The sequence below is a fragment of the Streptomyces sp. NPDC107654 genome, from assembly GCF_055639035.1.
In genome coordinates, this window is the sequence record NZ_JBVKBI010000034.1 from 1 (window position 1) to 55,663 (window position 55,663).

At 73.1% G+C, this 55,663-nt stretch carries 50 protein-coding genes and 2 pseudogenes (1 of these 52 cut by a window edge); 17 read left to right on the forward strand and 35 right to left on the reverse strand.

Annotated elements, in window-relative coordinates; translation table 11 throughout:
- The coding region (locus ACZ7N4_RS35720) for a maltotransferase domain-containing protein (RefSeq protein ID WP_471367424.1) at window positions 1-583 on the reverse strand (583 nt) is incomplete at its 3' end.
- Between the two features lie 106 nt (window positions 584-689).
- The gene (locus tag ACZ7N4_RS35725) at window positions 690-989 is read right to left on the reverse strand and encodes a DUF5133 domain-containing protein (protein WP_208030277.1); all 300 of its coding nucleotides are present in this window, start codon (window positions 987-989) and stop codon (window positions 690-692) included.
- Between the two features lie 303 nt (window positions 990-1,292).
- Between ACZ7N4_RS35725 and ACZ7N4_RS35730 the strand changes: the two genes are divergently transcribed.
- Window positions 1,293-1,805 (forward strand): pep a2, encoded by a 513-nt coding sequence (locus ACZ7N4_RS35730; RefSeq protein ID WP_471367427.1) that lies wholly within the window; start codon window positions 1,293-1,295, stop codon window positions 1,803-1,805.
- Entirely contained in the window at window positions 1,802-3,991 is a 2,190-nt protein-coding gene (glgX, locus tag ACZ7N4_RS35735) for a glycogen debranching protein GlgX (RefSeq protein WP_471367429.1), read from the forward strand. Before ACZ7N4_RS35730 ends, glgX begins: the two co-directional genes overlap by 4 nt.
- A gap of 33 nt (window positions 3,992-4,024) precedes the next feature.
- Here the strand turns inward: glgX and ACZ7N4_RS35740 are convergent, their stop codons facing one another.
- Window positions 4,025-4,834, reverse strand: a complete 810-nt coding sequence (locus tag ACZ7N4_RS35740; protein ID WP_471367431.1) for a VOC family protein — start codon at window positions 4,832-4,834, stop codon at window positions 4,025-4,027.
- A gap of 126 nt (window positions 4,835-4,960) precedes the next feature.
- Here ACZ7N4_RS35740 and ACZ7N4_RS35745 point away from each other — a divergent pair, with 126 nt between their 5' ends.
- Window positions 4,961-5,275 (forward strand): ANTAR domain-containing protein, encoded by a 315-nt coding sequence (locus tag ACZ7N4_RS35745; protein WP_471367433.1) that lies wholly within the window; start codon window positions 4,961-4,963, stop codon window positions 5,273-5,275.
- Window positions 5,276-5,297: 22 nt separating this feature from the next.
- Here ACZ7N4_RS35745 and ACZ7N4_RS35750 read toward each other — a convergent pair whose 3' ends face one another.
- Entirely contained in the window at window positions 5,298-6,089 is a 792-nt protein-coding gene (locus ACZ7N4_RS35750) for an RNA polymerase sigma factor SigF (RefSeq protein WP_471367435.1), read from the reverse strand.
- 424 nt (window positions 6,090-6,513) lie between these two features.
- Between ACZ7N4_RS35750 and ACZ7N4_RS35755 the strand changes: the two genes are divergently transcribed.
- Window positions 6,514-7,038 (forward strand): hypothetical protein, encoded by a 525-nt coding sequence (locus ACZ7N4_RS35755; protein WP_471367436.1) that lies wholly within the window; start codon window positions 6,514-6,516, stop codon window positions 7,036-7,038.
- Between the two features lie 16 nt (window positions 7,039-7,054).
- On the opposite strand, the gene hemC is transcribed toward ACZ7N4_RS35755, so the two are convergent.
- From hemC to ACZ7N4_RS35775, 4 genes are all read right to left on the reverse strand, one after another.
- Complete coding sequence (gene hemC / locus ACZ7N4_RS35760; protein ID WP_471367439.1) at window positions 7,055-7,996, reverse strand: hydroxymethylbilane synthase; 942 nt, start codon at window positions 7,994-7,996, stop codon at window positions 7,055-7,057.
- An 18-nt stretch (window positions 7,997-8,014) separates the two neighbouring features.
- Complete coding sequence (locus ACZ7N4_RS35765) at window positions 8,015-8,995, reverse strand: ATP-dependent DNA ligase (RefSeq protein ID WP_471367534.1); 981 nt, start codon at window positions 8,993-8,995, stop codon at window positions 8,015-8,017.
- 652 nt (window positions 8,996-9,647) lie between these two features.
- Window positions 9,648-11,162 carry a glycerol kinase GlpK gene (gene glpK, locus ACZ7N4_RS35770; protein ID WP_471367441.1) on the reverse strand — a complete coding sequence of 505 codons (1,515 nt, stop codon included), beginning with the start codon at window positions 11,160-11,162 and terminating at the stop codon, window positions 9,648-9,650.
- Window positions 11,163-11,205: 43 nt separating this feature from the next.
- On the reverse strand, window positions 11,206-11,973 hold the full coding sequence (locus ACZ7N4_RS35775; RefSeq protein ID WP_471367443.1) for an IclR family transcriptional regulator: 768 nt from the start codon (window positions 11,971-11,973) through the stop codon (window positions 11,206-11,208).
- Window positions 11,974-12,157: 184 nt separating this feature from the next.
- On the opposite strand from ACZ7N4_RS35775, the gene ACZ7N4_RS35780 reads away from it, so the two are divergent.
- The gene (locus ACZ7N4_RS35780) at window positions 12,158-12,583 is read left to right on the forward strand and encodes an ATP-binding protein (protein ID WP_471367445.1); all 426 of its coding nucleotides are present in this window, start codon (window positions 12,158-12,160) and stop codon (window positions 12,581-12,583) included.
- Here ACZ7N4_RS35780 and ACZ7N4_RS35785 read toward each other — a convergent pair.
- Both ACZ7N4_RS35785 and ACZ7N4_RS35790 read right to left on the reverse strand, forming a co-directional pair.
- Entirely contained in the window at window positions 12,523-13,761 is a 1,239-nt protein-coding gene (locus ACZ7N4_RS35785) for a PP2C family protein-serine/threonine phosphatase (protein WP_471367447.1), read from the reverse strand. The genes ACZ7N4_RS35780 and ACZ7N4_RS35785 overlap by 61 nt on opposite strands.
- A gap of 99 nt (window positions 13,762-13,860) precedes the next feature.
- A complete protein-coding gene (locus tag ACZ7N4_RS35790) occupies window positions 13,861-14,619 on the reverse strand; it encodes an IclR family transcriptional regulator (RefSeq protein WP_471367449.1) in 759 nt (252 codons plus the stop codon).
- A 293-nt stretch (window positions 14,620-14,912) separates the two neighbouring features.
- Here ACZ7N4_RS35790 and ACZ7N4_RS35795 point away from each other — a divergent pair, with 293 nt between their 5' ends.
- Together ACZ7N4_RS35795 and ACZ7N4_RS35800 are read left to right on the forward strand one after the other, a co-directional pair.
- Complete coding sequence (locus ACZ7N4_RS35795; RefSeq protein ID WP_471367451.1) at window positions 14,913-15,293, forward strand: DoxX family protein; 381 nt, start codon at window positions 14,913-14,915, stop codon at window positions 15,291-15,293.
- Entirely contained in the window at window positions 15,290-15,757 is a 468-nt protein-coding gene (locus ACZ7N4_RS35800) for a peroxiredoxin (protein WP_471367453.1), read from the forward strand. The genes ACZ7N4_RS35795 and ACZ7N4_RS35800 overlap by 4 nt, the downstream gene beginning before the upstream one ends.
- 182 nt (window positions 15,758-15,939) lie before the next feature.
- On the opposite strand, the gene ACZ7N4_RS35805 is transcribed toward ACZ7N4_RS35800, so the two are convergent.
- A complete protein-coding gene (locus ACZ7N4_RS35805) occupies window positions 15,940-16,554 on the reverse strand; it encodes a DNA polymerase ligase N-terminal domain-containing protein (RefSeq protein WP_471367457.1) in 615 nt (204 codons plus the stop codon).
- Window positions 16,555-16,739: 185 nt separating this feature from the next.
- Between ACZ7N4_RS35805 and ACZ7N4_RS35810 the strand changes: the two are divergent.
- Window positions 16,740-16,933 (forward strand): annotated as a pseudogene (locus ACZ7N4_RS35810) (LacI family DNA-binding transcriptional regulator); the annotation flags it as partial.
- A 231-nt stretch (window positions 16,934-17,164) separates the two neighbouring features.
- Here the strand turns inward: ACZ7N4_RS35810 and ACZ7N4_RS35815 are convergent.
- From ACZ7N4_RS35815 to ACZ7N4_RS35825, 3 genes and pseudogenes are all read right to left on the reverse strand, one after another.
- Window positions 17,165-18,194, reverse strand: a pseudogene (locus tag ACZ7N4_RS35815) (LLM class flavin-dependent oxidoreductase).
- A gap of 68 nt (window positions 18,195-18,262) precedes the next feature.
- The gene (locus ACZ7N4_RS35820) at window positions 18,263-19,765 is read right to left on the reverse strand and encodes a metallophosphoesterase family protein (protein WP_471367460.1); all 1,503 of its coding nucleotides are present in this window, start codon (window positions 19,763-19,765) and stop codon (window positions 18,263-18,265) included.
- Between the two features lie 184 nt (window positions 19,766-19,949).
- Complete coding sequence (locus ACZ7N4_RS35825) at window positions 19,950-20,747, reverse strand: SAM-dependent methyltransferase (protein ID WP_471367462.1); 798 nt, start codon at window positions 20,745-20,747, stop codon at window positions 19,950-19,952.
- A 289-nt stretch (window positions 20,748-21,036) separates the two neighbouring features.
- Between ACZ7N4_RS35825 and ACZ7N4_RS35830 the strand changes: the two genes are divergently transcribed.
- The gene (locus tag ACZ7N4_RS35830) at window positions 21,037-23,436 is read left to right on the forward strand and encodes a M4 family metallopeptidase (protein ID WP_471367464.1); all 2,400 of its coding nucleotides are present in this window, start codon (window positions 21,037-21,039) and stop codon (window positions 23,434-23,436) included.
- Window positions 23,437-23,495: 59 nt separating this feature from the next.
- On the opposite strand, the gene ACZ7N4_RS35835 is transcribed toward ACZ7N4_RS35830, so the two are convergent.
- From ACZ7N4_RS35835 to ACZ7N4_RS35855, 5 genes are all read right to left on the reverse strand, one after another.
- Entirely contained in the window at window positions 23,496-24,695 is a 1,200-nt protein-coding gene (locus ACZ7N4_RS35835; protein ID WP_471367466.1) for a glycoside hydrolase family 64 protein, read from the reverse strand.
- A 149-nt stretch (window positions 24,696-24,844) separates the two neighbouring features.
- Window positions 24,845-25,600, reverse strand: coding sequence for a dienelactone hydrolase family protein (locus ACZ7N4_RS35840; protein ID WP_471367468.1), 756 nt, complete (start codon window positions 25,598-25,600; stop codon window positions 24,845-24,847).
- A 117-nt stretch (window positions 25,601-25,717) separates the two neighbouring features.
- Entirely contained in the window at window positions 25,718-26,338 is a 621-nt protein-coding gene (locus ACZ7N4_RS35845) for an L-threonylcarbamoyladenylate synthase (protein WP_471367470.1), read from the reverse strand.
- A gap of 298 nt (window positions 26,339-26,636) precedes the next feature.
- Entirely contained in the window at window positions 26,637-27,434 is a 798-nt protein-coding gene (locus ACZ7N4_RS35850) for an SAM-dependent methyltransferase (protein ID WP_471367472.1), read from the reverse strand.
- A 390-nt stretch (window positions 27,435-27,824) separates the two neighbouring features.
- Window positions 27,825-28,934: a 4Fe-4S binding protein gene (locus tag ACZ7N4_RS35855; protein WP_471367474.1), complete on the reverse strand. Its 1,110-nt coding sequence runs from the start codon at window positions 28,932-28,934 to the stop codon at window positions 27,825-27,827.
- Window positions 28,935-29,096: 162 nt separating this feature from the next.
- Between ACZ7N4_RS35855 and ACZ7N4_RS35860 the strand changes: the two genes are divergently transcribed.
- Both ACZ7N4_RS35860 and ACZ7N4_RS35865 read left to right on the forward strand, forming a co-directional pair.
- Window positions 29,097-29,801, forward strand: coding sequence for an SDR family oxidoreductase (locus ACZ7N4_RS35860; RefSeq protein ID WP_471367476.1), 705 nt, complete (start codon window positions 29,097-29,099; stop codon window positions 29,799-29,801).
- Window positions 29,802-30,069: 268 nt separating this feature from the next.
- The gene (locus ACZ7N4_RS35865) at window positions 30,070-31,707 is read left to right on the forward strand and encodes an ABC-F family ATP-binding cassette domain-containing protein (RefSeq protein WP_471367478.1); all 1,638 of its coding nucleotides are present in this window, start codon (window positions 30,070-30,072) and stop codon (window positions 31,705-31,707) included.
- A 157-nt stretch (window positions 31,708-31,864) separates the two neighbouring features.
- On the opposite strand, the gene ACZ7N4_RS35870 is transcribed toward ACZ7N4_RS35865, so the two are convergent.
- On the reverse strand, window positions 31,865-32,650 hold the full coding sequence (locus ACZ7N4_RS35870; protein WP_471367480.1) for an SDR family NAD(P)-dependent oxidoreductase: 786 nt from the start codon (window positions 32,648-32,650) through the stop codon (window positions 31,865-31,867).
- Window positions 32,651-32,811: 161 nt separating this feature from the next.
- Between ACZ7N4_RS35870 and ACZ7N4_RS35875 the strand changes: the two genes are divergently transcribed.
- From ACZ7N4_RS35875 to ACZ7N4_RS35885, 3 genes are all read left to right on the forward strand, one after another.
- Window positions 32,812-33,453, forward strand: coding sequence for a TetR family transcriptional regulator (locus tag ACZ7N4_RS35875; protein WP_471367482.1), 642 nt, complete (start codon window positions 32,812-32,814; stop codon window positions 33,451-33,453).
- Window positions 33,454-33,503: 50 nt separating this feature from the next.
- Window positions 33,504-33,683: a hypothetical protein gene (locus ACZ7N4_RS35880; RefSeq protein ID WP_471367484.1), complete on the forward strand. Its 180-nt coding sequence runs from the start codon at window positions 33,504-33,506 to the stop codon at window positions 33,681-33,683.
- Window positions 33,684-34,009: 326 nt separating this feature from the next.
- Complete coding sequence (locus ACZ7N4_RS35885) at window positions 34,010-35,461, forward strand: WGR domain-containing protein (RefSeq protein ID WP_471367486.1); 1,452 nt, start codon at window positions 34,010-34,012, stop codon at window positions 35,459-35,461.
- Between the two features lie 20 nt (window positions 35,462-35,481).
- On the opposite strand, the gene ACZ7N4_RS35890 is transcribed toward ACZ7N4_RS35885, so the two are convergent.
- From ACZ7N4_RS35890 to ACZ7N4_RS35960, 15 genes are all read right to left on the reverse strand, one after another.
- A complete protein-coding gene (locus ACZ7N4_RS35890; RefSeq protein ID WP_471367488.1) occupies window positions 35,482-36,813 on the reverse strand; it encodes a cation:proton antiporter in 1,332 nt (443 codons plus the stop codon).
- Window position 36,814: 1 nt separating this feature from the next.
- Window positions 36,815-38,191, reverse strand: coding sequence for an MFS transporter (locus tag ACZ7N4_RS35895; RefSeq protein ID WP_471367490.1), 1,377 nt, complete (start codon window positions 38,189-38,191; stop codon window positions 36,815-36,817).
- 5 nt (window positions 38,192-38,196) lie between these two features.
- Window positions 38,197-39,435, reverse strand: a complete 1,239-nt coding sequence (locus ACZ7N4_RS35900; protein ID WP_471367491.1) for an ATP-grasp domain-containing protein — start codon at window positions 39,433-39,435, stop codon at window positions 38,197-38,199.
- A complete protein-coding gene (locus ACZ7N4_RS35905; protein ID WP_471367492.1) occupies window positions 39,432-40,697 on the reverse strand; it encodes an ATP-grasp domain-containing protein in 1,266 nt (421 codons plus the stop codon). Before ACZ7N4_RS35905 ends, ACZ7N4_RS35900 begins: the two co-directional genes overlap by 4 nt.
- A gap of 15 nt (window positions 40,698-40,712) precedes the next feature.
- Window positions 40,713-41,513 carry an SDR family NAD(P)-dependent oxidoreductase gene (locus ACZ7N4_RS35910; RefSeq protein WP_471367495.1) on the reverse strand — a complete coding sequence of 267 codons (801 nt, stop codon included), beginning with the start codon at window positions 41,511-41,513 and terminating at the stop codon, window positions 40,713-40,715.
- The gene (locus ACZ7N4_RS35915; protein ID WP_471367497.1) at window positions 41,506-42,693 is read right to left on the reverse strand and encodes an acyl-CoA dehydrogenase family protein; all 1,188 of its coding nucleotides are present in this window, start codon (window positions 42,691-42,693) and stop codon (window positions 41,506-41,508) included. Before ACZ7N4_RS35915 ends, ACZ7N4_RS35910 begins: the two co-directional genes overlap by 8 nt.
- On the reverse strand, window positions 42,690-43,004 hold the full coding sequence (locus tag ACZ7N4_RS35920; RefSeq protein ID WP_471367501.1) for a YciI family protein: 315 nt from the start codon (window positions 43,002-43,004) through the stop codon (window positions 42,690-42,692). Before ACZ7N4_RS35920 ends, ACZ7N4_RS35915 begins: the two co-directional genes overlap by 4 nt.
- 63 nt (window positions 43,005-43,067) lie before the next feature.
- Window positions 43,068-44,264: a cytochrome P450 gene (locus ACZ7N4_RS35925; protein ID WP_471367503.1), complete on the reverse strand. Its 1,197-nt coding sequence runs from the start codon at window positions 44,262-44,264 to the stop codon at window positions 43,068-43,070.
- Window positions 44,254-45,006, reverse strand: a complete 753-nt coding sequence (locus tag ACZ7N4_RS35930; RefSeq protein ID WP_471367505.1) for a thioesterase II family protein — start codon at window positions 45,004-45,006, stop codon at window positions 44,254-44,256. The genes ACZ7N4_RS35925 and ACZ7N4_RS35930 overlap by 11 nt, the downstream gene beginning before the upstream one ends.
- The gene (locus tag ACZ7N4_RS35935; protein ID WP_471367508.1) at window positions 45,006-46,859 is read right to left on the reverse strand and encodes a non-ribosomal peptide synthetase; all 1,854 of its coding nucleotides are present in this window, start codon (window positions 46,857-46,859) and stop codon (window positions 45,006-45,008) included. Before ACZ7N4_RS35935 ends, ACZ7N4_RS35930 begins: the two co-directional genes overlap by 1 nt.
- Window positions 46,841-47,971 carry a GNAT family N-acetyltransferase gene (locus tag ACZ7N4_RS35940; protein WP_471367510.1) on the reverse strand — a complete coding sequence of 377 codons (1,131 nt, stop codon included), beginning with the start codon at window positions 47,969-47,971 and terminating at the stop codon, window positions 46,841-46,843. Before ACZ7N4_RS35940 ends, ACZ7N4_RS35935 begins: the two co-directional genes overlap by 19 nt.
- Before the next feature lie 13 nt (window positions 47,972-47,984).
- Window positions 47,985-48,530, reverse strand: coding sequence for a flavin reductase family protein (locus tag ACZ7N4_RS35945; RefSeq protein ID WP_471367511.1), 546 nt, complete (start codon window positions 48,528-48,530; stop codon window positions 47,985-47,987).
- Complete coding sequence (locus ACZ7N4_RS35950) at window positions 48,520-50,148, reverse strand: tryptophan halogenase family protein (RefSeq protein WP_471367513.1); 1,629 nt, start codon at window positions 50,146-50,148, stop codon at window positions 48,520-48,522. The genes ACZ7N4_RS35945 and ACZ7N4_RS35950 overlap by 11 nt, the downstream gene beginning before the upstream one ends.
- 383 nt (window positions 50,149-50,531) lie before the next feature.
- Window positions 50,532-52,106 carry a glycerol-3-phosphate dehydrogenase/oxidase gene (locus tag ACZ7N4_RS35955; protein WP_471367514.1) on the reverse strand — a complete coding sequence of 525 codons (1,575 nt, stop codon included), beginning with the start codon at window positions 52,104-52,106 and terminating at the stop codon, window positions 50,532-50,534.
- Window positions 52,103-52,750, reverse strand: a complete 648-nt coding sequence (locus ACZ7N4_RS35960) for a TetR/AcrR family transcriptional regulator (RefSeq protein ID WP_471367515.1) — start codon at window positions 52,748-52,750, stop codon at window positions 52,103-52,105. The genes ACZ7N4_RS35955 and ACZ7N4_RS35960 overlap by 4 nt, the downstream gene beginning before the upstream one ends.
- Before the next feature lie 141 nt (window positions 52,751-52,891).
- Here ACZ7N4_RS35960 and ACZ7N4_RS35965 point away from each other — a divergent pair, with 141 nt between their 5' ends.
- The 3 genes in view from ACZ7N4_RS35965 to ACZ7N4_RS35975 are tightly spaced (at most 56 nt apart) and all read left to right on the forward strand, a layout consistent with a single transcriptional unit that may run on beyond the window.
- Window positions 52,892-54,484, forward strand: coding sequence for an FAD-binding oxidoreductase (locus tag ACZ7N4_RS35965; RefSeq protein WP_471367516.1), 1,593 nt, complete (start codon window positions 52,892-52,894; stop codon window positions 54,482-54,484).
- 38 nt (window positions 54,485-54,522) lie between these two features.
- Window positions 54,523-55,404 (forward strand): YegS/Rv2252/BmrU family lipid kinase, encoded by an 882-nt coding sequence (locus tag ACZ7N4_RS35970; RefSeq protein ID WP_471367518.1) that lies wholly within the window; start codon window positions 54,523-54,525, stop codon window positions 55,402-55,404.
- Between the two features lie 56 nt (window positions 55,405-55,460).
- Window positions 55,461-55,663, forward strand: partial view of an NUDIX domain-containing protein gene (locus ACZ7N4_RS35975; RefSeq protein WP_471367520.1) — the 5' portion only. 190 nt of this gene lie beyond the right edge of the window; the window shows 203 of its 393 coding nt (coding positions 1-203); it begins with the start codon at window positions 55,461-55,463; its stop codon lies off the right edge, out of view.

Below are 55,663 nucleotides of genomic sequence, written 5' to 3' on the forward strand. Positions count from 1 at the left end.
GCTCCACCAGCAACGGCATCGGATCCGAGGCGGTCACCAGCTCCCGCAACGGATGGCGGGCCAGCAGCGCCTCCACCTCCGGGTCCAGCGCCGCCTTCAGCCGGTCGTGCACGGACAGGGAGTCGTCGCCCAGGGCGCGCGCGGCGGCCAGGACCAGGTCGCGCTCGGGGCCCTTCGGCACCCCGGCGGCGGCGCGCTCGTACAGCTCCGCGCCCTCCTCCAGCACCAGACCCGTGTCGATCCCGGCCGGCACCTTCACGGACGCGGTGTGCCGCCAGGTCGCCAGCGGGTGGCTCCAGGCCTCCACCCGGAACGTCCAGCGGCCCGTCGCGTCCGGGGTGATCTCGGCGCCCCAGCGGTCGCTGCCGGGGGACAGTTCCCGCATCGGTGTCCAGGGGCCGCGGCGGCCCTTGGGATCGCGCAGGACCACGTTGGCGCCCACGGCGTCGTGCCCTTCGCGGAACACGGTGGCGGTGACCTCGAAGGTCTCCCCGGTCACCGCCTTCGCCGGGCGCCTGCCGCACTCCACGGCCGGCCGGACGTCGCGTACCGGTACACGGCCGATGGCCGGGGTCCTGCGCATATCTCACCTCCGCCGTGCGCGAAGCCGGGCACCCGGCCCGGCTTCGCGATCCAAGAGTCGGGCCGGCGAGTGCCGGTCCGAGAGGAACGCCTTGTACGGTGCCAGGTCAGGGGCTTGGCGCCGTGGAACGCCGCTCCGGTGGCGGCGCTCTTCTGGCCGCCCGGCGCGGCTGCGGCCGTCCGTCCTGCTCGCGCAGGTAGGTGACCAGGTTGGTGCGCAGATAGCGCTCGGCCGCGTCCGCGGCTTCGCGGGCGCAGCGTTTGCCCATCAGCACGCACAGCGTGTACCCCGAGTCCTCGAAGGTGGCCCGGACCGTGCGGTCGTAGGGCGAGGCGAGCATGACGCGCTCCCACGCCCGGTAACGCCGCAACTGCCGGGCCACTTCGGCCTTGGCGGGTAGCAGCATGGCCCTCATTCACCTTCCACGCTCTCGACTGGGCGCGTTCCCGACGGTCGGGTGGTGTCCGCGCAGGGGAGGGCACGGCACCGTTACGGCGATCGAGGCTTTCACTCATGGTGCACGTGCGACGACCCAGCGTCTTGTTGGAGCTTCAACCAGATGGGGTGTCGGGTGCTCGTGTTGCACGAATGGCGTAGTGCCCTCACCGTGGAGGTGACTCAGAAGCGATCACCGCTCACGCTGGGTGTCCGGGATCCCTCCCGGACGGGCGAGGGGAGCGAGAGCTTCGCCGGTGAGGAGCAAGCGACGATGAAGACCGCAGTGCCCTGCTACTACCACCTCGACGTGGAAGTCAGCCCGGAACGGGTGGGACAGGTCAGCCGCATCCTGGCCGCCCACCTCCGCTACTGGGACCTCGAGAACCTCGTGGACCCCGTCTGCCGCGGCGCCGAACTGCTGCTGCGGGCGATCGACGCGCACGCGAAGGACAAGCACACCTCGATCGAGATGTGGTGGAACGGCCAGCACCTCATCACCGCCTTCGGTGACGACGACCCGGATCTGCGCCCGGACCAGGACCTGCGGTCCTGCCTGGCGGACATCGCCGCCATGAGCGACGGCTGGGGGTGCTGCGCCTCGGACACCGGCAGCAAGATCATCTGGTTCTCGCAGCGCGCCCGCGCCGGCCAGCGCGTCCCGCTCGTGCCCGTCGCCCCCGCACCCACGCTGCGCACGGGTCTGCGGGTGCCCCGCGAGGAACCCGTGGCCGTCCTGGCCGCGCCGGCGCCCGCCGGTGACGACGCCCTGGAGGGCCGCCGGTGAGCGCCCGCAAGACCCGCAAAGGGGTGCCTGTGTGGAGCGGGCACCCCTACCCGTTGGGCGCCGCCTTCGACGGTCAGGGCACCAACTTCGCCCTGTTCAGCGAGGTCGCCGAGCGTGTCGAGCTGATCCTGGTGGACGACGCGGGCACCGCGGTCCCCGTCCCCTTGCAGGAGGTCGACGGCTTCGTCTGGCACGCCTACCTGCCCGGGGTCGGCCCCGGACAGCGCTACGGCTACCGGGTGCACGGCCCCTGGCAGCCCTCGTTCGGCCACCGCTGCAACCCGGCCAAGCTGCTGCTCGACCCGTACGCCCGCGCCGTCGACGGCCAGATCGACAACCACGCCTCGCTGTACGAGCGGGCCCCGGACGGGCCCGCCCCGGCGGACAGTGCCGGCCACTCGATGCTGGGCGTCGTCACCGACCCCTTCTTCGACTGGGGCGACGACCGCCCGCCCCGGACGCCCTACGCGGACTCGGTGATCTACGAGGCCCACGTCCGCGGTCTGACCATGAGCCACCCGGACGTCCCCGAAGGGCTGCGCGGCACCTACGCCGGCCTCGCGCACCCCGCCGTGATCGAGCACCTCACCTCGCTCGGCGTGACCGCGGTGGAACTCATGCCGGTGCACCAGTTCGTCCAGGACGGTGTGCTCCAGGACCGCGGCCTGTCCAACTACTGGGGCTACAACACCATCGGCTTCTTCGCCCCGCACAACGCCTACGCCGCCTTCGGCACCCGCGGCCAGCAGGTCAACGAGTTCAAGGCCATGGTGAAGGCGCTGCACGCGGCCGGCCTCGAAGTCATCCTCGACGTCGTCTACAACCACACCGCCGAGGGCAACGAGCGGGGCCCCACGCTGTCCTTCCGCGGCATCGACAACTCCTCCTACTACCGCCTGGTCGACGGCGACTGGGCGCACTACTACGACACCACCGGCACCGGCAACAGCCTGCTGATGCGGCACCCCTACGTGCTCCAGCTGATCATGGACTCCCTGCGGTACTGGGTGACCGAGATGCACGTCGACGGCTTCCGCTTCGACCTGGCGGCCACGCTCGCCCGGCAGTTCCACGAGGTGGACCGGCTCTCGGCGTTCTTCGACCTCATCCAGCAGGACCCGGTGATCAGCCGTGTCAAGCTCATCGCCGAGCCCTGGGACGTGGGCGAGGGCGGCTACCAGGTGGGCAACTTCCCGCCGCTGTGGTCGGAGTGGAACGGCAGGTACCGGGACGCGGTACGGGACTTCTGGCGGGCCGAGCCCGATTCGCTCGGCGAGTTCGCCTCCCGGCTCACCGGCTCCTCCGACCTCTACCAGCACAGCAGGCGCCGACCGAGGGCGAGCGTCAACTTCGTCACCGCGCACGACGGTTTCACCCTGCGCGACCTCGTGTCCTACAACGACAAGCACAACGAGGCCAACGGCGAGGACAACCGGGACGGCGAGAGCCACAACCGGTCCTGGAACTGCGGGGTGGAGGGCGAGACCGACGACCCCGCCGTCCTCGAACTCCGGGCCCGTCAGCAGCGCAACATGCTGGCGACGCTGCTGCTCTCGCAGGGCATCCCGATGCTGTGCCACGGCGATGAACTCGGGCGCACCCAGCGCGGCAACAACAACGCCTACTGCCAGGACAACGAGATCTCCTGGGTGGACTGGGACCTCACCGACGAACAGCGCTCCCTGGCCGACTTCACCCGGCACCTCATCGCGCTGCGCGCCGCGCATCCCGTGCTGCGCCGGCGACGCTTCTTCCGCGGCGAGACCCCGACCCGCGCCGGACAGCCGCTGCCCGACCTGATGTGGCTGCGGCCCGACGCCCGCGAGATGACCGCCCGGGACTGGCAGCGCGGCGACGCCCACTCGGTCGCCGTGTTCCTCAACGGCGACGCCATCGCCGAACGCGACCCCTACGGTCGCCGCATGGTCGACGACTCCTTCCTGCTGCTCGTCAACGGCTACTGGGAGCCGGTCGACTTCCGCCTGCCGGACACGTCCTTCGGCGAACGCTGGACCGCCCTGATCGACACCGCCGATCCCGACGGCATCCCCGACGAACGCGAACACAAGGCGGGCACGCGGATCCGCGGGGAGGCCCGGAGTCTGGTCCTCCTGTCACGTCCGCCGCGGACGACGCCGCAGGGGCGCGGGGAACGCCGCCAGCAGCCTCGACGGGCCCGCCGGTGAGACCGGCGGGCCCGACCCCCGGAAGGCTCGGGCTCAGGGGTTCCGGCGTGACGTCACCGTGAACTGCGCACCGTCGGCGTCCCGCAGGATCGCCTCGGTCTCGGTCTCGCGCAGCACGCTGCCGCCGTGCTTCTCCGCCGCGCGGACGCAGTCGGCCACGTCGGCCACCGTGAAGTGGATCTGCCAGTGCGGCCGGACCGAGGGGTCCGGGGCCGCCTCCACGGCTCCCGAGTCGATGCGCGCCACCACGTCACCCCGGCTGCGCAGCACCACCTCGCCGCCCTCGTACTCGACCTGGCAGCAGCCCGGCAGCCCGCTCGCCCAGTCCAGGACCTCGCCGTAGAACAGCGCGGCGTCGAAGGCGTCCCGGGTGTGCAGCCGGACGAAGGTCGGCGCCGCCTGCCGCCACGCCTCCCAGTTGGTGACCAGCTCGCCCTGCCAGATCCCGAACGTCGCCCCGTCCCGGTCGGCGAGCAGTGCCGCCCGGCCCGGCGGGAAGGACAGCGGCCCGACCGCCGCCGTGCCGCCGCGCTCCCGCACCCGGGACACGGCCACGTCCGCGTCCGGGACCGCGAAGTACGGCGTCCAGGCCACCGCCATCTGCCACATCGAGGCGACCGCGGCGATCCCGGCCACCGGTACCCCGTTCGCCAGCGCGATCCGGAAGTGCTCGCCGAGCTGCACGCCGCGCCAGCGCCAGCCGAGCACGGCCGCGTAGAAGTCCTGGGTGGCCTCGAGATCGCGGCTGGTCAGGCTCACCCAGCACGGCGCGCCGAACACGGAGCGGGTCGAGACGACTTCTTTGCGGCGCGGTACGCCGTCGGCGGGGGTGTCGTGGTTCATGGCAGTCAGGTCCTGGTCTCGGGGCCGGGCGGCCACCGGTCTGCACCAGTGTCCGGCCGGGGCGGGGTGGGCTGCCTCCCGACTACCCCGGGTGGCGGGGGTCCAGGCCCCTGCCACCATGGAGGGATGGGAGAGAGTGAGCCGGAGCGGATCGCCGCGCTGCAGGCCGAGGTCGACCAGATGAAGGAGGCCATGGCCTCCCACGCGGTGATCGACCAGGCGATCGGGATGGTGGTCGCCCTCGGCCGGATCACCCCGGACGAGGGGTGGCAGGTGCTGAGGGACGTCTCCCAGCACACCAACATCAAGTTGCGCCACATCGCGGAGCTGATCCTCGTCTGGGGGCGGCGCGGCGACATCCCCGCCGACATCCGCGCCGCGCTGGAGGACGCCCTGGACCGGTACGGCCCCACGCAGGTCCCCGGGTCCGAGGAGAGGTGAGCCGGGGACCGGGCGAAGGCGTTCAGCGGACCTCCGCCAGCAGTTCCTCGCGCAGCCGGTCGAAGCAGCCGCTGAGCAGCCGGGAGACGTGCATCTGGGAGATGCCGAGCTGCTGGGCGATCCGGCTCTGGGTCATACCGCCGAAGAAGCGCAGGTAGAGGATGGTGCGTTCGCGTTCGGGCAGGGCCGCGAGGCAGGGCTTGACCGCGGCGCGGTCCACGACGAGGTCGTAGCCCGGGTCGGGGCCGCCCAGGGAGTCTCCGAGGGCGTAGCCGTCCGTGCCGGCCACCTCGGCGTCCAGGGACAGCGCGGAGAAGCACTCCAGCGCCTCCATCCCGGCGCGCACCTCGTCCTCGCCGAGCCGGGTGTGCGCGGCGATCTCGGCGACGGTGGGAGCCCGGCCCGGTGTCGTCTGCGCCAGCTCCTTCACGGCGGCGCGGACCCGGTTGCGCAGGTCCTGCACCCGGCGCGGCACGTGCAGGGTCCACATGTGGTCCCGGAAGTGGCGCTTGATCTCGCCGGTGATGGTGGGCACCGCGTACGCCTCGAAGGCGCGGCCGCGGGCGGGGTCGTAGTGGTCGACCGCCTTGACCAGACCGAGCGCGGCCACCTGGTACAGGTCCTCCAGGGCCTCGCCCCGGCCGCGGAACCGCACGGCGATCCGCTCGGCCATGGGCAGCCACAACTGGATCAGCTCGTCCCTGAGCGCCTGCCGCCCGGGACCCTCGGGGAGCTGCGCGAGCCGCTCGAAGGAGCCTGCGGTGTCGGGGGCGTCGTCATGGGGATGGGGTTTCGTGCTGCCAGTGACACGCATTGCGCGCACCTCTCTCAGCAGGTGCTGGATGGACAGACACCGTGGGAGGTGCGCTCGGACCATGGATAGGACACCGGGGCGTCCGGCGGAGCCGGCTCCCACGGACGTGCCTCCTGTCCGAAGCACTGCTCTGCCCATTCCCGCTAACGGGCATATTCAAACAAAAGGGGTAAACAGCCCCTCTCGGGCGGGGCCGGGGGAGGGGTGCGGCCGACTGCCCGCGGGAGCCGCCGGCCCGGTCGCGGACGTGATGTGCCACACGCGTGCGCGGACGGCCGGGAAGCGTGGGGGGCGAGTTCTTCCTGGGCAGCGCTTGATCACCGATCAGACGGGGTGAACACCCTGGCCACGGCGCATTCCGCTCATTTGACAGTGCGATCGGCCCACAGATAGACAGCAGCTCTCGAAGGTCGAGAGGGGCACTGTGTACGAGCCGAACGTGGTCGGGGACTGGCACGAGTACGAGGAGCATGCCGGTCTGCGGGTCCGCGTCCACCGCCTGGAGCCGGCCGAGCCGCCGCGCGGCCGGGACGACGCCGCCGCCGGGCTGACGTACTTCAGTGTCCGGGCGACCGTGGAGAACCGCGGCGCGCGGCACTACGGCGTCCATCTGGAGGACGGTCAGATCGACGTCCGGGTCGGCCCGGACGGCGAGGGCGCCTTCATCGACTGGCGCAACTCCCAGTTCATCGAGGGCTTCGACGTCTACCCGCTGCGCCGGGCCACCGCCGTCCTGTACGCCGCCGCACCCGAGGCCGCCCTCGCCCACGTGGACGTACAGGTGCAGCTGCGGGTGGACGACGAGTGGACCGGACGCCGGCTGTGGACGGGCGGCATCGGTGTCCTGGAGCCGGCACCGGCGACCGCCCCGACGGCCACGGGGCAGGGCAGTCTGGCCCACCAGGTCAGCGCCTTCCTGAGGGACCAGGCGGAGCCCGGCTCCGCCTGAGCGTGCCCCGGCGGGCTCAGTGCGGGATGCCGTCGATGATCTCGCGCGCGCCCTGCCGGAGCAGCGCCACCGCGACCGAGGTGCCGAGCGTGGCCGGGTCGAGCCGCCCCGCCCACTCGTGGGCGTTCAGCCGGGTCTTGCCGTCCGGGGTGAAGACACAGGCCCGCAGGGAGAGTTCGCCGCTGCGGTCCACGCGCGCGTACCCGGCGATGGGGCTGTTGCAGTGGCCCTGCAGGACGTGCAGGAACATCCGCTCGGCCGCCGCCTCCCGATGGGTGGCCGGGTCGCCGAGCCCGCTGACCGCGTCGATCAGGTCGGCGTCGTCCTCCCGGCACTGCAGGGCGAGGATGCCCGCGCCGATCGGCGGCATCATCGTCTCCGGCGACAGCACCTCGCTGATGACGTCGGTACGGCCGATGCGCTCCAGGCCGGACACCGCCAGCAGCAGTGCGTCCGCCTCGCCGGCGGCCAGCTTCTCCAGCCGGCGGTTGGCGTTTCCGCGGAACGGCACGCACTCCAGGTGCGGGTGGGTGGCGGCCAGTTGGGCGATCCGCCGCACCGAGGAGGTACCGATCCGGGTGCCGGCAGGCAGCTCGTCCAGGGTGAGCCCGCCCGGGTGCACCAGCGCGTCCCGGATGTCGTCCCGCTTCAGGAACGCGGCGAACACGGTCCCGGCCGGCAGCGGCCGGTCGGCGGGCACGTCCTTGACGCAGTGCACCGCGAGATCCGCCTCCCCGGCCAGCAGGGCCGCGTCCACCTCCTTGGTGAACGCCCCCTTGCCCTCGACCTGGGAGAGATCGCCGAGCCACTTGTCGCCGGTGGTCTTCACGGGGACGACCTCGGTGCGTACGCCCGGGTGCAGCACCGCCAACTCGGCGCGGACCCGCTCGACCTGGGCCAGGGCCATGGGCGAGTCGCGGGAGACGATTCGGATCAGTTCGGGAACCGGCATGCGCACACGATAGACCCCCGGGCCTCACCCGTAGCCCTCGGGCAGGTCCGCCGCCGACTCCTCCGGGCCGAGATCGGGGCGCAGCCGCAGCCAGGACGGCTGGCGCAGCATGCCGTTGCGGGTACGGGTGCTGTAGCTGACCTCGCCCACCAGCCGGGGCAGCACCCAGCGGGCGCCGGGGACGCGCGGCACGGGGTCGAAGGGGCACCGGTCGCTCGCCGCGTCCCGCAGCAGCTCCGCCAGCCGGGTGCGCTCGGCCTCGCTCCAGCCGGTGCCCACCCCGCCGACGTACCGCAGCCGGCCCTGGGGGTCACGCTGGCCGGCCAGGACCGCGCCGGGCAGTCCGGTCAGCCGCCCCTTGCCGGGCAGCCAGCCGCCGACGACCACGTCCTCGGCCCGCATGTTGCGGATCTTGATCCAGGCGCGGGAGCGCACCCCGGGCTCGTACACCGAGTCCAGCCGCTTGCACACCAGGCCCTCCAGGCCGTGCTCCCGGGTGGCGCGCAGCGCCTCGGCGCCGTGCCCGGTCACGGCGGCCGGCGTCGACCAGTACGGGCCGGCGAGCCCCAGTTCCTCCAGCCGCGCCCGCCGGCGGACGTACGGCAGCCGCAGCAGCGGTTCGCTCAGGTACGGCACGTCGAACAGGACGAGGTGCACCGGCACACGGGCCGCCCGGCGCGCCGCCCGTGCGGGGGCGTGAGCGAGGCCCATCCGGCTCTGCAGCAGCTGGAAGTCGGCGCGCCCCCGCTCGTCCAGGGCCAGTACCTCGCCGTCCAGTACGGCGGGGGTGGCGCCCAGGGCCCCGCCGAGCGGCCGGAGTTCGGGATAGGCCGCGGTGATGTCCTCGCCCGAGCGGGCGCGCAGCAGCACGCTGCCGTCGCCGGGCAGGTACACCATCGCCCGCTGACCGTCCTGCTTGGTCTCGTAGGCCCACCGCGTGTCCTGGGCGGCCGGCGGCAGGGCGCCGGGGGTCGCGAGCATCGGCGGGATGAGCGGCAGGGTCACGACGGTCACGGCAGAAGGTCTCGACCGGTCCCGGCGCCCTCACGCGCCTTTCGGCGCGGGTTCCCCTGAACGGGCCCGCCGCGCCGGGAGGCCCGGGCACGGCAACCCCGCCGTGGCCCGGCGCGGGGACGGCGGGGGCGTGGCCCGAGCGCGGCGAGGGCGCGCCGGGACTCGGCTCAGCCGACCCGTTCGGCCGACGGCTCGGGGGCCGACGGCGCGGGGCCGGGCGGTCCGGACGGTCGCGGAGGGGGAGGGAGGCGAGGACGAAGGCGAGGGCCGCCGCGCCCGTGCCGAGGGCCAGGACCGTCTTGAGGCCGTCATCGGACGGCGGCGCGTGACCGCCGAGGCCGGTCGTCGGCTGCGAGAGGATCACGCCCGCGACCGCGCTCGCCACCGAGGTGCCGATGGACCGCATCAGCGTGTTTCGCCGCGGCCGTCGCCTGGCCGAGGGCACCGCGCCCCCGCAGCTCCTGGTCCGACGCGGCCCCGGGCCCGGCGGAGCGGAGAACCCACCGGCCGGCGTCGCCGGGCGGGTGGTGGGGGGCGGACCGGGGCGTCCGTGCCCGCTCGTGAACGGCTGGTCAGGCGCGTGCTGGTCAGGTGTGTCCCGGTCGGCCGGTGGCCGTCGGCGTCGCCCGGCCGGAGACCGTCCTCAGGGGGTCCGCGGGGGTCTGATCCAGCCCAGGGAGCGTTCGACGGCTCGTTGCCAGTTCTCGTACTCCGTCCTTCGGCGCTCGGGGTCCATCGCGGGGAGCCACTGGGCGGCTCGGTGCCAGTTGCGGCGGAGGACCTCCAGGCCGGGCCAGTAGCCGGCGGCGAGACCGGCCGCGTAGGCCGCGCCGAGCGACACCGTCTCGGCGACCATCGGGCGCACCACGGGCACGTCGAGGACGTCGGCCACGAACTGCATCAGGAGGTTGTCCGCGGTCATGCCGCCGTCCACCTTCAGCTGCTGGAGGGGGACGGACGAGTCGGCGTTCATGGCGTCGACGACCTCCCGGGTCTGCCAGCCGGTGGCCTCCAGGACGGCTCGCGCCAGGTGCCCCTTGGTGATGTACGAGGTGAGGCCGACGATCACCCCGCGCGCGTCACTGCGCCAGCGCGGGGCGAACAGGCCGGAGAAGGCGGGCACGATGTAACAGCCGCCGTTGTCCTCCACCGTGCGCGCCAGGGTCTCGATCTCCGGGGCGCTGCCGATCAGGCCCAGGCGGTCGCGGAACCACTGGACGAGGGCCCCGGTGACGGCGATCGACCCCTCCAGGGCGTAGACCGGTGGCTGGTCCCCGATCTGGTACGCGACCGTCGTGAGGAGGCCGTGCCGGGACCGTACGAGGTCGCCGCCGGTGTTGAGCAGCAGGAAGCTGCCCGTGCCGTACGTGCACTTGGCCTCGCCGGGGGAGAAGCAGGTCTGCCCGAACAGCGCGGCCTGCTGGTCGCCGAGCGCGGCCGTGATGGAGACACCCGGCAGCAGCGCGCGGGCCTCGCCGTAGGTCTCGGCGGACGATCTGATCTCCGGCAGCATCGAGCGCGGCACACCGAAGAAGTCCAGCAGCTCGTCGTCCCAGGTGAGCGTGCGGATGTTCATCAGCATCGTACGGCTGGCGTTGGTCGCGTCGGTGACGTGCAGGCCGCCGTCGGCGCCGCCGGTGAGGTTCCAGATCAGCCAGCTCTCCATCGTCCCGAACAGCACCTCGCCGTCCTTCGCGCGCTGCTCGACGCCCTTGACGTGGTCGAACAGCCACCGGATCCGCAGCGCCGAGAAGTAGGTCGAGGGCGGCAGGGCGCACCGGTCCAGGAAGAACGCCTCCCCGGGACGCTCGCGCAGCTCCTCCACGAGCGGTGCCGTGCGGGTGTCCTGCCAGACGATCGCCCGGCCCAGCGGGGCCCCGGTCCGCCGGTCCCACAGCACCGTCGTCTCCCGCTGGTTGGCCAGCCCGATCGCGGCGACCTGCCCCTCGCCGGCACCGGCGTCCGACAGCGCATCGGGCACGACGCGCCGCAGGTTCTGCCAGATCTCGACGGCGTCGTGCTCGACCCAGCCCGGCTTGGGGAAGTGCTGCTGGTGCTCCTTCTGCGCGACCGAGACCAGCCGCCCCCGGTGGTCGAACAGGATGCAGCGGGTCGAGTTGGTGCCCTGATCGATGGACATCACATACCGTTCCACCATGATCGGGTCTGCCTTCCGACGGGTCGAGGGGCGGCTGTCCTGACTACCAGCGGGCGGCTCCCAGGTCTCGGGAGATCGCCCGCGCGGCTTCCCGGATCAGACTGATCAGTTGGGGGCGGGGGCGGCCCTGGCCGTCGCAGATCCGCTCGACCGGCCCGGACAGCCCGACGGCGCCGACGACGAGGCCGCCGTGCCCCCGGATCGGCGCGGCCAGCCCGGCCTCGCCCATGCTCATCTCCTGGATCTCCGCGGCCCAGCCGGCCTCCCTGACCTCGGTGAGCGCCCGGGCGAGCCGCTCGGGGTCGACCAGGGTGTGCCGGGTGTACGCCTCGAGCCCCGTCACCGGGTCCGGCTCGACCGTCGCGGTGCCGAAGGCCAGCAGGACCTTGCCGAGCGAGGAGGCGTGCAGCGGCAGCAGGGAGCCCACGTCCAGCGTCTGGAAGGTGTCGTCCGGCCGGAACACGTGGTGGACGATGAGCACCCTGCCCTCCAGCGGGGTGCCCAGGCGCACCGCCTCCCCGCTGCGGGCGGCCAGGGCGTCGGCCCAGTTGAGGGAGCGCGAGCGCAGCTCGTTGACGTCGAGGTAGCTGGTGCCCAGGTGCAGCAGGGCGGCGCCGAGCTGGTACTTGCCGGTCGCCGCGTCCTGTTCCACGAAGTCCACGTGCTGCAAGGTGCGCAGGATGCCGTGGGCGGTGCCCTTCGCCAGGCCGAGCGACGCCGCGACCTCGCCGAGCCCGAGTCGGCGGGGCCCACCGGCGAGCAGGCGGAGAATCGCCGCCGCCCGCTCGATCGACTGGACCGGACCGGCCATGAGCCGAGCCTATTACCGCAGCGGACGCTTCGCCCCGCGGGCGGGACGACGCCTGCGCACCCGGACGTTCGGTAATGCCGACCGCTGTTCATTGACCAGACCGATTTGCGTCCATAGCGTGCATGAGAGCCCGGAAAAGGCGCGGTGAGCGCCCGCCGGGCAGCACAGACCATCGGGAGAGAACATGGCGGCACAGCTCAACACGCTGCTCCGGGCGGCACGCGACCACGTGTGTCCGGTGCCGCCCGCCGCCGGCGCGGTCTCGGCCGTACGGCGACGGGTGGCGGCCGTCCTCGCGGACTGGAGGGTGTGCCCGGCGATCGTCGAGGACGCGCTGCTCGTGGTGTCGGAACTGGCCACCAACGCGATCATCCACGCCCGGCCGCCGGCCGAGCTGCGGCTGTCGTGGACCGGCGGTGAGGGCGACGGGACCCTTCGGGTGGAGGTGACCGACGCGGGAGCCGTGCGTCCGGCAGGCCAGCCGCTCGGCGGCATCGATCCGGACGAGCACGGCCGGGGCGAGTCGATCGTCCACGCCCTGGCGGCCCGTCACGGCATACGGCTCCATTCCGGCGGGGTCACCCGCTGGGCGGAGCTGGCCGCTGTCTGAAGCGCGCTCCCGGCGCCCGGCGGCGCCAGGACGGCCTCCTGCGCGGTCTTCCGCCGGAGCAGGAGCAGCGCGGCGTCGTCGTGCAGCCGGCCGCCCACGTGCGCCAGCAGCTCGTCATGGAGCGCGGTGAGTGTGCGGGCCGGTTCCTCGCACACGTGCCGGGCCACCCCGTCGGCCAGCGGATAGAACTCCCGCGCGGTGTTGCGGGCCTCGGTGACCCCGTCGGTGTACAGCAGCAGCTGGTCGCCCACCCCGAAGGGCAGGCGCTGCAGGCGCGGGGCCTGGCCCGACAGGGCGCGCAGGCCGAGCGGCGGCGCGGGACGGGCGGTCTCCACCGCCCCGACCTCCCCGGACGCCGATATCAGCAGCGGCGGCGCGTGTCCGCAGTTGACCAGCTCCAGGTGCCCCGACCGGGGGCAGCCGACGACCACGGCGGTCACGAAGTCGTCCGGGCCCAGGTTGCGGGCCAGGCTGCGTTCGATCCGGCCGACGACGGACAGCAGGTCGGGCTCGTCGTGGGCGGCCTCGCGGAACACCCCGAGCACGAGCGCGGCGGTCCCGACCGCGGGCAGCCCCTTGCCCCGCACGTCACCGACGATCAGCCGGACGCCGTACGGGGTGGGGACCAGGGCGTACAGGTCCCCGCCGATGCGGGCCTCGGCCGCCGCGGCGCTGTAGCGGACGGCCACCTGGAACGGGCCGACGGTCTCCGGGACGGGCTGGAGCAGGGCCTGCTGGGCGGCCTCGGCGACCGAGCGGACGGCCGCGAGGACCCGTTCCCGGCGGCCGCGCAGCGCGCTGGCCAGGCCGCTCGCGGCGGTGACCGCCAGCAGGGCGGACAGGACGGCCGCCAGATCGTGGACGGGGACCCCGTGCGCGACACCCAGCGCCGCGTCCGTCGCCGCGGCGAGGAGACCGGCGCCGAGCACACCGAGCGGACCGTTGGTGGTGGCCGCCAGCGCGGGGCCGGCCGCCAGCAGCGGCAGCCAGACCATCCCCGCGCCCCCGGCCAGGTCGACCAGGACCACCACGGCGACGACCAGCACCGGCAGGACGTGTGTGCCCGCGGCCAGCTGCCCGCCCAGCCGCCGGCGGACCGGGCCGCGGACCCCGGTCGGACGGGTCCTGCGCGGTCGTGTGGGCACGGGGTCGCCACCAGTGTGTCGGGCCTCGCTCATGATCTCGTCCGCAGTCCTCGCGTGTAGGGGGCGCACACCCGGAATGTCCGTTTCATTAAGGAAACGGGCCGGGAGCGGAGCCCCACAAGGAGCGGGATTTCAGATAGTGAGCGAGAGACTCCGGGTGACACGGCTCGCGACCGGCAGCAGACGGGCCCGGATCTCCTGGAGGCGGTCGCGGCGCTCCACCGGCAGGGAGACGCCCAGGGAGCCGACGGTGTTCCCCCGGTAGACGGGCACCGCGACGCAGACGGTGCCGAGCGCGTACTCCTCCAGATCCGTGACGGCCGGGGCCAGCGGGGGCGACTCGATCCTGCGGAGCAGCTCGGGGACGCTGGTGATCGTCCGGGGCGTGAGATCGGCGAGGTGGTGCCGGGAGAGGTACTCCCGGCGGGCGTCCTCCGCCAGCTCCCGCAGCACGGTCTTGCCCAGCGCGGTGGCGTGCCCGGCGTCCTCGAACCCCACCCAGAGGTCCACTCGCGGGGTGCGCGGGCTGTCGACGATCTCGGCGACCCTGATCTCGCCGTCCTCGTAGAACGTGAGGTACGCGGCACCGGACAGCTCGTCGCGCAGGGCGTTCAGCGTCGGACGCACCCGGCTGAGCAGCGTCTGGATGCCGCCCGCGGTGTGCAGCGACTTCAACCGGTCGCCCAGGACGAAGCCGCCGTCGTCCAGTTTCCGCACGTAGCCGTCGTGGACCAGGGTGCGCAGCAGGTGGTACGCGGTGGCCAGGGGCAGCCTGGTCTCCCGCGCCAGCTGTTTCGCCGGCGCGCCGTTCTCGTGCTCGCTCACCGCCTCCAGCAACCGGAACGCCCGCTGCACGGAGGTGATGAGGGTGGGTCCGTCCGGAGCACCCATAGCCCCAGGTTGCCCTCGGCGCCAGGCAGGGGCAAGGCCGGGAGCCCCCGACCGCGCCCCGCGTTCGAGGCGTCCTCGAACCGCTCACCGATCGGTGGGCAGGGCAGCCGGGTGGTCCACCGGTGCGTGTCCGGCGGATCCCGTGGTGGTGTTCCGCGAGAGCGTGCACAACGGATCCCGTGGCGGCACTTCACCGGCGCACACTGGGCGGATCCCGTGCTGGTCCGGCGCGCACGGCCACCCCGCGCCTACTGTCCAGTAATATCCGGCGGCAGGCCACCAGAGGAGGAACCGTGCCCCGGTCCGAACGCTCACCCCTGCTGCTCGCCGGCCTGCTGGCAGCCGCGGGGGTCGCGCACTTCGCCGCCCCGCGACAGTTCGACGCGACCATCCCCCGAGCACTGCCGGGCTCGCCCAGGGCCTGGACGTACGGCAGCGGGGCCGTCGAGCTGGCCCTCGCGGCCGGGATCGCGGCGCCCCGGACCCGGACCGCGGCCGCGAAGGCGGCGGCCGCCTTCTTCGTCGGCGTGTTCCCGGCGAACGTGCAGATGGCCGTGGACTGGCGCACCCGGCCGGCGCCGCTGCGGGCCGCGGCCCTCGCCCGGCTGCCCCTCCAGCTGCCCCTGGTGCTGTGGGCGCGCGGAGTGGCCCGGAACGGGGAGGAGCGGTCGTGACCGAGCCCCTCGCCGTGGGCGACACCGTCGAGGACTTCGCCCTGCCCGACGAGACCGGCACCACCCGCCGGCTAGGCGAGCTGCTGGCCGACGGCCCGGTCGTCCTCTTCTTCTACCCCGCCGCCCTCACCCCCGGCTGTACCGCCGAGGCCTGCCATTTCCGCGACCTCGCCGGGGAGTTCGCCGCCGTCGGCGCCCGGCCCGTCGGGATCAGCGGGGACACCGTCGGCAAACAGCAGGAGTTCGCCGACCGGCACCGCCTCGGCATGCCGCTGCTCTCCGACCCCGACGGCACGGTCCGCGAGCGGTTCGGCGTCAGGCGCGGCTTCTCCCTCGCCCCGACCAAGCGCGCCACCTTCGTGATCGCCCAGGACCGCACCGTCCTGGAGATCGTCCGCAGCGAACTGCGCATGAACACCCACGCCGACCGGGCCCTCGCCGCCCTGCGCGCCCACCGGGGCTGAGAACGGAGCGTCCCGCCGCTCGATGCACCGGGACGATCACGACACCCCTGAACAGGTGACGGATGTCGCGCGGCCCCAGCGGCCGTCGACGCGCACGGCAGGGCGACCGTGTGGAGCGAGGGGTGCGGCTGATCGGCGTCCTGGTCCCGCAGTACGCCGGTTCCGGCCCCGCGCCGGGAGCGTCACCTCCGGCCGGCGTCGGCGGCGACCTGCGCCAGGGTGCGTCCGGTCCGCACCGAACGGGCCCGGCGGGGGTCCGGGGTGCCGTGCCCCTCCGCCCGGGCGGGACCCTTGCGCACCAGCAGCCAGGCGTCCTCCCCGTCCGCGCCGCTCCGGAAGCGGGTGAGGGCGTACTCGCCGTGCAGCTTGCTGCCATGCAGCCGGAAGGTGGCGTGCCCGCGCTCCAGGGACTCCGCGAAGTCCACCGGGCGCCCCCGGCGGTCGTGGCTGAGCGGCTCGTACGTCCCGCGGTCCCAGACGATCACCGTGCCGCCGCCGTACTCGCCCTTGGGGATGACACCCTCGAAGTCCTCGTACTCCAGCGGATGGTCCTCGGTCGGCACCGCCAGCCGCTTGTCCCCGGGGTCGCCGGACGGGCCCTTCGGCACGGACCAGGACTTGAGGACGTCGCCCACCTGGAGCCGGAAGTCGAAGTGCATCCTTCGCGCGTCGTGGATCTGGACCACGAACCGGGGCGCGCCGTCCTCCCCGGCCCGGGCCGCACGCCCCGACGGCTCACGGGTCTGTTCGAAGTCGCGCTTGCCGCGGTACGTCCGCAGCCGGTCCTCCGCCGCCACCTCCGGCTCCCTTCCTCCGTACGCCGTCTCAGGCGCTCCGGGTACCCGCGCGGCGGCGTTCAGCCCCCGTACCCGTCCTACGGAGCAGTGGCCCACCACTCCGGTCCCGTCCGGCCGGCCCGGACAGGGGGCGGCGATCAACGTGCACGGGCCGGCAGAAAAGGACGGCGGACGGCAACGGAGGGGGCGGTGGGCGGCCCACCTCGCGGGCGTCGCCCGGCTCGCCGGCGTCTCGCACACCGCCGCTTCCGTGGTCTTCGACGGCCGTGCCGAGGGCAACCTCTCGCCCGCCCCCCGGGAACGCATCCGGCAGGCCGCCGCCCGGCTCGGCTACCGGCCCGCCCCCGTCGCCCGCGGTCTGCGCCGCCGCCGTACGGCGGCCGGGTCAACGACTGGGCCCACGCGCACACCACCCCGGCCCCACACCCCCCGACCACCCCTTCCTCAACCGGCGCGGCACCGTCAACCCCGATGTCGGCGGCACCCGGCAGGAGAGCCGCCCGCCGCGTCGGCGAGCCGGGTCCGGCTGCGCGCCCTCGTGGACCGGACGTCCGTCGAGGTGTTCGTGGACGGCGCCGGTACGCGCACTCCGGGAGTGTCCCGCCGGCGGTCAGGAGGCGGGCCGCCGGCCCAGCGCCGGGCCCAGCACGGTCGCCATGTCCGTCAGGATCTGTACGTAGTCCTCGTGTTCGAAGGTGAACGGCAGCGCGAAGGCCACCTCGTCCACCTCACGGAACGCGGCGTGCTCGTGCAGCCGTTCGGCTATCTCCACCGAGGTGCCGACCAGGTCCGGCGCGAACAGCAGCCGCGCCGGGCCCTGCGGGGAGGCGGTCCTGGGGAGCCGCTTCGCCGCGTACTCCTCGTACCTGGCGCGCTGTGTGGGGGGTCGCGGAGTCGGTGGGGATCACCACCAGGCCCTGGGAGACGCGGGCCGCCTCGCCGTCGGGGTGGTGGGCCCGGAACTCCCGGATGTGGGACAGCTGGATCCCGGCGAAGTCCAGCGGCCCGTCGCCGTCACCGGCCTTGACGACGCTGCTGGTCAGGAAGTTCATGCCGTGCTCACCGGCCCAGCGCGCCGAGCCGAGGCTGCCGCCGCCGTACCACATCCGCCGGCCGAGCCCGGGGGACCGCGGCTGCACCACGTTCGAGTAGGCCTCGAAGCCCTCCACCCCGCTGAAGCCGGTGGCGGGCTCGCCGCGCACGAAGTCCAGCAGCCGCCCCACCCGCTCGTACCCAAACTCCTCGGCGTCCGCCGTGTCGGGGTAGAGGGCCTTGCCGACCTGCTCGTAGTGGGTCGGCGGGCCCACGCTGACGCCCGGGTTCAGACGGCCGCCGGACAGGATGTCCACGGTCGCCAGGTCCTCGGCGAGCCGCAGCGGGTTCTCCCAGCCCAGCGGGATCACCGCCGTGCCCAGACCGATGCGGTGGGTGCGCTGGGAGGCCGCCGCCAGCACCGCGACCGGGGACGAGATGCCGAACTGGAGGTGGCGCTGGCGGACCCAGGCGCTGTCGAAGCCGAGCCGCTCGCCCAGCTCGATGATCTCCAGTGTGGACTCGTGGCCCCGGCCGGGGTCCGCCGGGTCGAAGAGGCCGATGGTGAGGAAGCCCAGCTTGCGCAGCGGGCGGGCAGGGGACGGCATGGGCTCCTCCAACGGTTCCGCGTCGGCTCCGCCCCCGATTCTCGCAGGCGAGTGTGACAACCGTGTGATCACTTCAGCGGGATGACGACCTCGTCCTCGACCGGCGGTTCCAGCTCCTGCGCGCGGTTGCCGGTCGCGGCGTGGCAGCGCAGTCGTACCTCCTCCGGGGTGACGTCCAGCCGCAGGAAGCACTTGAAGAACGGCGGGCTGTAGGTGGCGGACGACGGCGAGAACAGCTGCGTGTACAGCTTGCGCACCGGCAGCCGGAGGCGTGACGCCCGGTCGGGGCGGCCGCCGGTGCCCAGCAGGCTCGCGACGAGGCGGGTGCGCCGGGTGACCCGCGTGTCCGGGCCGGGCGCGCGGGCCGGCTCGATGCCGAGCCGTTCGGCGACGACGGCCGTCGCCTCGGACTCGCTGAGGGTGAAGAAGCGGCGCAGACGCAGCCGGCGGCCGTAGAGCCGGCTGTAGAAGGCGAGCGAGTCGCCGCGCAGCGGATAGCAGCGGAACTCCCGCTCGGTGACGTTCGCGACCGACACCCGCGGGATGGTGTGCGTGGCGTGCATGAACGCCCCGCCGCCGCCCGCGACGACGTACTGGATCGTCCGGCCGTCCACGTCCACGGGGTAGCGCTGGTAGTTGTGGATGTCGCCGCCGATCGCGGCCACGTAGTGGTGCTCGGGGTCCCGGACGATGTCGTCCACCGTGCCGCCGCCCTCGACGGGGCAGGGGTGGTGCTCGCCGTCGACGTACAGCGGGGAACCGGTGACGAGGATCTTCGGCCGGGGCCCCCGGGAGATCTCCCGCAGCCAGGCGCCCTGTTCGGCGTCGACCGTGCCCAGCAGGCCCGTGTCGATGCCGACGATCCGCACCGGACCGGCGTCGATCGCCCAGTACGGGCCCGGCTGTTCGGCCTGCTGCCCCGGCGCCGACCGCAGCTTCCGTGCCTCGGCCAGCCGTTCACCGTCGGTGGTGCGCGGCCGGTGCCACAGCAGGGAGCGCCACCAGGCGCGGGTGAGCGGGCGGGGCCGGGGCTCGGGCCCGAGGGGCGGGGTGCCGGCGCCGAAGACGCGCATGAACGCGCCGAGGTCCTCGTACCAGTCGTGGTTGCCCGGTACCGCGTAGATCGGCGCGGGGTAGTCCTGGTAGGGGCGGAAGAACTTGTCGCCGTAGTCGTCGGCGCTGCCGACGGGATAGACGACGTCGCTGGCGATCACGGCGAAGTCGGTGTCCTCGGCCACCTTCAGGAAGCCGGGCACGACGGCGTACTGGGAGTCGTCGCCCTCGCCGGTGTCCCCGATGACCATGAAGGAGAACCGTTCCGGTGCGTCCCGCCGGATCACCTTGTCGGCGGGCGCCCCCTCTGCCGCGCGCCGGGCCACCCAGCGGCTGCGGGTACGGCCGGTGGGGTCCCCGAACCAGGACGCCAGCACGCCGTTGCGGGCGGCCCACAGGATCCGGGGGTTCAGCCAGGACAGCTTCTCGACGTGGCCCGGCATCAGCCGCGTGTAGGAGCCGGGTTCGGCCGCGCCCCAGCCGGCGCCCTGTGCGGTATCGCGTGAGGAGTCAGACACGCGGTGCACGGTAACAACGCGCCGGTCGGACCCGGTATGCCGGGGTCTCGCCCAACACCGCGCATACGTCTACCCGTTCGCGTGCACCGCGTCGGCGAGCCCCTCCTTCCGGGTGGAACGGACCGCGGGTACGCCTTCGCCGGCCGGTCGTCGAGTGGCGGGTCTTGTCGCCGTCCGGCGCCCGTCACGGCTTCCGTGCCACGCCCCCGTGTTCCGCGACGGTCTCCGGGGCGGACGAGCCGGGGTCCGGGCGCCATCGGGTGACCGGCACGACACCGGGCTCGATCAGTTCCAGGCCGGCGAAGAACGCGGTGATCTCCTCGACGGTGCGCAGGTTGTACGGGAGCGCGCCGCTGTCGTTGTAGGCCGTCTGCGCCTGCTCGAAGACCGGGTCGACGCCGAGCGAGCCGTCGTTGACGACCAGGTGGCTGCCCGACGGCAGCGCGGCCATGAGCCGGGCGACGACGGAGCGGGCCTGGTCGTGGTCGGCGACATGGCCGAGGATGTTGCTCAGGACGAGCGCGGTGGGCCGGCCGAGGTCGAGGGTGTCGGCGGCGACGGCGAGGATGCGCTCCGGGTCGGTCACATCGGCGTCGATGTAGGCGGTCGCGCCCTCGGCGGAGGAGGAGAGCAGCGCCCGGGCGTGGGCCAGCACCATCGGGTCGTTGTCGACGTAGACGATCCGTGCCTCAGGCGCGAGCCGTTGGGCGACCTCATGGGTGTTCTCGGCGGTGGGCAGTCCCGTGCCGACGTCCAGGAACTGCCGGATGCCCGCCTCGGTGACGAGATACGTGAGGGTGCGGCGCAGGAAGGCACGGCTGTTGCGGGCGATGGTGACGATGCCGGGGAAGACGGCGGTGTACGCGTCGCCCGCCTGTTCGTCCACCGGGTAGTGGTCCTTGCCGCCGAGCCAGTAGTTCCAGATGCGGGCCGAGTGCGGCACCGACGTGTCGATCTTCTGGTGCGTGGCCGGATCGGTCATGGGACGTGTCCTTCTTTCAGCCAAGGCGTGGATCAGCCAGGCCACAACCTATGACCAAGGGCCGCCCCTCATCTCCCCCTTCATCGCCGCGAGGGGGTAGGGAAAACCCTCGAATGACCCACCATGCGGTGACATGACTCGGTCAATTCTGTCATTCTCCGTGCGCACGCTGATCCGCCCCACCGTTGCACGGATCACGGCCCCGCACAGCGCAGCTCACCCGGGCAGCAGACCCCTCTGCCCGTCTGTCACCGGCCGCCCATCTGCGGCCGCAGCAGGAGGAGTACGAGTGAGACCCCACAGACCCCTTCCCCACAAGCGAGCCACCGTCGGCGCCGCCCTGGTCTCCACCGCGGCCTTCCTCGCCGTGGGACTCCAGGCGGTTCCGGCGACCGCCGCACCGGCCGCCCCCCACCCCAGCCCGCTGCGCACCGGCGGCCTGGAGGCCAAGCTCAGCCCTGCCCAGCACCAGGCGCTGCTCAAGAGCGCCCGGCAGCAGACCGCCACGACCGCCCGCACCCTCGGCCTGGGCAAGCAGGAGAAGCTGGTCGTCCGGGACGTCGTCAAGGACAACGACGGCACCGTGCACACCCGTTACGAGCGCACCTACGCCGGTCTGCCCGTCCTCGGCGGCGACCTCGTCGTGCACACCCCGCCCGCCTCGCTGGCCAAGGGGACGGTGAGCACCACCTTCAACAGCAAGCGCACGATCAAGGTGCGTTCCACGACCGCGGCCGTCAGCAAGGCCGCCGCCGCGACGAAGGCCCTCGAGGCCGCGAAGACCCTGAAGGCCGAGAAGGCCACCACCGACAGCGCCCGCAAGGTGATCTGGGCCGGCACCGGCGCCCCGAAGCTCGCCTGGGAGACGGTGATCGGCGGCTTCCAGGACGACGGCACGCCCAGCAAGCTGCACGTCATCACCGACGCCACCACCGGCAAGGAGCTGTACCGGTTCCAGGCGGTCGAGACCGGCGTCGGCAACACCCGGTACAGCGGCCAGGTCTCGCTGACGACGACCCAGTCGGGCTCGACCTACACGCTGAACGACGGGGCCCGCGGTGGTCACAAGACGTACAACCTGAACCACGGCACCTCCGGCACCGGCACGCTGTTCTCGCAGACCAACGACACCTGGGGCGACGGCACCAACTCCAACGCCGCCACCGCCGGCGCCGACGCGCACTACGGCGCCGCGATGACCTGGGACTTCTACAAGAACACCTTCGGTCGCAGCGGCATCCGCAACGACGGCGTCGCCGCCTACTCCCGCGTCCACTACGGCAACGCCTACGTGAACGCGTTCTGGGACGACAGCTGCTTCTGCATGACCTACGGCGACGGGTCGGGCAACAACGACCCGCTGACCGCGCTGGACGTCGCCGGCCACGAGATGAGCCACGGCGTCACCTCGAACACCGCCGGCCTGGAGTACTCCGGGGAGTCGGGCGGTCTGAACGAGGCCACCTCCGACATCTTCGGCACCGGCGTGGAGTTCTACGCCAACAACTCCAGCGACGTCGGTGACTACCTCATCGGCGAGAAGATCGACATCAACGGTGACGGCTCACCGCTGCGTTATATGGACAAGCCGAGCAAGGACGGCGGTTCGGCGGACAGCTGGTACTCCGGCGTCGGCAACCTGGACGTGCACTACTCCTCGGGCCCCGCGAACCACATGTTCTACCTGCTGTCCGAGGGCAGCGGCACCAAGGTCATCAACGGCGTCACGTACAACAGCCCGACCTCCGACGGCGTCGCCGTCACCGGAATCGGCCGCGACGCCGCCCTGAAGATCTGGTACAAGGCGCTGACGACGTACATGACGTCCAGCACCAACTACGCCGGCGCCCGCACCGCCGCCCTCAACGCCGCCGCCGCGCTGTACGGCACCAACTCCGCGCAGTACGCCGGCGTGGGCAACGCGTTCGCCGGCATCAACGTCGGCAGCCACATCAACCCGCCGAGCAACGGGGTGACGGTCACCAACCCGGGCAGCCAGTCCGCCACCGTCGGCACCGCCGTGAACCTCCAGATCCAGGCGAGCAGCACCAACAGCGGCGCCCTGACCTACAGCGCCACCGGCCTGCCCGCCGGCCTGTCGATCAACAGCTCGACCGGTCTCATCTCCGGCACGCCCACCACGGCCGGCACGTCCAGCACCACCGTCACGGTGAAGGACTCCACCGGCGCGACCGGCACCGCCACCTTCGGCTGGACGGTCAGCACGACCGGCGGCGGCTGCACCCCGAGGCAGCTGCTGGCCAACCCCGGCTTCGAGTCCGGCAGCACCGGCTGGACCGCGACCAGCGGCGTCATCACCACCGACAGCGGTGAGGCGGCCCACGGCGGCTCCTACAAGGCCTGGCTGGACGGGTACGGCTCCTCGCACACCGACAGCGTCTCCCAGTCGGTGACGATCCCCGCGGGCTGCAAGGCGACGTTGACCTTCTACCTGCACATCGACACCGCGGAGTCCGGCAGCACCGCCTACGACAAGCTGACGGTGACCGCCGGTTCGAAGACCCTCGCCACCTACTCGAACGTGAACGCGGCCTCCGGTTACACCCAGAAGACCTTCGACCTGTCCTCGCTGGCGGGCTCGACGGTCACCCTGAAGTTCAACGGCGTGGAGGACTCCTCCCTCCAGACCAGCTTCGTCGTGGACGACACCGCCCTGACGACCGGCTGAGCCGGAACCGATGACAGCGGTCCCGCACCCGGCAGTCCGGGTGCGGGACCGCTCGCGTGTCAGCTCAGCGGGTCGAGCGTCAGGTACGCCTGCTGCGGGCTGCCGTCGTGCACCAGCGACTCCTGGTGGCCGACGTCGTCGAAGGCGAACGCGTACGCCTTGCCGTCGGCCGTCTGCGCGTGGATCTTGCGCGCGTAGTGGTTGGTCACGGCGTCCTGGTAGAAGTTCGCCGTGGTGGTGTCCGGCTGGTTGGGGTTCACCAGCAGTGTCGACCGGTTGAAACCGGCGCACAGCGTACGGGAGATGGGCCCGCGGACGTTGTCGTTGGGCGCGTCCAGCAGCTTGTGGCAGCCGAAGATGCTGGACGCGTCGGGCTTCTGGAAGCTGGTGACGACCGCGCCGGAGGAGTTGGTGAAGTTCATGACGTTGCCCGAGACGCGGCCGTAGTACTTGGTGTTCGGCTGGTCCGCGAACGGCGTGACGGTCAGGGTGGAGGCCGTGTACTTCTGCCAGACCCGGTTGACGTAGTCGTCCATCACGTTGGCCGGCAGCGCGCCGGTCTCCACGCCGTACAGCGGGGACAACGCGCGCAGCACGGTGCCGTCGGAGCGGGTCTGGACCAGGTTCGCCCAGCCGCCCGGCTGGCCGCGCAGCGCGTTGAAGAAGCCGCTCCAGCCGCCGGGTTTCAGGTGCCCGGTGCTGCTCACACTGCCGTCCGCCCGCTGTACCCCGACCGCGTACGGCGCCGAGAACATGTCCACCTGGGTGCTGTTGAGCCACAGCCCGGAGTCGTTGAGCGTGTACTCCGACCAGTTGAAGAGGATGTCCCGGTTGGGGTCGGAGGGGTTCTGCACGGCCGGCTGCACCAGTCCGCCGGTGGTCAGACGGAAGTCCAGCTTCCGGCCGTAGGAGAAGTAGATGCGGCCGGAGAACTTCGGCACGCGGATGGTGGTCGACTGTCCGGCGGCCGGGCCGGGTATAGCCGCGTCCGGTGCGGGGGTCGGCGGGTTGCCGCCGGCCGGCCAGGCGTGGAAGGCGCCGCTCGCGTCGGCCCAGCCCTGGCGGCCCGAGGACAGCTGCGTGCCGAGGTCGTAGAGGTAGACGGGCTCGGAACGGCCCGAGTTGTTGGTGATCTTCAGGGGGATGGTGTCGGGGACGGCGGCTTCCGCGCGGTCGGGTGCGCCGAGGGCGACCAGTCCGCCGAGCAGCGCCGTGGCGGCGGCCAGGGGCAGCGCGCGCCGGGTGAGCCTGTGAGGCACTCTCCACCTCCGTGTGGGGTCGGGGTGGTACGGAATTGGTCCGTACCGGCTTGAGAGCGCTCTCAGATTCGTCGCGGGATGCGTTCATGTCAATGACATGGACGGGATCGGTCCCGGTGCCCACCGGTCGGCGGGCACCGGGCCGGTTCTCAGAACGTGCGCTTGAGCAGGTCGAGCAGCGCGGCCCAGTGCCGCTCGTCCGCCTCACGGTCGTACGCCGGCGTGTCCGCCTGGGTGTAGCCGTGCCGGGCGCCGGCGTACACCTCGCAGGTGTGCCGTACGCCCGCGGCCGTCAGGGCCTCCTCGAAGCGTGCCACCTGCTCCGGGGGCAGCGACGGGTCCTCGTCCGCGTGCCCGAAGTACAGCTCCGCCGTGATGTTCGGGGCCTGGAGGTGCGGACTGTCCGGGTCGTCGGTGGCGAGGGCGCCGCCGTGGAAGCCGGCCGCCGCCGCGACCCGGTCCGGGTGGGCGCCCGCCGTCCACAGCGCGAGCCGGGCACCCATGCAGTAGCCCGTGACCGCCACCGGGCCGGCCGCGGCGAGCGGGCTGTCGGCCAGCCACCGCAGATAGGCCTCCGCGTCCCGCCTGACCAGGTCCGGCGTCAGGGCGGACAGGATCGGGCCGAGCCGCTCCCAGATGGTGGGGTCGGCGCCCGGGTCGATGAACTCGGGCAGGTCCACGACCGGCGCCCGGCCCAGGCGGTGGAACACGTTCGGCACGAGCACCGTGTGACCGGCGCCCGCCAGCCGGTCGGCCATCGCGCGCAGGTGCGGGCGCAGGCCGTAGGCGTCCTGGTAGAACAGGACGGCCGGACGGGGACGGCCGTCGGCCGGATGGACGAGGTAGGCGTCGGCGACGCCGTCCTCGGTGGGGATGTCGACGGTGGTCGCCCGGACATCGGTCATGGTGAGCAAGCCCTCCCTCGGGAACAGGCGGCGGGCGGCGGAATGCCCGCCCGGCACCGCGGCTACGGCCATGCTGTCACGGCCGGTTCGCGCCGTCGCACCGGGTGACCGGCGGGTTCACTCGAAGCGGCTCGTGTCCCCGGCGCCGCGCCGGACGATCTCCGCCTCGCCGCCCGAGAAGTCGACCACCGTCGTCGGCTCGGTGCCGCAGTCACCGGAGTCGACCACCGCGTCCACGACGTGGTCGAGCCGGTCCTTGATCTCCCAGCCCTGGGTCAGCGGCTCCTCCTCGTCCGGCAGCAGCAGCGTGCTGGACACCAGCGGCTCGCCCAGTTCCTCCAGCAGCGCCTGGGTGACCACGTGGTCGGGGATGCGCACGCCCACGGTCTTCTTCTTCGGGTGCTGCAGCATGCGCGGCACCTCGCGGGTGGCCGGCAGGATGAAGGTGTAGCTGCCCGGCGTCGACGCCTTGACGGCCCGGAAGACGTCGTTGTCCACTCGCACGAACTGGCCGAGCTGCGCGAAGTCCCGGCACATGAGCGTGAAGTGGTGCCGGTCGTCCAGCCGGCGGATGGAGCGGATCCGGTCCATGCCGTCCCGGCTGCCCAGCCGGCAGCCGAGCGCGTAGCAGGAGTCGGTCGGATATGCGATGAGCGCCCCCGAGCGGACCGCGTCGGCGACCTGGCCGATGCTGCGGGGCTGCGGGTTGTCGGGGTGCACGTCGAAGTACTTCGCCATCCGCCGAGCTTATTCGGTCACCGGGCCGGGGGCGCGCAGCCGGGCCAGCACCACCCGCACCCGCACGCGCCGACCCGGACACGGGCCTCTTCGCGGGGTGCCGCCGGAGTCCCGACGGCTCCCGGCCGTATCCGGCGGGGGCGCAGGCGGCCGAGGGCAAGCGGCGGATCGCCGCGGGCCGGGTCGACGCGTTCGGGGGCGCGGGCGGTACCGGCCCGGGTGCCGGGCCCGGGCGTCGAAGCCGGCCACGGCACCGCGTACGCCCGCGCCGTCCCGGTCCGCCGGCGGTACCGGCCGGTCAGACGGCCTTGCGGGCCACGCCGCCGTAGAAGCCGATCTCCTCGGAGCGAGGCGGCGGCGGGATGTCCGGGCGCCAGTACGGCACCTGGGCCAGGCCCGGCTCGACCAGCTCGAAGCCCTCGAAGAACCGCTCCACCTCGGTGCGCGTGCGCAGGTTCAGGGAGGCGGTCGCCTTGGTGTAGACGGCCTGGGCGGCGCTGCGGTCGGCGAAGTCGCCCGTGGCGTGCGAGAGCACCAGGAAGCTGCCGGCGGGCAGCGCGTCGCGCAGCGTGGCGACGATCTCCCCGGGCCGGTCCGCGTCGGCGAGGAAGTGCAGGACGGCGACGAGGAGCAGGGCGACCGGCCGGTCGAAGTCGATCAGCTGGCGGACGTCGGGGTCGTCCAGGACGGACCGCGGGTCCCGCAGGTCGCCGAGGACGATGCGGGTCGTACCGGACCGGCTGAGCAGGGCGTTGCCGTGTGCGGCCACGATCGGGTCGTTGTCGACGTACGCCACGCGGACGTCCGGCGCCACCGACTGGGCGACCTCGTGCACGTTCGGCGACGTGGGCAGGCCGGTGCCGACGTCCAGGATCTGACGGACCCCGCTGCCGACGACGTACCGGACGGCGCGCTGGAGGAAGGCGCGGTTCGCCCGTACGCCGATGCGGGCCTCGGGTGCCGCGGCGGCGAGTTCCTCGCCCGCCCGCTGGTCCACCTCGTAGTTGTCCTTGCCGCCCAGGAGGTAGTCGTAGATCCGCGCGGGATGCGGTCTGCTGGTGTCGATGGTCACGGCCTCGAAGCCGTCCTGTGTCACGCGTAGCTCCTCTCCACGGCCGGTACGGCCCCGGTCCGCACCCGGCCGGGCACAGCTTCCCACACCATGGTTCAACTTCCGTGGCCGCGTCGGGAGTTCCCACAGGTCACCGACGGTCCGCGACGGGGTGCGGCGGGCGGGCCGCTCCCTTGGTCTCACCCGCCCGGACGTCCCGGCTGGCGCGTGCGGGCGTGGCGCCGGAGGGTCGGAACAGGATGCCCGGCGGGTCTTCGCACCGGGCCGGCGGTGCGGGTACGACCGCCGGGGCACCGGCCCCACGGACCGGCACGCCGCCCGGGCCGCACCAGCGGCGGTGGGCCGACAGGCAGGGGCGGGGAACGGCCAATCCATGCGCTCGGGCCGTTCGCCGCCCCGTCGGACACCGGCCGGTCACGCCGGACCGGGGTCCCGCCGCTGCCGCCCGGGCGGGCGCCAGCCGCCGCTGACCTCCTTGGTCGGCTTGTGCGGGAAACGGCGCTCGGCGTACCGCTGTGCCGCGGAGCCGGGCAGGACGTAGAGGGTCTCCGTCTTGTCCCGCAAGGGGCGCAGCACCGTGTCCAGGTACTGCTTGCGGTCGTCGAGGTAGGGTCCGAGCACGTCCTCGCCGGCGGGGCAGACGGCCAGGCAGTAACCGGACTTGTAGCTGGGCTTGAAGGCGAGGCTCTGCCACATCGAGGCGTTCTCCGGGTCGGTCACCCGCTCCCGGAAGTCGGCGGCGTCCGCGCTGTCGGCCACCGTCTGCGCCCAGTCGGTGAACCCGCTCATGAACTCCCGGTAGTTGTGGGTCGTACAGGCCAGGGGGTCGAACGCGCCGTCCTTGCCGATGGCGCCGATCGGACACGCGGCGACGCACAACTTGCAGTCCACGCACGGGTTGTAGTCCAGCGGCTCCCCGTACGCGCTCACCGGGGCGTCCACCAGGACCGTGGCCAGCAGGACGAAGCTGCCGAACCGGGGGTGGATGACGTTGCGGTGCAGGCCCATCACGCCCAGCCCGGCGGCCACGGCCACGGTCTTGTGGGCCACCACCCAGATCCGGCCCGGGAAGCGCTCCATCTCCTGGGGGAAGCCCGCCGACGGGTTGAGCGCACGGTGGCCGGCGTCCTGCAGGGCCCGGGCCACGGCGCGAGCGGCCGCGTTGACCTGTTCGTCGGTCTGGTGGAACTCCTGGTTCGCCACGCTGCGGGCGGGGGAGCGGGTGTTGTCCCGGTTCATCCGGACCATGAGGGAGATCAGGGTGCGGGTTCCGGGCAGTGCGGCGAGGACGTGCTCGCGCTCCCCGGCGAGGTCCGGGTGGTCGAGGCTCACGGCGGCGGCGTCGTCCGCGCCGGCCTCACGGCACACGGCACGCAGCCAGTCGGCGTCGATCACCGGGGGCGGAGCGGGAGCCGCCCCCCGCTCCGCCCGCTGTGCCAGGACCGCCTGCACGGAGGGGTGGGCGGCGAGTGTCGCGGGGAGCTTTCGAGGCCCCGTCCGCTCGGTGGTGTCCTGCTCGCTCATACTGGCCCCTCCTGCTGAGTTGGAATTTCAAACTCACTATGGAGGGTCTCCGGGGGTTCAGGCAAGGGGGTTCCCGATCGGCGCAGCGGCTCGGGGTTGCCGTGGGAAACCGATCGGTTTACGGTGATGGAAACCGATCGGTTTCTCCCTGGAGGCATCCGCATGACCTCGATCAAGAACTCAGTCGCCCTGGTCACCGGCGGCAGCCGCGGCCTGGGCAGGGCCCTGGTGGAAGAGCTGTACGCGCGCGGCGCCGCCAAGGTGTACGCCACGGCCCGCGACCCGCGCAGCGTCACGCACCCCGACGCCGTACCCCTCGCGCTGGAGGTCACCGACCCGGCGTCCGTCGCGGCCGCCGCGGCACAGGCCCAGGACGTCACCGTCCTGGTCAACAACGCCGGCATCTCGCTCGGCGCGCGCTCCTTCCTGGACGCGGCCGTGGACGACGTACGCCGGGAGTTCGAGACCAACTTCTACGGGCCCCTGCTCGTCACCCGGGCCTTCGTGCCGGTCGTCGAGCGCAACGGCGGCGGACACCTCCTCAACGTCCACTCGGTGCTCTCCTGGGTCGGCGTCGCCGGCTCCTACAGCGCCACCAAGGCGGCCCTGTGGTCCCAGACCAACTCGCTGCGCCTGGAGCTGGTTCCCCGGGGCATCGGGGTCACCGGACTGCACGTCGGCTACATCGACACGGACATGGCCGCGGACGTGGACGCCCCCAAGTCGACGCCCCGGGCCGTCGCCGAGCTCGCACTCGACGGTGTCGAGGCCGGGGCGTACGAGGTCCTGGCCGACGACCTCAGCCGGCAGGTCAAGGCGGGGCTGTCGGGCGACCTGGCGGCGCTGTATCCGCAGCTGGCCGGCTGACCGGCGGCCGCCCGGGGCGCCGCCGTGGAGAAGCCGTCGCGGAGGAGTCGTCGCGGAGACCCGTTGCGGAGGGTCGTTACGGATGCCGTCGCGGAGGAACCGTTACGGAGAGCCGTCAGGGAGGAGCCGGAGACGCCGGAGGAAAACGGCATGCGCCGGCACGGACGCCCGCGGTACCGTGCCCGTATGCCGACGCCCCGAATCTCCTAGCCGAGGACCCGCTTCCACGCCAGAAGTGTGTCCTCTTGCTTTTTCGGAGCGTTTACCGATGATCACCGTTCGTGACGCCGAGCTGCGCGCCGGCGCCCGCCTCCTGTTGTCCGGCGTCTCCTTCACCGTCTCCCCCGGGGACCGGATCGGCCTCGTGGGCCGCAACGGCGCCGGCAAGACCACCTTGCTGAACGCCCTCGCCGGGCGGACCCGGCCCGCCGCCGGTGTCGTCACCCGCACCGGGCCGGTCGGCTTCCTGGCCCAGGACTCGCGCGCCGCCGACCCGGCCGAGACCGTCGCCGACCGGATCCTGTCCGCCCGGGGCCTCGACAGCGCGCTGCGCGCCCTCCGCGAGGCCGAGGCGGCGATGAGCGAGGCGGCGATGACCGGGGCGGCGACGGCCGCCCGTGCCGCCGACGCGGCGGCGCTGGACCGGGCGATGCGCGCCTACGCCCGCGCCGAGGCCGCCTTCCAGGCCGGCGGGGGCTACGCCGCCGAGGCCGAGGCGGCCCGCGTCGCGGCCGGAGTCGGCCTGTCCGAACGGCTGCTGGCCGAGCCGGTCGGCGCCCTCTCCGGCGGGCAGAAGCGCCGTGTGGAACTCGCCCGCATCCTGTTCGCCGGCACCGACCGCACCCTGCTGCTGGACGAGCCGACCAATCACCTCGACGCCGACTCGCTCGGCTGGCTGCGCACCTTCCTCCAGGCCCACCAGGGCGGTCTGGTCGTGATCAGCCACGACACGGCGCTGCTCGCCGACGTCGTCAACCGCGTCTTCCACCTGGACGCCACCCGGGCCGCCCTCGACATCCACAACACGGGCTGGCGGACGTACCTGAGCCGGCGGGACGCGGAGGAGCGGCGCCGCACCCGGGAGCGGGCGAGCGCCGAACGCAAGGCCTCCGCGCTGCACGCGCAGGCCGACCGGATGAAGGCCCGCTCCGCCACCGCCACCATGGCCCGGAGCATGGCCCGGCGGGCCGACCGGATGCTGGCCGGACTGGAGCCGGCCCGGCGGACCGAGAAGACCGCCCGGATCCGGCTGCCCGAACCCGCCCCCTGCGGGCGGACCCCGCTCGGCGCGATCAGCCTCGCCAAGGCGTACGGCGGCCACCGTGTCCTCGACGGGGTGGACCTGGCGGTGGACCGGGGCAGCCGGCTGGTCGTGCTCGGCCTCAACGGCGCCGGTAAGACCACCCTGCTGCGCGTCCTGGCCGGCGCCGAACGGCCCGACGCGGGACGGGTGGTGCACGGGCACGGGCTGCGCCTCGGCTACTTCGCCCAGGAGCACGACACGCTCGACCCCGGCCGCACGGTGCTGGAGAACCTCGCCCTCGCCGCCCCGCACCTGAGCCCGGGTGAGGCGCGGCGCGTGCTGGGCGCCTTCCTGTTCACGGGCGACGACGCCGACAAGCCCGCCGGTGTGCTCTCCGGCGGGGAGAAGACCCGGCTGGCGCTGGCCGGCCTGGTCCACTCCGGGGCGAACGTGCTGCTGCTGGACGAGCCCACCAACAACCTCGACCCGGCCTCCCGGGGCGAGGTGCTGGGCGCGGTCGGCTCGTACCCCGGCGCGATCGTGATGGTGACGCACGACGAGGGCGCCGTCGACGCCCTGCGGCCGGACCGGGTCCTGCTCCTGCCGGACGCGGACGAGGACCTGTGGAACGAGGACTACCGGGACCTGATCGCGCTGGCCTGACCCCGAGGTCGCACGGGGGTGCCGGCCACGAGGCCGGAGGTGGCGCCGCCGTCGGCGCGGAGGCCGGACGGTGGGTGCGGACCGTCGGAGACGAGGTCGGAGGCAGGTGCCGCCATCGACGCCGGGCCGGAGGTGGGTGCCGCCGTCGACGCGCGGGTCAGAAGTGGGTGCCGCCGTCGACGCGGATCTCGGTGCCGGTGATGAACCCGCCGTCCCGTGAGCCGAGCATCGCGACCACGGACGCCACCGTATCGGGGCCGGCGAATCCCCGGCCGAGGGCGGGGGAGAGTTTCGCGAACAGGCTCATGTCGGCGTCGGCGGGCAGTCCGGGCCCCCGGCTCTGCCCGCTGACGCCGCTGCCGTCGGTCATCCCGCTGGCGATGGAACCGGGCTGGACGGCGGTGAAGCGGATGCCCCGGCCGGCGTACTCGGCGGCGAGGGCGTGCGTCATCGACTGGATGCCGCCCTTGCTCGCCGCGTACGCGGACATGTAGGGGTGCGCGAACGCGGCCGAGGTGGAGCTGAAGTTGACGACCGCCGCGTCCCGGCCGGCCAGCAGGGCCGGTATCGCCTCGCGGATCACGAGGAAGGTGCCGACGAGGTTCACCTGGAGGACGCGGGCGAAGTCCTCCAGGGTCGTCAGGTGGGTGTGGGACGAGCGCAGGATCCCGGCCGCGTTGACCAGTACGTCGAGGCCGCCGAGCGAGGCGGTGGCGGTGGCGACCGTGGTGCGCACGGAGGACTCGTCGGCGATGTCGACGACCAGGGTCGTCAGGCGGTCCGCGTGGCCGGCGGCCTTCTCCCAGGTGTCCCGCAGACCCCGCTCGCTGATGTCGGCGGCCACCACGCTGCCGCCCTCGGCGAGGATGCGCAGCACGGTGGCCTGGCCGATGCCGGATCCGCCCCCGGTGATCAGTGCACGGCGGCCTTCGTAGCGGTTCATGGTGTGTCTCCTGCCCGGTCCGCCGATACCGGCAGGACCTGTGCGACGCCGGTTCTCCATCCGTCCGACGCCTCGATGTCCTTCACGTTACGCCGTAGTGACACGTTGTGCCACTACGGCATTGCGTGCCACGCATGCGTGCGGAGCCGTACCCTTCTGGAGTGAGCACCAAGCCGTCCTCCTCCCTGACCGAGCGCCGCAAGGCCGCGACCCAGTTGGACATCGCCCACGCGGCCGCCGAGTTGTTCGCCGTGCAGGGGCCGCACGCGACCACCGCCGAGGACATCGCCCGGCAGGCGGGCGTGGCGTTGCGGACCTTCTACCGCTACTTCCGCTCCAAGCAGGACGCGGTGAGCCCGCTGCTCGCGGACGGCGCCGACCGGTGGCGGGCGCTGCTGGAGGCGGCCGAGCCGGGTGACGCCCTGTTCCCTGCGCTGGAGTCGGCGGTGCGGCAGTCGCTGGCGGCGCCGGACGAGGAGGCCGCCGGGGCGCTGCTGCGGACCCGGGGGCTGCTGCGCGCGGCCGAGGGCGATCCCGCGCTGCGTGCCGTGTGGTACCGCGTGAACCAGGAGTCCGAGGAGAGACTCGTACCCGTCGTCGCCCGGCTCGCCGACGGCCGCCTCGAAGCGCTGCAGGCCCGCCTGGTCGCGGCGGCCGCCACGGACGCGATCCGTATCGCCCTGGAGACCTGGGCCGCCACGGAGGCCGGCGTCACGGGCGAGAACTCCCCGGCCGCCCTGGCCCTCCGGTGTCTGCGCCAACTCCTGGGCGGGACAGAGGTGTTGCCGCCGGAGAAGGGCTGAAGGGCCAGGCAGGCGTCCGGGCCCCGCGGCGCACTGCCTGGGGTGCGGGCATGAGCGGGGCAAAGGGGCGACGGCCCGAGCGGGAGCCGGACCGGGGCGTCGAGGACGCGGTGCCGCTCATCCTGGAGTGGCTCGGTGAGCAGGGCGTGGGGGCGATGATCCGGGTAGACGCGGAGCGCGTGCGGGAGGGCCGGCCCGCTTGGACCCTCGCGCCGGGGGCGGACCGTTGACCGCAGGGGCGAGAGCCGACGGAGCCCCGGTCGCCGAGTGCAGGGACGGGGCACTGGTCGGACTGCGCGGGGCCGGCCTGGACGTGCCCTTCTGACCGGTGACGGACCGCGTGCGGCAACGCGACCGCACCGCGCACCGAACCGAGCGCCTCCGCGACCGAGTCCCCTTACCCGGGAAGGCGGACCTGGCGGGTGCGGCGCGCTCCGGGTCACCCGGCCGGCACACAGGCCGGGACGAGGCCGATTGTCAGTGGGTGCCCCTACGGTGGGCAGCAGTTGAGGACCTGGCGGAACGGCCGCGGGTCCGCCTGGGGGAGGGGTGTGCCATGTCCACGGCGTCCGCGGTGTCGACCACGTACCTGGAGCTGTCGCAGGAAGGCGGGGGCGCCCACAAGTTCTACGAAGTGACGGTCGACGGACAGGTGGTGACCGTGCGGTACGGCAGGATCGGCGCCGCCGGGCAGGTGCAGACCACCACGTTCCCCACCGCGGAGAAGGCACACGCAGCCGCCGCGAAGAAGGTGGGGGAGAAGGTACGCAAGGGATACGCCTCGGCCGTCCGGGGCGGCCGCGCCCCGCGCGCGGTGACCCGCCGTCAGGTCAGCTCCGCTCCGTCCACCGCGCGGGCCGTGGCGCCGGTGCTGTGGCGGTTCCGCACCGGCTCCGCCGCGTTCGGCATCCATGTGGACGACGAGCGCTGCTGGGTCGGCAACCAGGCCGGTGACGTCTACACCCTGGACCACGAGGGCGCCGTGCTGGCCCGCTTCAGCCTGCCGGACGGGGTGAAGTGCCTGGTCGCCGACGACTTCTGGATCTACGCCGGCTGCGATGACGGGAAGGTGTACGACCTCTCCTCCAAACTCCCCTTCGCCGCCTACGACATCGCCTCCGACGTCGACATCTTCTGGCTCGACATCCACGAGGGCGTCCTGGACGTCTCGGACCGCGAGGGCCGGCTCACCGTCATCGACCACGAGGACGAACACCAGTGGTCCCGCCGCAGTCACGGCGAGCACGCCTGGATGGTCCGCGCCGACGACCGCGCCGTCTACCACGGCCACCAGCGGGGTGTCACCGCCTACGCACCCGACGGCGGCGGCGAGCTGTGGCACACCCCCACCCACGGAGCCGTGCTCTTCGGCTGGCAGGAGCAGGACGCGGTGTACGCGGGCACCGCGCACCGGGTGGTCCAGCGGCTGTCGAAGGACACCGGCGCCGTCGAGGCGACGTACGCGTGCGACAGCCCGGTGTACTCGTGCGCCACCTCACCCGGTGGCCGGTTCGTCTTCGCCGGGGACGCGGCCTCCTCCGTCTACTGCTTCGACCGGGACGGCAGGCGGCTGTGGAAGCTCGGCACGGGCAGCGGCTCGGCGCTGTCGATGCAGTACCGCGACGAGCGGCTGTACCTGGTCACCACCGACGGCTCGCTGGTGTGCGTCGACGCGAGCGAGGCGGCGGTCTCGGCGGCCCAGCAGGGCACGGTCCCGGTGGTGCGGGACGTCAAGCTCGCCGCCGCCCTGCCGACGTACGCCCCGGCCACGGCCGCGGCCGCGGTGGCCACGGTCGACCGGGCGCCCGTCGGGGCCGTGGTGGTGGAGTGCCTCCAGCAGGGCGGCCGGCTCCGGGTGCACGTGGTCTCCGACGGCTACGACTCCTCCTGGAACGTCCAGTTCCCGCGCGCGATACGCGAGCCCGGCGCCCGGTACGTCGTGGACGCCCTGCACCCGGCCGCGGGCGGCTTCTACCGCGTCCGCGGTGACATCCGCCGCCTGCTCTGACCCCTCGTCCAAGGAGGGACTCAGCCGCGGGCGGAGGCCGGAACGGACGCGTCGGACAGGTCGGACACACCGGAGGCGGCGGCGATGAGCTGCTTCTCCCGGGTCGCGGGGATGGCCCACCGGAAGAGGGGCAGCGCCATGCCGGTCGTCACCACGGCGACCAGCACCAGCAGGGAGAAGACGTCCCGCGAGATGATGTGTTCGGCCAGGCCGACGTTGATGAAGATCAGGATCATCAGTCCGCGGGCGTTCATCAGGCCGCCGACGGCCCATGACTCCCGCCAGCTGAAACCGATGCCCCGCATCGCGAGGGCGCAGCCGGTGTACTTCCCGGTCACCGCCGCCGCCAGCATCAGCAGGAAGGCGATCATCATCGACCATCCCCCGATGCCGTCGAGCTGGGTGCTGAGCCCGGAGAAGGTGAAGAAGGCCGGGAGCATGAGCACGCAGACCATGTCCATCATGCGCTGGTGCAGCGCCGCGACGAACGCCGGGTTCTTCGGCATGGACAGCCCGGCGATGAATCCGCCGAAGACCGAGTAGACGCCGATCAGATCGGTGAACCAGCCGGAGGCCAGAACGACGGCGAGGACGATGTAGAGGTGGTCGAAGCCGAGCCGGCCGGTCCGCTCCACCCGCTCGCCCAGCGGCTTCAGGGCGCGGGCGACGAACACCAGCATCACGAGGGAGAAGAGAGCGGCGAGGCCGATGGTCCCCAGCGCCTTGCCCAGGCCCTGGTTCCCGTGCAGCGCCGTCAGGACGGCGAGGAAGCACCAGGCCGCGGCGTCGTCCAGGGAGGCGCCGAGGAGGGAGAGGCGCCCCAGGCGGGAGTGCTGCAGGTTCCGCTCGTACAGGATGCGGGCGAGCATCGGGAAGGCCGTGATCGACAGGGCCCCGCCCAGGAAGAGGCAGAACTCGCCCATGCCCACGCCGGGCAGCGACATCTCCCCGTGCAGCGTGGCGCCCACCCCCATCCCCAGGACCAGCGGCACGCCGATGCCCGACAGGGCCAGCACGGCGGCCCGGCCACCCTCCCGGGCGTCGGCGGCCTTGTGGCTGAAGCCCGACCCCACGAGGAACATGAAGAGAGTGAGGCCCACCGTGCTCCACACGTAGAGGACCGATTTGACGTCCGCCGAGAAGAACGACGTCTGGCTGTGCGGCCAGAGCTTGCCCAGCACGGTCGGGCCCAGGAGGACACCGGCGACCATCTCGCCGAGCACCCGTGGTTGCTTCAGCGCCACGGCCAGCCGGCCGCACACCCCGGACGCCACCAGCACCACCAGTACGGCGGGCACGACATCCAGCAGCAGGCTCATGTTCTTGTCCGTCGGCGTGTTGAAGAAGGACATCTCAGTTCTCCTCGTTGTGCCGGTGCCGTGGGTTCTCCCGGTCGCGCACGGCCCACCCGACACTCCGGGGCGCCACCGCACCCGCCGCCGCCAGGAGGGCGCCGACCAGCAGCCAGGCGAGCGCGCCACGGCTGATCACCAGGGCGACGACCAGGGGCGCGATGATCTGTTGCAGGCCCACGCTGAGCCAGAAGAGGGAGACGTAGGCGGATTCCTGGCCGCTGCGGGCCAGACCGTAGGAAACGCCCCAGCCGCCCGCGGACTGGAACAGCTCGCCCGCCGTCAGGGCGACGGCCGAGGCGAGGAGCACCGCGACGGCGGGCACGGCGGACAAGCGGGGCACCAGGGCGAGCAGGACGCAGCAGACGGCGAGGGCGAGCCCGGCCGTCCGCATCAGCCGGGCCGCGGTGGCGAGTTCCTCGGCCCCCCGGCTCGCCCGCACCTGGAAGAGGACGGCCAGGACGGCGTTGAGGACCACCACGGCGGAGACCGTCGACCGGGGCGCGTGCGACGCCTGGGTCACCCACATCGGTATGCCGACGCTCAGCAGGGTGATGTGCATCGTCAGCGCGCCGTTCAGGAGCGCGAGCACGACGTACGGGCGGTCCCGGAAGACGTCGAAGGACAGCGTCCGGCGCAGCCGGGAGGCGTCGGCCGTCGCACCCGGTCGCAGCGGCAGCCGCCCGGCGAGGGCGGCCAGGCCCACGAAGGAGGCGGCGTTGGCGAGGATGACCGTGGCGTAGGCCGACCAGTGGTCCGCGAGGAGCGCAAGGCTGCCCAGCAGGGCGCCGCCCGCGTACCCGCAGTTGCGGACCGCTCCCATGACCGCCATGGTGCGCACCCGGGCGTCCTCCGGCACGGCCATGCCGACCAGCACCTGCCCGAGCGGCGCGGCCGCCTTGTCGACCAGGCCCATGAGCACCATGAGCACCATGAAAGAGGTGAAGCCGGGGACGAAGGGGTAGACGACGAAGCACGCCGCCCGCCACAGGGTGACCAGCACCAGCAGACGTCTGGGCCCGAAGCGGTCGGCGACCATCGCCACGGGCACGGTCGTCACCAGCCCCACACCGGCCGCCAGGCTGAGGCCGACGGCGACCTGGGCGGCGGACAGCCCGACGGCACGGGTGAGGAAGAGCACGGAGACGGAGAGGAACGCTCCGGTCCCGGTGGCGTCGGCGAGGGCCATCGCGACGAGGCCGCGTTCGGCGCGGCCGGAGGGCCACAGGGCCGTCAGCCACCGCCCGAGCCGCGTCCACGGCGCCGGCGCGGCCCGGCCGTCCGCCACGCCGGCCCCGTTCCCCGCTCCGGCCCCGTCTCCCGCTCCGGCCCCGTCTCCCGCCCCGGTCCGCTCGGCCGAGGTGTTCCCGTTCGCCATGGCCGTCACCGGGTCCGCACGCGGACCGAGGCGGCGGCGGCGACCGCCCGGCTGTTCGCCTCCTCCGGGGTCCGGCCGGTGGCCAGCGCATAGCCGTACCGGTCCCAGGAGGACGACCACGGACGTATCCGGTCGCCCTCGCCGACCGTCACCTGGAGACTGTGCACGCCCGGACGCCGGCGGGCCTCCGCCACGCCCTCCACGGACACCACCTCGCCGGGCGGCGCGGACATGAACCGGATGGCGGCCGCTCCCGCCGCCCGCTGCGGAAGGCGCGGGCGCCGGCCCGCAAGGATCTCGATCAGGGCCGGCCGGATCTCGGTCGCGTAGGCCAGGTCGAGCAGATCGGTCAGCCGGTCGCCGGGACACCTGCCGGCACACTCGACCAGGACCAGCTCGCTCCCCGTCATGATCCATTCCGCGTGCAGGATCCCGGACCCGAACCCGGTCGCCCCGATGAGCCGGCGCATCGCGGTCCGCAGGTCCTGCTCCGTCCCGGCACTGACCGGCGCGGGCAGGACATGGCCGGACTCCACCGGATGCCGGCCGCCTGTCACCGACTTCTCGGTCACGTTGAAGAACTCGATGCGCCCCTCGCACACCAGGACCTCGACGCTGTACTCGGTGCCGTACACCCGTTCCTCGGCGAGGAAGCGCCGGTCCATCGGACGGTCCGGCGCATGGCCGGGCTCGGCGGCCTCCAGCAGCGTCCGCCAGGCCCGTTCGGCCTCGGGGAGATCGCAGTGGTCGAGCAGCTGGACACCGACGCTCGCCTGGCGGTCGGCGGGCTTGACGACCACGGGGCCGCCCGCGGCGAACTCGACGATGTCGCGCGGTCCGTGGATCTCCCGCCAGCGGGGCGCCGGCATCCCGGCCCTGCCGGTGACGGCCCGCAGCAGCAGCTTGTCGCGGAGGACACCGGCCGCCCGGGACGTCGCGCCCGGCAGGCCCAGCTTCTCCGCGATCGCCGCGGCGGCGGGCACGGCGTACTCCAGGGCCGGCACCACCGCCTCGAACGGCCGGTTCCGGTGCAGTTCCGTCGCGATGTCGAGGCAGTCGCCGCCCTGCTGGTAGGCGGCCGGGACCACCTCGCGCAGGCAGGCCCTGCGCTCCGCCTCCCCGGCCAGGCCGCGGTGCCGGATGTTGTCGGGCTCCTCCAGCACCACGATGCTGTCGCCGGGGACGGCCCCTTCCACGGCGTCGAGGAAGACGGAGCCGAAGCCGACCATGAGAACGTGCGTCACCGGTGGGTCCCTTCGTGGTGCGTCGGACCGCCGTGCGGGCGGGCGGCCGGGTCGAGGCTCAGGAACTGGTCGCGTACGAAGGCCACGTTCTCCGCCACCCGCGCGTGGCCGTCCGTGCCGGTCGCGTGGAAGACGGCCCGGCCCGTGCGCCAGTAGCCGAGGCGGATGCCCTCGTGCTGCCGTACCTTCGGCCGGGCCCGTGCGTCCAGAGTCAGCTCCATGACGGCGCCGGCATGGGGGAAGTCGTACGAGTGCCAGCGGAACGGGGCCCCCGCCCAGCCGCCGAAGAACGCCACCCCGGCGGTGCCCCGGGCCCGCGGGACGTCGGGCACCTCGCCGCGCAGCAGGGCAGCGAACCAGACGTCGTAGGCGCGGATCCCGTACGCCTCCGCCAGCAGGTGCACGATGCTTCCGCCGCCGAACCGGGTGTGCAGTTCGACCAGTTCCACCCGGTCGTCGTGCAGCTTCAGCTCCGCGTGCAGCGCCGAGGTCCGGATCTTCAGCACCGAGACGACGTCCTGGAGGTAGGCCCGCACCCCGTCGTGCCATCCCCCGGTGTGCCGGCTCGGCATGACATGGCCGACCTCGTAGTAGTGGGGGACACCGGTGTTGAACTTGTCGGTCAGGCCGAGGAGGCGCACCTCGCCGTTCACACAGACCGCCTCGGCGCTGATCTCGTCGCCCGGGATCACCGACTCCACGATCAGGCGGTCCCGCCCGGACGCGGCGGCCGCGTCGGGGTCGTAGGAGTCCATCAGGGCGGCCAGGTCAGACGGGGCGGCGATGTGCCGTACGCCGTGGCTGCCGGTGAAGGCCACGGGCTTCACCACGACCGGGAGGTCCGCCGACGCGAGCACGCCGGGCAGGTCACGCAGCGACGTCTCACGGCAGTCCACCGCGGTCAGTCCGGCGGCCCGCAGCAGCGAACGGGTGCGGAACTTGTCCGTGACGGCGGTCTCCGTCTCCGCCGGGGTGCCCGGCAGACCGAGGGCCTCACGGATCTCCGCGGCGAGCACGGTGGTCAGTTCGGTGATGGAGACGACGTGGTCGGGCCGGCCGTCACCGCAGGCGGCGACGACGGCGGACACGCTCAGCTCCTCCACAGGCAGAAAGGTGCAGCCCTCGGGCGGCCGGACCGCCCCGAGCGTCCGCTCGGTGTCGGCCACGACCGGCCGGCCGCCGAGCGCGCGCGCCGCCCGCACGGCGAGCGCCAGCTCGTCCTGGCTCCAGGGCAGTCCCACGATCAGTATCGATGCGCTCACTGAAGTTCCGGGCCTCTAGAGGGTCTTGTCGTTCTCGGGAGCCGGGTCGGCGGGGGGCTGCATGCGCAGCAGCCGCGCGTCGCCCGCGACCCGTCCCACCAGGTCGTCCAGATCGTCCGTGAGGTGGACGAAGCGGCCGTGCAGGGCGTCGTAGCGGCCGGAGAGGAGCTGTGCCACCTTCTCGGCGGCGGCCTCCGGCGGCGACCAGGCGCTCTCGGGCAGCGCGTCGAGGTCGGGCCGGTCGGAGGTCATCTCGGTGCGCACCAGCCCCGGACTCAGGTCGAACAGGGTCACCCCGGAGCCGCGGACCTCGTCGGCGACGGCGTCGGTGAGACGCATCAGGCCGGCCTTGGAGACGCCGTAGGCCGAGCCGGCGCCGGACACCCTCGACCCCTGCAGCGAGTTGATGTTGACGATGTAGCCGCTGTGGCGGGCGAGCATCCCCGGCAGCAGGGCCCGGCACAGCAGCGCGGGTCCCCGCAGGTTCGTCTCGATCACCCGCCACCAGTCGTCGGGGTCCCAGGCGGCGAAGGGCTGCGGCCGACCGGCGTACCCGGCGTTGTTGACGAGCACGTCGACGTGCCCGAACGCGTCGAGGACCGTCGCCCGGACCGCCTCCACGGCATCGCGCCGGGTGATGTCCGCCGCGGCCGTCAGGGCACGGCGGCCGAACCCCTCCACGACCGCGGCCGTCTCCCGGAGCGGCCCCTCCGACCGTGCGACGAGCGCGAGGTCGTACCCGGACTTGGCGAGCCGCACCGCGATGGCGCGGCCGATGCCCCGGCTGGCCCCCGTGACCAGAGCGATGTCAGGCATGATTGCTCCTTCGGTTTCCGGGGTCGTCCGGCAGACCGGACGACCAGATGCATGCCGCGTAGGCGGCGGCCTTCGTGGCGTAGCGCAGCGTGCCGTGGCTGGCCACCGTCCGCAGGTCGCGCCACCGCCGTTGCAGTTCGTCCTCCACGGCCAGGCACTCGGTGCCGGCCGCCCGCAGGAGCCGGTCCGCCGAGCTGAGCAGCAGTTCGGCCGCCTTCGCCGTGCCGCGTGCCTGGGCCGCCGCCCACAGGTCGCCGGCGGAGCGCGCCCCGGTCTCGTCGGCGGAGCCGGCGACACGCTCCAGCAGCAGCGCGGCCATCTCGATGTCGTCCACGGACCGCGACAGCGCGAGGTCGTAGCCGGCCCGCTCCAGCGCGGGGGTACCGCCTCCGGTCGAGGCGAGCCGGCCGCGTATGCGCTCGGTCCACACGCGCGCCGCGCCCCGGGCCGTGCCGAGCGCCGGAGCGGCGAACGACAGACCGGTCACGGCCCGCAGCGGAACCGAGTGGGGGATGCCGTGCGGGCCGGCCGTCCCGCTGTACAACTCTGCCCGCGGAAACGACAGTTCCTCCGGGACGACGGCCTCCCGCACCACCACGGTGTGGCTGCCGGTGGCGCGCATCCCCAGGCTCGCCCAGGTCTCCTCCACCGTGTACGCCTCCCGCGGCAGCGCGAAGAACCGGGCGTCGGTGACGTCACCCCCGTCGGGACGGGCGAGGAGGAGGGCCCAGTCGGCCGCGGTGCACGAACTGACGTAGGGCCACCGGCCCCGGATCCGCCAGCCGCCCCGGACCCTCTCGAAGGTGCCCTGCGGGAGCAGCGAGCCGGCGATGAGGGTGTCGGGCCCGTCCCGCCAGATCTGTTTGCGCCCCTCGCGCGGCAGCCAGGCGGTGACGCGTCCCATGGTGGCGGCGAGGGACGCGAACCACGCCGTGGAGCCGCACGCCTCGCCCAGCACCGCAGAGGCCCGCAGGAACGCGAGGAACGTGCCCTCCGCGCCGCCGTGCGCCCTCGGGACGAAGTGCCGGGCGAAGCCCGCCTCGACGACCGCGGAGACCACCTCCGCGGAGAGCGCCGCCTCCCGGTCCGCGTCCGCCGCCCGCGCGGCGGCGAGCCGCGCGACCGGCCGCGCCGCGTCCACCAGCGACCGCGCACCGCCCCCGTCCGGCGCGCCCGTCACCGGGCCTCTCCCCGTACGACCGCGAGTATGTCCGGGTGGGCACGCCGGGCACCCATCGCGAACACCGTGTACTCCGAGACACCCGACCGGACGAAGGGGTCCTCGGCGATGACGGCGTCGAGTCCGGCGCGGGTGACGCCGCGGGCGAGGATCACCCCGCCGTACTCCTCGGGACGGGTCTGGCCGGACAGCACGAAGACGCCCGCTGCATGGTGTTTCTCCAGGTAGGCGATGTGCCCGGGGGTGTGCTTCTCGACCTCTGCGGGGTCCCCGACGTGGTGCACGATGAGCACGAAGAGCTCGGGTGACATGACCGTCCTTACGTTGGCGGAAGACAGGAAGCTCCGGAAGCCGTGGTGCGGCGGGGCACGGCGTCACGCCGGGGTGACGGCGACCGGCAGGCTGCGCACGCCCCAGGTGAAGTTCGAGGCGTTGAACAGGGGTTCCCCGGTGGGCCGGAACTCCTTGACCCGGGAGGTCAACTCCTCGAAGAGCACGCCGAGTTCGAGCCGCGCCAGCCGGGCGCCGAGGCACAGGTGCCGTCCGGCGCCGAAGGTGATGTGCCGGTTCGGGGTGCGCCGGACGAGGAAGGCGTCGGGGTCGGCGAACACGGACTCGTCGCGGTTGGCGGACGCGTTCCACACGGTGACCCGGTCGCCGGGGGCGATGTCGACACCGCCGACACGGGCGGGACGCAGCGCGGTCCGCAGCGCGTGCACCCCGGGCACGGTCCAGCGCAGGATCTCCTCTACGGCCGCCGGGATCGCCTCCGGTCCCGACGAGGAGCGCAGGAGCTCCCACTGTCCCGGGTTCTCCAGGAACGCCAGAACGCCGCCGGCCGCCGAATAGCGTGTCGTCTCGTTCGCGCCGGCCAGCACCCCGTTGCAGTTGAAGACGATCTCCTCGTCGGTGAGGGGCCGTCGGTCACCGGTCTCCCCGGACAGCGCGCCGTCCGCCGCGATCCGGCTCAGGAAGTCCTCGCCGGGAGACTTGCGGCGTTCGCCGAGCAGCTCGCCGAAGTACAGGAAGATCTCGCTGTGCGCCCCGGACCTGGCCTGTTCGTCGGTTCCCTCGAAGGCCTCGGTGGCGATGTCCCCGAGCCACTCCCAGTCGGCGCGGGGGACACCCATGAACGCGCAGACAACCCGGTTGGGCACCTGTTTGGCGATGTCGATGAAGTCGAACGCCACACGGTCCAAGGCCTCGGTGAGGGTCTCGCGGACCACCTGGCGGACGAGCGCTTCGAACCGGGGCATCTCATTGGGTGCGAAGGCGCCGGCCAGGACCCGCTTCAGGCGGGTGTGGTCCGGCGCGTCGGAGACGATCAGCATGCGCTGGGCCACGGCGGACACCGCCTCGGGGTTGCTGTCCAGCCGCATGCCGTAGCGGGAGCTGAAGGAGTCGTGGTCCGTGTAGACGGCGACGATGTCGTCGTAGCGGGTGACCACCCAGAAGCCCCCGCCGTCCGGGTGGTCGTGCCAGTGGACCGGGGCCTGCTGCCGCAGGTGCCGCAGCGTCGGCCAGAAGGCGTTGGCGGCGAAGAGGTCGGGGTCGAGGAGGTCAACTCGCATGCCGGTCCCCTTCTCGGGCGAGCGTCCGCAGCAAGGCGGTGACGTCGTCGGTGCGTTCGGCGCAGAAGTAGTGGCCGCCGGGGAACTCCCGCCGGCGGAAGTCGTCCGTGTGGTCGGCCCATTGGGCGAGATGGGCGGCGGTGACGGTGGTGTCGTCCCGGCCGCCCCAGGCCTCCACGGGGACGGGGAGGATCACGCGGCCCGGATGCCGGTAGGTGAGCGACAGCTCCACGTCGGCGCGCAGGGTCTCCAGCATCAGTTCCCGGGTGCCGGGGTCCAGCAGGTCGGGGTCGAGGCCGCGGGCCGCCAGCAGCTTCTCCAGCTCGTCGTCCGCGGCGAGCAGACCGTTGCCCGCCCCGACCCACAGCCGGGGTGCCCGGCAGGCCGCCACCACGAGGGCCACGGGGGTCCTGCCGTGGTCGGCGGCCAGACGGCGTACGACCTCGAAGCCGAGCAGTCCGCCGAAGCTCTGCCCGAACACCGTGCAGGGCTGGCCGGGCGCGAGCAACGCGTCGGCCTCCGCGGCGATCTCTCGCACCGCCTCGTCCAGTGTGCCGGGCATCGGATCCGGCCAGCGGGACTCCCGCCCGGGCAGGGCGACCCCGATGACCGACACGTCGTCACCGAGCAGCTCCTGCCAGGGCCGGTACTGCCCGCAGCCCGCCCCCGCCGGCGCCAGACACAGCAGCGCAGGGGCCCGCCGGGGCGCCGGATGCCACGGGAGCAGCCAGGACCCGGCCATCAGTCGTTCACCGCCGTCGTCCCGCCGGAGCCGGACTCCGCCGCGATCCGGTCGAGCGCGGCGGCCAGTCCGGCGATGGTCGGGGAGGCCAGCAGATCGCGTACGGAGATCCGCAGACCGGTGCTGCGCCGCAGCTCGGACACGGTGCGGGCGGCCAGCAGCGAGTGGCCGCCGAGCGCGAAGAAGTCCCCGTGCACGTCCGGCACGGACCGGCCGAGTACGTCCTCCCAGGCGGCCTGCACCTGTCGTTCGCGCGGTGTCCGCACGGCGCGTCCGCCGGGGCGGGCGGCGATCTCGTCGGCCGCCCGCGCCAGCGCGGCCCGGTCCACCTTGCCGGACGGCGTCGTCGGCAGCGCGTCGACGGTGATCACCACCGTGGGGACCACGGCGGCGGGGAGCCGCGTGGCGCAGTGGCCGATGACCCGTTCCGGCCAGTCCGGCGCGGCCGTCTCCGGGCCGCCGAGGACGGCCAGACCGAGGTTGTCGCCCGAGGCGGTGCGGAAGGCGGCGCAGGCGCGCACCCCGGGCAGCTCGCCCGCCGTCCGTTCCACCTCGGGGAGCTCCACCCGGAAGCCGCGGATCTTGATCTGCTCGTCGGCCCGGCCGGCGTGGCGCAGTTGTCCGTCCGGCAGCCGGATCACCAGGTCGCCCGTCCGGTACATCCGCGCCCCGGCCCCGGCGCACGGGTCCTTGAGGAAGGACCGCTCGGTGAGGTCCGGGCGGTTGCGGTAGCCGCGGGCCACGGCGGGCCCGCCGATGTACAGCTCGCCCACCTCCCCGGGCGGTGTAGGGCTGCCGTCCTCGGCCAGGATGTGGGCGTGGTAGCCGGTCAGGGGGCGGCCGATCGTGGTGACGTCGTCCCCCCGGGCGCTGTCCGCCCAGGTTGCGGCGATCGTCGTCTCCGTGGGGCCGTAGACGTTGAGCACGCGCAGGCCGTCGGGCAGCCGCCGGACCAGGCCGGGCGGGCACGGTTCACCGGCCAGGACCAGCGTCTCCACGCCGTCCAGCGCGTCCGTGCAGGTGGCGAGCAGAGAGGGGGTCAGGCAGACGGTGCGCGGCCGTGCCGCGGAGATCTGCTCCGCGAGGTCGCCCGCGGCCTCGTGGTTCAGGTCGATGATCGCCGTGCTCTGTCCGTGGAGGAGGTGGAGCAGGACGCACCACAGCCAGCCGTCGAAGGCCGGGGAGACGGCGTTGATCCCCGTTCCGCCGGAGGGCAGTCCGAGTTCGGTGAGCGCCCGGAGGAAGGTGTCCAGGTTCCGGTAGGTGACCTCGACGCCCTTGGGCCATCCCGTCGTGCCCGAGGTGTAGACGACGTAGGCGGTGTCGTCGGGACCGGCTGCCGGGAGCGGGGCCCTCCCGGCGGACGCGGGCGTGTCCGGGGGCGTGTCCGGCTCGGTGACGTGACGCAGGCGCGGCACCGAGGCTCCGGCGGGGAGCCCGCCCAGCAGCATCCGGACGTCGGCGTCCTTGAGGATGTAGCTCAGCCGGTCGGCGGGGTTGCGGTCGTCCAGAGGCACCAGGGCGGCCCCCGCCCACAGCACCGCCAGCACGCCGACGACCTGCCGGTACGACCGGCCGTGGCTGACGCCGACGGCGGTGCCGGGGCCGGCGCCGCCGTCCCGGAGGGCGGCGGCCAGCGCACGCACCTCGTCGCTCAGCCGGCGGAAGGTGAGAGCGCCGTCCGGCGCGGACACCGCCGTGGCCTTCGGTGTTCTCGCAGCCCATGCCTCCACTGCTTCGAGCAGGGGAAGCGGCCTGCCCCCGTGGTCCGCTCGATTCACGTTCCCTCCCCTTGCGTCCGGCACGCCGCGGCGCGGCGGCGTGCCCGGTGGCGTCAGGTGTACAGGTCCCATTCGGCACGGTTCTTGACGGCCCGTTTGGTGCCGGGGCCGGCTTCGAGATCCGCGAGCAGCCGGGCGTTGTGCCGGCGTACCAGGTCCGCCGCCGGCACCAGCGGGCTGTCGGGGGACAGGTCGAGCATCCACAGCGGGCGCAGTTCGGCTCCGCGCAGGACCTTCGCCTCCAGGGCCTTCTTGCCGGCGTGCACCCAGCGGACGCCCAGCTCCCCGGCCAGCCTGATCTGGCTGTAGTAGACGAGGTTGAAGTACTCCTCGCAGCCCACCAGGTGGTCGTAGTCGAAGCTCGCCCACCGCAGATACACGGCGTCGCCCCACACGTAATACAGGCAGAACCCGATCAGGGCTCCGTCGGGCGCATGGCACAGGGCCACGCGACCGGCCGGCCCGCTCATCCGCGCGTACCGCTCGAACTCGACGCGGAACTCGGGGGTCCTGGTCGGGTATCCGTACTTGACGGCCATGGAGTTGGCCAGTGCGGGCAGTTGCTCCCAGCAGTCGAGCAGACCGACGTGCGTCATGCGGCAGCCGGCCTCCTCGAAGGCCCGTACCTCCCGGCGGACCGCCACCCGGCGCTTCGACGTCAGGGAGGCGAGCCAGGCGTCCCACCCGCCGGGCGGCACCTCGATCCAGGCGTCGGGTTCCAGCAGCACGGGCTGCGCCTCCACGCCGGCGGCGCGCAGCAGCCGTACGTCGTCGGTGCCGAGGTACATCGCCACGCACGCCTTCTCGCGCGTCTCCAGCCGGTCGTGGGCCTGCCGGACCCGGGCGACCAGCTCACGCAGGAGAGCGGGGTCGTCCGAGTCGCGCAGCACGTGCGCCTGGTAGGCCAGCCGGGGCCCGACGAGCAGCCCGCCGGCCGCAGGGGCGGGCAGGTCCCGGCCGGTGAGGATCTTCTGCCAGTGGTAGTTCAGGGGCTGGGACCCGTCGAACTCCACGGTCGGTACGGCCGCCAGCCCGGCCGCCGTGGCCGCGTGCACCGCGCCCACGGTCGCTCCGGGATAGTCGGCACAGTGCCTCAGCCACATGCTCGACGAGTAGAAGTGGTCCGCGGCCAGGGCGTCCCAGGTCTCCGCGTCGAGACCGCCCAGCACACTGTCGTCCGTCATGCCGATCGCTTCCTCACACCGTCCGCTCGGACGGCCTCCTTTTGGGTGGTGAGCCGTCCGTGACGGCGGGCTCGTCGCCGTGGCCGGGTCCGTCCGGCCAGCGGGCGTAGCGTCGCATCCCGTACAGCAGCGGAGGCCTTCCGCTGGTGACGGTGTGGGCGACCTCTCCCAGCACCACGGTGTGGTCACCGACGGGATGGGTGGCCCGTACCCGGCACTCCGCCATGGCGGCCGAGCAGTCCGGCAGCCAGGGGACCCCTGCGGGCGAGGGCTTCCAGGAGACCGCCGAGAACCGGTCGACATCGCGGGCCGAGAACAGCTCGGACATGTCGCGGGCGTCCCGGTCGAGCATGTTGACGCCGAACGTGCCCGTCCGCACGGCCGCCAGCGTGGCGCTGTCGCTGCGCAGACACACCAGGAGGGTCGGCGGGTCGGTGCAGACGCTGGTGACCGACGAGCAGGTCATGCCGACGGGCTCACCGTCGGGACCACGAGCCGTCACCACGGTCACCCCGCTGGGAAAACGGCTCATCAGGTCCCGGAAGCCGTCAGCGGGCATGGCGGTCGCGGTCGCCGGAACCGGCGGACGCTCCGTGGAAGTCACGCAGGTAGTCGTACATGGTCGGCAGGGTCTGCGACAGCTCCCGCTGCCGCCGGGCCACGCCGTCGAACATCCTCTGCGCGGACGCCCGCCCGTCACGGCCGTACGCGAGCGGTGCGATGGGACGCTGCGGCAGCATGCCCAGGCCGGCGAAGATGCAGTAGTAGCTGCCGTTGGTCCAGAAGTTACGGAACTCCGCCTCGAAGTTTCCGTAGTACGTCGACTCGTCGGCGGTCGGCAGATTGACAGGAATGCCCTTGAGGTACATCTCCGCTTTCTCGCGGATCTCCTCGCCGAGGCTCAGCCCCTTGTTCGCCCGCCAGAACTCCGTGTCCTCGCGGGGTGAGAAATAGAAATGTGCCTGCAGGAAATCGCGGGACTCGTCGTACATCGCCGCGATTTCTTTGTTGAAGCGATCGGCGAATATCGGGCTGAAGCTCTTGTCCGGGAAATGCTTGGCCAGCTGGTAGATGGCCGCGTACGTGAAGTAGAGGCCGGTCGACTCCAGCGGCTCCAGGAAACAGGAGGACAGACCGATGCTGACGCAGTTCTTCACCCAGGACCGCCGGTTACGACCCACCCGGAACCGGATGCGGTTGAACTCCCGGTCGGCGGAGAGTCCCCAGAGCGCGGTGAACTCCCGTACCGCCTCGTCCTCCGTCGCGAACTGGCCGGAGTAGACGTATCCGGTGCCGAAGCGGCCGGGCAGCGGCGTTTTCCAGGCCCATCCGGACTTCATGGCGATGGACGACGTGTACGGCTCGATCCCGTGGGCAGCGTCGTCGTGCGGCACGGGGCAGGCCAGGGCGCTGTCGCAGAGCAGGTGGTCGCTCTGGTCGAGGAACGGCTCCTCCATGACCCGGTTGATCAGTGCGCCGCGGAAGCCGGAGCAGTCGATGAACAGGTCGCCCTCGATGGTGCGCCCGCTCTCCGTGCGCAGGGAGCGGATGAAGCCGTTCTGGTCCAGCTGGACGTCCACCATCCGGTCCTGGACGTGCCGTACCTGCTGCTTCTCCACGGACCAGCGCCGCAGGTAGTCGGCGACCAGATGGGCGTCGAAGTGCCAGGCGTACCGGGTGGCGGGCCGGCCGTCGGGGTGGCGCGGGGCGAGGTTGCCGTCCATCAGCACCGGGTCGACGAAGCAGCTGTAGTCGAAGGGCAGGTCCGTCTCGCCGCGCCCCGCGCGGTCGGACCAGTGATGGGTGATCGGAACGCCGTCTTCCTGCGGAAGGATGCCGAACGGGTGGTAGAAGTGGTCCGGCCTGCCGTTCAGCGTGCGCGCGGTGGGACTTCCCTCGCCAGGGGTCCGCCAGTTGATGAATTTCACGGCCATCTTGAAGGAGGCGTTGCACTCGCGCATCCACTCGTCCTCCGGGATGCCGAGGAAGTCGAAGAAGACGCGCTGCAGGTTCGGCACGGTGGCCTCGCCGACCCCGATCTTCGGAATGCCAGGCGCTTCGAGAACCGTGATGCGGACCGCTCCTCGTAACGCCTTGCCGAGATATGCGGCGCTCATCCAGCCTGCCGTGCCGCCGCCGAGGATCACTATGTGTTCGATGTTGTCCGACACCGACATCCTCCGTTTCTCAGGGGCGTGCCCCGGGGTGCATTCTACCCGCGTGCGCCTCCTCGGCAATGGCTTTCCGTGCACCGCCCGACGCAAACACGTCGCGGCATTTTGCCAAATCGTTCCCCTGCTATTGTCGGGGGTATCGGAATATGATGAAACAAGTCGCGAAGCTGGTGCTCCGTGATGGTTCGCCGGGTGTAAGGACCCGGCGTTTCCTGAGTGGTTGTACAACCCTGGTCCGACGTGGTCGGACATCCCTGGAGTGCGACCGTATTTCCGGAAATCCGTCGGCATGCAGGGACCAAACGCACACCGGCGCCCGGGCTCGCGTGCGCCCGGGCGCCGGTTGTGCAGATCCCCTCCCGGTTGTGCAGGTTTCCCCGCCCGTGTCACGGCCGCAGGGCGGTGGACCTCTCCAGCATCTCCCGTGCGACGCTCAGGACTTCGGCGCGTTCCTCGGGCACCAGGCCGATGCGGGTGCGGCGGTCGAGGAGGTCGGACTCGTCCAGGGCGCCCTCGTGCCGGACCGCCCAGAGCAGTTCGGCCCGGGTGACGGGGTGGCCGGGCAGGACCGGTTCGGCCAGGGCGGGGTCCTCGGCGGCGAGGGCGTGGACCGCCACGGCCTCGGTGCCGTACCGGCGGACCAGACGGCGGGGTGCGGGCAGTGCGCGCAGGCGGTCGGGGGCGGCGGCGCCGGTCAGCGGAAGCGCGGCGGTGGGGGAGGGGGCGGCGCCCAGGCCCCGGGACTCCATCACGGCGTCCACGGCGTCCTGCGCCATCCGACGGTAGGTGGTGAGCTTGCCGCCGACGACGGTGGTGACACCGTCCGGGGAGGCCACCACCGCGTGCCGGCGGGAGATGTCGGCGGTGCGGGCCGGGGCACCGGCGTCCGCGGACGTGTCCAGCAGGGGGCGCAGTCCGGCGAAGGCGCCGACGACCTCCTCCCGGGTCACGGGGGTGTCCAGGACGGAGCCGAGCACGTCCAGGAGGAAGCCGATGTCGGTCTCCGGCACCTCCGGCACATCCGGGATGCCGCCGTCGACCGGCTCGTCCGTGAGTCCGACGTAGACCCGGCCGTCCCCCTGCGGCAGCACGAGGACGAAGCGGTTGGTCTCCCCGGGCACCGGGATGTGCAGGCCCGCCGGCAGGGCGCCGAGCCGCTCCGAGCGGAGCACCAGGTGGGTGCCGCGGGACGGGCGGATCCGGATGCCCTCGGCGAGGGTGCCCGCCCACACGCCGGTGGCGTTGATCACGGCGCGGGCCCTGATCTCGCCCTCCTCGCCGGTGAGTTCGTCCCGGATCCGGGCGCCCGTCCCGGTCAGCTCCAGAGCCCGTACCCGGGTCAGCACGCGTGCGCCGTGCGCGGCGGCCGTCCGGGCCAGGGCGGTGACCAGCCGGGCGTCGTCGGTCACCTTGCCGTCCCAGGACAGCAGCCCGCCGCGCAGCCCGGCCGCGCGCACCGAGGGCGCCAGGTGCCGGGCCTCGGTCGCCGACAGCCGGCGCGGGGCGGGCAGCACCTGGCGCGGGGTCCGGGCGGCCAGCCGCAGCAGGTCCCCGGCCCGGAACCCGGTCCACGCCAGCGAGGCCTGCGCCCGGGAGACCAGCGGGGTCAGCGGCAGCACGAACGGCTGGGCGGCCACCAGATGCGGGGCGGTCCGGGTCATCAGCACCCCGCGTTCGACCGCGCTCTCGTGGGCGACGTCGAACTGCGCGGAGGCCAGATAGCGCAGCCCGCCGTGGATGAGCTTCGAACTCCAGCGGGAGGTGCCGAACGCCAGGTCGTGGGCGTCCACCGCGACGACGTCCAGGCCGCGGGCCGCCGCGTCCAGGGCGGCTCCGGCGCCCGTGGCGCCCAGTCCGACGACCAGGACGTCGGCCACCCGGCCGTCGGCGGCCTCGGCCAGTTCCCGGCGGCGCCGGTGGCTGCTGAGGGACGAGCCGGGCGCGGCCTCGGTGTGGCTCATGGCGTCAGGGTCCTCTCCAGGAGGGTGCGCAGCTCGCCGAGGAACGCGGCGGAGTCCAGCTCCGGATCGTCCTCGTCGGTCATCGTGCGCAGGGACAGGGTGAAGGACTGCACGGTCAACAGCAGGGCGCGGGCCTGCCGTTCGGTGTGGCCGGGCCGTACCGACCCGTCCGCGTGGCCCTCGCGCAGCGCGTCGGCCAGCAGCGCCAGCAGCGCCTCCTGGCTCGCGCCGCGGCGGTCGAGGACGTACGGCAGAAGCAGTTCCGGATCGACGTCGACGATCTTGTGGAAGAGGGGGTGCGCGCGGAACGCCTCGACGCCGGCCACCATTCCGTCCACGATCCGGGCTCGCGTGGTGACGCCGGGCGCGGGTGCCGGTATGGCCCGGGTGGCCACGCCGATCCACTCCCGGGTCATCAGGTCGCCGACCAGGGTGCGCAGATCGGGCCAGCGCCGGTAGAGCGTCATCCGGGAGACGCCGGCGCGGCGGGCCACGTCGGCGAGCGTGGTGCGGCGCACTCCGACCGCCAGCACACAGTCGCGCACCGCGTCGAGCACGGGGTCGTTGTCGGAACCGTTGCCTGAGCCGCTGTCCGAGCCGTTGCCCGAAGCGTTGCCCGAACCGTTGTGACGAATAGGCGTCATGTGTCACAGTGTAACGCCCCAGGGCCCGGACGGAAGCGGTCCGGCCCCGCGGAAGGCAGCCGAGCCGCGCCGCCCGAGCACCGGACCGAGCACCGACCGAGCACACCGACCAGCACACCGACCTGTGAGGACGACCGTTCAATGGACATGCTGTGGAACGGCTGGGGCGACCCGGCCAAGGCGGCGCCGCTGCCCGACTCGGTGACCGGGCTGCTGCGCGACCTGCTCGGCGTCAAGCCGCGCAGCACGCCCGCCCTCGCCCTGGAGGACATCCGACCGCCCGCCCCCACGGCCGCCCCCGCCGCCCTCCGGGCGCTCGCCGCGGCCGTCGGCGGCGAGGAGCACGTCCGCACGGACGCGGAGATCCGCGTCCGGCACACCCGCGGCAAGTCCACCCCCGACCTGCTGCGCATCCGCGCCGGCGACGTCACCGACGTCCCCCAGGCCGTCGTCCTGCCCGCCGACCACGACGAGGTCCTCGCCGTCCTGCGCGCCTGCGTCGTCCACGGTCTCGCCGTCGTGCCCTTCGGCGGCGGCACCTCGGTGGTGGGCGGACTCGCCCCCCAGCGCAGCGCGTTCGTCGCCCTGGACCTGCGCCGCATGAACCGCCTGCTCGACCTCGACCCCGTCTCCCGCACCGCCGTCCTCCAGCCCGGCCTGCGCGCACCCGAGGCCGAGGCCCTGCTCGCCGGACACGGCTTCACCCTCGGCCACTTCCCGCAGTCCTTCGAGTGGGCCACCATCGGCGGCTTCGCCGCCGCTCGCTCCAGCGGACAGGCCTCCGCCGGGTACGGCCGCTTCGACGACATGGTCCTCGGACTCACCCTCGCCACCCCCGAGGGCACCCTCGAGACCGGCCGCGCCCCCCGCTCCGCGGCCGGACCGGACCTGCGCCAGCTCATCCTCGGCTCCGAGGGCGCCTTCGGCGTCATCACCTCCGTCACCGTGCGGATCCGCCCCCGCCCGGAGGCGCGGGTCTACGAGGGCTGGCGGTTCGGCTCCTTCGAGGCGGGCGCCGCCGCTCTGCGCCGGCTCGCCCAGGACGGGCCCCGGCCGACCGTGCTGCGCCTGTCCGACGAGACCGAGACGCTCGTCGGCCTCGCCCAGCCCGACGCGATCGGCGCCGACCCGGCCCAGGGCGGAGCGGGCTGCCTGGCCGTCACCGGCTACGAGGGGACCGCCGAGGACACCGCCCACCGCCGCGAACGGGCGGCGGCCGTCCTGACGGACTGCGGGGGCACCCTGGTCGGCACCGAACCCGGCGAACGCTGGGCGCAGGGCCGCTACTCGGCGCCGTACCTGCGCGACGCCCTGCTCGACGTGGGCGCGTTCGCCGAGACGCTGGAGACCGCGGCCTTCTGGTCCGCCGTCCCCGACCTCTACGCGGCCGTCCGCACGGCGCTCACCGACACCCTCACCCAGGCCGGCACCCCGCCGCTCGTCATGTGCCACATCTCCCACGTGTACGAGAACGGCGCCTCCCTGTACTTCACCGTCGTCAGCGCCCAGGGCGAGGATCCGGTGGCCCACTGGGCGCCCGCCAAGCACGCGGCCAACGAAGCCGTGCTGGCGGCCGGCGGCACCATCTCCCACCACCACGGGGTCGGCACCGACCACCGCGACTGGTTCGTCCGCGAGGCCGGCCCGCTCGGCGTCTCGGCCCTGCGCGCCGTCAAGCGCCGCCTGGACCCCGAGGGGCTGCTCAACCCCGGCGTCCTGCTGCCCACCGACTGACCCCACCGACCCGACCGCCTGCCTCGGAGGCCCATTCGATGCGCCAGTTCACCGCCGTCGTCAACCCCACCGCGGGCGGCTCGACCGGGGCGGCGACCCTGCTCCAGCTGGCCCGGCTGCTCCGCGCGGCCGGCGCCGAGCTGGAGACCGAGTACAGCCAGAGCCTCGCCCACGCCCAGGACATCGCCCGCACCGCCGGAGAACGCGGCCGGATCGTGCTGGCCGTGGGCGGCGACGGCATCGCGGGCGGCATCGGCGGCGCGCTCAGCGGCACCGGCACCGTCCTGGGCCTCGTACCAGCCGGCCGCGGCAACGACTTCGCCCGCGCGCTGCACCTGCCCGCCGAACCGGACGCACTCGCGAAGATCCTGCTGCACGCCGAGCCGCGGCCCGTCGACACCATCGAGGTGGAGTCGGCCGTCCACCCGCGCACGGTGGTCCTGGGCAGCGTGTACGCCGGCGTCGACGCGGAGGCCAACCGGCACGCCAACAACGCCCGGCTGCTGCGCGGCGCCGCGTCCTACTACGCGGGCGGCCTGCGTGCCGTCACCACCTGGCGGCCGGCCGGCTACCGCGTCACCGTCGACGGAGAGGAGCACCACCACCGCGGCTACAGCGTCGTCGTGGCCAACTCCCCCTACTACGGCTCCGGCCGGCTCATCGCGCCCGGCGCACGCGTCGACGACGGCCTGCTGGACATCGTGCTGATCCGCGAGGCCCCGCGCCGCCTGTTCTTCACCCTGATGAACGAGCTGAAGACGGGCGCCCACGTCCGGCGCCCCGAAGTACGCGTCCTCCAGGGCCGGGAACTGCGCATCGAGGCCGACCGGCCCGTCCCCTACGGCGCCGACGGCGAGGTGGAGGCCACTCTCCCGGTGACGGTGCGCGTACGGCCCGGGGACCTGCCGGTGCTGTACTGACAGGTGCAGCACCGGGCCGCCCTGGGTAGGCACGAAGTGCCTGGGGAGGGAGACGAATGACGCTTGAGCAGACCGAGGGCGTGGTGCGGGCGGTCGTGGTGTACGACGGGCGGGTACTGCTGGTGCAGGACGGAGACGGCTGGGACCTGCCCTCCGGCACCCCGGAGCCGGCCGAGACCGCCCAGGCCACCGCGGCACGGATCGTCTACGAGACCACCGGCTACCTGGTCGACGGCACCGAGTCGCTGAACCCCGGAGA

Excerpts from the sequence above, each read along its gene's own strand:
- ACZ7N4_RS35895 (WP_471367490.1), bottom strand. The coding sequence starts at position 38,191 with ATGGCGAACGGGAACACCTCGGCCGAGCGGACCGGGGCGGGAGACGGG.
- ACZ7N4_RS35925 (WP_471367503.1), bottom strand. The coding sequence starts at position 44,264 with ATGCGAGTTGACCTCCTCGACCCCGACCTCTTCGCCGCCAACGCCTTC.
- ACZ7N4_RS35865 (WP_471367478.1), top strand. The coding sequence starts at position 30,070 with ATGATCACCGTTCGTGACGCCGAGCTGCGCGCCGGCGCCCGCCTCCTG.
- ACZ7N4_RS35970 (WP_471367518.1), top strand. The coding sequence starts at position 54,523 with ATGCGCCAGTTCACCGCCGTCGTCAACCCCACCGCGGGCGGCTCGACC.
- ACZ7N4_RS35880 (WP_471367484.1), top strand. The coding sequence starts at position 33,504 with ATGAGCGGGGCAAAGGGGCGACGGCCCGAGCGGGAGCCGGACCGGGGC.
- ACZ7N4_RS35965 (WP_471367516.1), top strand. The coding sequence starts at position 52,892 with ATGGACATGCTGTGGAACGGCTGGGGCGACCCGGCCAAGGCGGCGCCG.
- ACZ7N4_RS35730 (WP_471367427.1), top strand. The coding sequence starts at position 1,293 with ATGAAGACCGCAGTGCCCTGCTACTACCACCTCGACGTGGAAGTCAGC.
- ACZ7N4_RS35785 (WP_471367447.1), bottom strand. The coding sequence starts at position 13,761 with ATGAGCGAGGCCCGACACACTGGTGGCGACCCCGTGCCCACACGACCG.
- ACZ7N4_RS35725 (WP_208030277.1), bottom strand. The coding sequence starts at position 989 with ATGCTGCTACCCGCCAAGGCCGAAGTGGCCCGGCAGTTGCGGCGTTAC.
- ACZ7N4_RS35910 (WP_471367495.1), bottom strand. The coding sequence starts at position 41,513 with ATGCCTGACATCGCTCTGGTCACGGGGGCCAGCCGGGGCATCGGCCGC.
- ACZ7N4_RS35740 (WP_471367431.1), bottom strand. The coding sequence starts at position 4,834 with ATGAACCACGACACCCCCGCCGACGGCGTACCGCGCCGCAAAGAAGTC.
- ACZ7N4_RS35855 (WP_471367474.1), bottom strand. The coding sequence starts at position 28,934 with ATGAGCGAGCAGGACACCACCGAGCGGACGGGGCCTCGAAAGCTCCCC.
- ACZ7N4_RS35845 (WP_471367470.1), bottom strand. The coding sequence starts at position 26,338 with ATGGCGAAGTACTTCGACGTGCACCCCGACAACCCGCAGCCCCGCAGC.
- ACZ7N4_RS35935 (WP_471367508.1), bottom strand. The coding sequence starts at position 46,859 with ATGGGACCTGTACACCTGACGCCACCGGGCACGCCGCCGCGCCGCGGC.
- ACZ7N4_RS35890 (WP_471367488.1), bottom strand. The coding sequence starts at position 36,813 with ATGTCCTTCTTCAACACGCCGACGGACAAGAACATGAGCCTGCTGCTG.
- ACZ7N4_RS35920 (WP_471367501.1), bottom strand. The coding sequence starts at position 43,004 with ATGTCACCCGAGCTCTTCGTGCTCATCGTGCACCACGTCGGGGACCCC.
- ACZ7N4_RS35840 (WP_471367468.1), bottom strand. The coding sequence starts at position 25,600 with ATGACCGATGTCCGGGCGACCACCGTCGACATCCCCACCGAGGACGGC.
- ACZ7N4_RS35955 (WP_471367514.1), bottom strand. The coding sequence starts at position 52,106 with ATGAGCCACACCGAGGCCGCGCCCGGCTCGTCCCTCAGCAGCCACCGG.
- ACZ7N4_RS35775 (WP_471367443.1), bottom strand. The coding sequence starts at position 11,973 with ATGGCCGGTCCGGTCCAGTCGATCGAGCGGGCGGCGGCGATTCTCCGC.
- ACZ7N4_RS35945 (WP_471367511.1), bottom strand. The coding sequence starts at position 48,530 with ATGCCCGCTGACGGCTTCCGGGACCTGATGAGCCGTTTTCCCAGCGGG.
- ACZ7N4_RS35745 (WP_471367433.1), top strand. The coding sequence starts at position 4,961 with ATGGGAGAGAGTGAGCCGGAGCGGATCGCCGCGCTGCAGGCCGAGGTC.
- ACZ7N4_RS35930 (WP_471367505.1), bottom strand. The coding sequence starts at position 45,006 with ATGGCCGGGTCCTGGCTGCTCCCGTGGCATCCGGCGCCCCGGCGGGCC.
- ACZ7N4_RS35885 (WP_471367486.1), top strand. The coding sequence starts at position 34,010 with ATGTCCACGGCGTCCGCGGTGTCGACCACGTACCTGGAGCTGTCGCAG.
- ACZ7N4_RS35825 (WP_471367462.1), bottom strand. The coding sequence starts at position 20,747 with ATGACCGATCCGGCCACGCACCAGAAGATCGACACGTCGGTGCCGCAC.
- ACZ7N4_RS35950 (WP_471367513.1), bottom strand. The coding sequence starts at position 50,148 with ATGTCGGTGTCGGACAACATCGAACACATAGTGATCCTCGGCGGCGGC.
- ACZ7N4_RS35940 (WP_471367510.1), bottom strand. The coding sequence starts at position 47,971 with ATGACGGACGACAGTGTGCTGGGCGGTCTCGACGCGGAGACCTGGGAC.
- ACZ7N4_RS35860 (WP_471367476.1), top strand. The coding sequence starts at position 29,097 with ATGACCTCGATCAAGAACTCAGTCGCCCTGGTCACCGGCGGCAGCCGC.
- ACZ7N4_RS35870 (WP_471367480.1), bottom strand. The coding sequence starts at position 32,650 with ATGAACCGCTACGAAGGCCGCCGTGCACTGATCACCGGGGGCGGATCC.
- ACZ7N4_RS35780 (WP_471367445.1), top strand. The coding sequence starts at position 12,158 with ATGGCGGCACAGCTCAACACGCTGCTCCGGGCGGCACGCGACCACGTG.
- ACZ7N4_RS35750 (WP_471367435.1), bottom strand. The coding sequence starts at position 6,089 with ATGCGTGTCACTGGCAGCACGAAACCCCATCCCCATGACGACGCCCCC.
- ACZ7N4_RS35960 (WP_471367515.1), bottom strand. The coding sequence starts at position 52,750 with ATGACGCCTATTCGTCACAACGGTTCGGGCAACGCTTCGGGCAACGGC.
- glpK (WP_471367441.1), bottom strand. The coding sequence starts at position 11,162 with ATGGTGGAACGGTATGTGATGTCCATCGATCAGGGCACCAACTCGACC.
- ACZ7N4_RS35790 (WP_471367449.1), bottom strand. The coding sequence starts at position 14,619 with ATGGGTGCTCCGGACGGACCCACCCTCATCACCTCCGTGCAGCGGGCG.